The sequence below is a fragment of the Streptomyces sp. NPDC037421 genome (assembly GCF_055602105.1).
Genome location: NZ_JBVJWV010000036.1, coordinates 1 through 41,447, shown reverse-complemented (window position 1 = coordinate 41,447; position 41,447 = coordinate 1). Strand labels below are relative to the sequence as shown.

Genomic DNA, 41,447 nt, shown 5'->3' with positions numbered 1-41,447 from the left:
AGGAAGGGGGGAGGGAAAAGAAAAAAGAGGAAGAAGAAAGAAAACAGAAAAAGAAGGAAAAAAAACACACCCCCCCCCCCCCCCCCCCCCCCCGGCGGGCCCCCCCCCTCCCCCCCCCCCCCCCCCCCCCCCCCCACCACACGGGCTACGCACTATGACTGACCCTACGTCAGCCCTCCAGCGGCCATCCGGCCGGGCTGGGACCGGGCTCGACCGGTCAGACCGCCGAGTTGGCTCCGGTGGCCAGGTCGTCGACCTCGGCCACGCCGACCACCGCGCCGGTGCTCTTCTTCGACTTCCGCAGCCGGCCCTCCATCCAGGAGGCGAAGGAGGTGAGGGCGAAGTTCACACCGATGTACAGCAGGGCGATCACCACGAGCGTGGCGATGGTGTTGCTGTAGTTCGCCGAGATCTGCCGGTTCGCCGCCAGCAGGTCGCTGACGCCGAGGAGCGAGCCGCCGAGGGCGGTGTCCTTGAGGATCACGACGAGCTGGCTGACCAGGGCCGGCAGCATCGCCGTGACGGCCTGCGGGATCAGCACGTGGACCATGGTCTGGCCCTTGCGCATGCCGATCGCCTTGGCGGCGTCGGTCTGGCCGCGCGGCAGGGACAGCACGCCGGCCCGGACGATCTCGGCGATGACCGCGGAGTTGTACAGGACCAGGCCGATCACGACCGCGTACATCGGGCGGAAGTCCGAGGACACGGCGGGGACGAACTGCACGATGAACGCCGAGCCGAAGATCATCAGCATCAGCACCGGGATGGCGCGGAAGAACTCCACGACCGCGCCGACCGGGACGCGTACCCAGGTGTGGTCGGAGAGCCGGCCGATGCCCAGCAGGGCGCCCAGCGGCAGGGCGATCACCATGGCGAGCGCGCCGGCCTTCAGGGTCTCCATCAAGCCGGGGATCAGGAAGGTGGTCCAGATCCGGCCGTCCGTGACGAAGGGGGTCCACTTGTCGGCGTCGAGCTGGTGCTTCTCCGCCATGACGGAGAGGATCCACCAGGCGGCGACCGCGAACAGGACCAGGAAGACGGCCGTGTATATCCAGTTGCGGGCCTTGGCCTTGGGGCCGGGCACGTCGTACAGCACGGAGGTCATCGCTTCACCGCCACTCGCTTGGCCACCCAGCCCAGCAGCAGACCGGTGGGCAGGGTCAGCAGGACGAAGCCGAGGGCGAAGATCCCGAAGACGGCGAAGAGCGCGTCCGCTTCGTTCTCGATCATTTCCTTCATCAGCAGGGCCGCCTCGGCCACGCCGATGGCCGCGGCCACCGTGGTGTTCTTGGTGAGCGCGATCAGTACGTTGGCGAGCGGTGCGATGACCGCCCGGAAGGCCTGGGGGAGCACGATCAGGGTGAGCACCTGGAAGAAGCTCAGACCCAGCGCGCGGGCCGCCTCGGCCTGGCCGACGGGCACGGTGTTGATGCCCGAGCGCAGCGCCTCGCAGACGAAGGTGCCGGTGTAGGCGGTCAGTGCGAGGACGGCGAGCCGGAAACCGGTCTCCTTGGAAGTGTCGCCGCCCAGGTTGATCGTGAGGGTCTGGAAGAGGCCCAGCGAGCAGCCGATGATCAACAGGGTCAGCGGGGTGTTGCGGACCAGGTTGACGTACGCGGTGCCGAAGGCCCGCATCAGCGGGACCGGGCTGACCCGCATCCCGGCCAGGACGGTGCCCCACACCAGGGAGCCCACCGCCGAGTAGAGGGTGAGCTGAACCGTCACCCAGAAGGCTCCGAGCAGGTCGTACTGCCCGGAATCAAGAAAGTCGAACACGTTGCCCTGCGCTCTCCCCAGGATGGCCGGTGGGGTACGCCGCCGCCCGCGGACGGGCGGGCGGCGGCGCGCCCCACCGGGAAATCAGCTGCCTTCGGTGATCTGCGGGGCAGGCTCGTTCTTGTAGCCGGCCGGGCCGAGGTTCTTCTTCACGGCCGCCTCCCAGGAGCCGTCCGCGACCATCTTCTTGAGCGCGGCGTTGATCTTGGTCTGGAGGTCCTTGTCGCCCTTCTTCAGACCGATGCCGTAGTTCTCGTTGCTCATGCTCAGGCCGACGAGCTTGAACTTGCCCTTGTTCTTCTCCTGCGCGGCGTAACCGGCCAGGATCGAGTTGTCCGTGGTCAGCGCGTCCACGGCCTTGTTCTCCAGGCCGGTGAGGCACTCGGAGTAGCCCGGGAACTCCTGCAGGTCGGCGTCCTTGGCGAGGTCCTTCTTGATGTTCTGCGCCGAGGTGGAGCCGCTGACGGAGCAGAGCTTCTTCTTGTTGAGGTCCTCGACCTTGGTGATCGAGGAGTCGTCGGCGCGGACCAGCAGGTCCTGGTGGGCCAGGAAGTACGGGCCGGCGAAGTCGACGCGCGCCTTGCGCTTGTCGTTGATCGAGTACGTGGCGGCGATGAACTTCACGTCGCCGTTGGAGATCAGGTTCTCGCGCTCGGCGCTGACGGCCTGCTTCCACTCGATCTGGTCCGGCTGGTAGCCGAGCTCCTTGGCGACGTAGGTCGCCACATCGACGTCGAAGCCCTCGAACTTGCCGTCCGGGGTCTTCAGGCCCAGACCCGGCTGGTCGAACTTGATGCCGATGACGATCTTGTCCGACTTGGCACCGCCGGACGGGCCGCCGTCGCTCGCCGCGTCCTTGCTGCCGCCGCCACAGGCGGTCGCCGTCAGGGCGAGAACGACGGCCGTGGCAACGGCAGCGCCGGTCTTGAGAACCTTCATGGTGAACTTCCCTCGGGTGAGACGTTGTTGAACGACGAGCAGGACACGTCGTGGGCGACGGCACGAGCCGTCGATCGGATCACTACCAGACGAGAGCGTCAGTGGTGCAGGATCTTCGAGAGGAAGTCCTTGGCGCGGTCGCTCTTCGGGGCGCTGAAGAACTGTTCAGGGGCGGCCTGTTCGACGATCTTCCCGTCCGCCATGAACACGACCCGGTCGGCCGCCGAACGGGCGAAGCCCATCTCGTGCGTGACGACGACCATCGTCATGCCCTCGCGGGCGAGCTGCTGCATGACCTCCAGCACCTCGTTGATCATCTCCGGGTCCAGGGCCGAGGTGGGCTCGTCGAAGAGCATCACCTTCGGGTCCATCGCCAGTGCCCGGGCGATCGCCACGCGCTGCTGCTGGCCACCGGACAGCTGCGCCGGGTACTTGTCGGCCTGAGCGCCGACGCCCACCCGGTCCAGCAGCGCCTTCGCCTTCTCCAGGGCCGTCGCCTGGTCCGTCTTGCGGACCTTGAGCTGACCCAGCATCACGTTCTGCAGCACCGTCTTGTGCGCGAACAGGTTGAACGACTGGAAGACCATGCCCACGTCGGCGCGCAGCCGGGCGAGTTCCCGGCCCTCGGCCGGAAGCGGCTTCCCGTCCAGCGTGATGCTGCCCGAGTCGATGGTCTCCAGCCGGTTGATGGTCCGGCACAGCGTCGACTTGCCCGAGCCCGAGGGCCCGATCACCACGACGACCTCACCGCGGGCAATGCTCAGATCGATGTCCTGAAGCACGTGCAGCGCGCCGAAGTGCTTGTTGACGTTGCTCAGTACGACCAGGTCGTCGGCGGCACCGGCCGCATCCTCCACGTCCTTGGTCACTGATACTCCGCTCATCGGCTTCTTGCTCCGTCCTCCGTCGGTTGGGAGGAATGTAGTGACGAGATGAGCACACCGTCAGCACATCTGAGGGAGAATTGAGCATAACGAAACGGCCTCGCACCGATACGCTCCGTACCCAGTACCCACCAAGGGCGCGATGTACTCGTACCGGGTGCATAACGGAAGGCTCGCCGGACCGGAACCCTCTTGACGTGGGACTCTCCCATGGGTGTGGATGCATGGTGACCATGTGTACGGAAGCTGAAGCGGAAGAAGCGGGAAGGGGGACGCCATGAGGCTGCTGCTCGTCGAGGACGACGACCACGTCGCCGCCGCACTGTCGGCGATCCTCGCCCGGCACGGCTTCCAGGTGACCCATGCCCGCAACGGCGAGGAGGCCCTCCAGGCGCTGCTGCCGGCCGGGGCCAAGCCCTTCGGCGTGGTCCTGCTGGACCTGGGCCTGCCCGACCAGGACGGCTATGAGGTCTGCGGCAAGATCCGCAAGCGCACCGCCACGCCCGTCATCATGGTCACCGCCCGCGGCGACGTCCGCTCGCGGATCCACGGCCTGAACATGGGCGCCGACGACTACGTGGTCAAGCCGTACGACACCGGGGAACTCCTCGCCCGCATCCACGCCGTCGCCCGCCGCACCGGCGCCTCCGACGAGGGCGCGGCCGCCCCCGAGGGCGCCCCCGGCACGGTCCGGCTCGGCTCCGTGGCCGTGGAGCTGCCCACCCGCCGCGTCACCGTGAACGGCACCGACGTACCGCTCACCCGCAAGGAGTTCGACCTGCTGGCCCTGCTCGCGCAGCGGCCCGGCGTGGTCTTCCGCCGCGAGCAGATCATCAGCGAGGTGTGGCGCACCAGCTGGGAGGGCACCGGCCGCACCCTCGAGGTCCACGTCGCCTCGCTGCGCTCCAAGCTGGGCATGCCCGCGCTCATCGAGACCGTCCGCGGGGTGGGCTACCGGCTCGTCACCCCGGCCGCCCCCTAGCGGGTCCCGCCGTGCGCACCCGGCTGCTCCCGCTCCTGGTCATCCTGATGGCGGGCGTCCTGATCGCGCTCGGCCTCCCGCTCGCCGTCAGCCTGGCCGCCGCCCAGCAGCAGCGGGTGGTGGTCGACCGCATCGACGACAGCGCCCGCTTCGCGGCCCTCGCCCAGTTCGTCATCGACGCCGAGGGCTCCGGAGCCACCGGCGCCGACGAGCGCCGCGACACCCTCCAGCTCGAACTCGCCCGCTACCAGGAGCTGTACGGCATCCGCGTCGGCATCTTCTACCGCGACGACAACGCCATGGTCCGGGCCCCCGGCTGGTGGCAGCTCCCCGAGTCCAAGGAAGGCCAGCGCGCCTTCGACGACGCCCTCGCCGGCCGGCGCAGCCACGACCCCGGCCAGGTCTGGCCCTGGCAGACCAGCGGCAAGCTCCTCGTCGTCTCCCCCGTCGTCCTCGACGGCGACGTGGTCGCCGTCGTCGCCACCGAATCTCCCACCGACGGGATGCGCGCCCGGGTCCTGCGCGGCTGGCTGATCATCGCCGCCGGCCTCACCGCCGCCATGCTCGTCGCCTTCGGCGCCGCCCTGCGCCTGACGAGCTGGGTGCTCAAGCCCGTACGGACCCTGGACGCCGCCACCCACGGCATCGCCACCGGACGGATGAACTCCCGCGTCGCCGCCGCGAGCGGCCCGCCGGAACTCAGACGCCTGGCCCGCTCGTTCAACGAGATGGCCGACAACGTCGAAGAGGTACTGGAGCAGCAGCGGGCGTTCGTCGCGGACGCCTCCCACCAGCTGCGCAACCCGCTCGCCGCGCTGCTCCTGCGCATCGAGCTCCTCGCCCTCGAACTCCCCGAGGGCAACGAGGAGATCGCCTCCGTGCGCACCGAGGGCAAACGCCTCGCCCAGGTCCTCGACGACCTGCTGGACCTGGCGCTGGCCGAGCACGCCTCCGCCGAGATCAGCCTCACCGACATCGGGGAGCTCGCCGCCGAACGGGTGGCCGCCTGGCGGCCCTACGCCGAGGAGAAGGGCGTACGGCTCACCGAGGCGGGCCGTACCGCCGTCACCGGCTGGGCCGACCCCATCGCCCTGTCCAGCGCCCTCGACGCCGTCATCGACAACGCCCTGAAGTTCACCCCCGCCGGGGAGGAGGTCGAGGTGTCGGTCTCCGCCGAGGGCCGCAGCGCGCTCGTCGTCATCGCCGACCGGGGACCCGGCCTGACCGAGGAGGAGCTGCTGCGCGTCGGCGACCGCTTCTGGCGCAGCGGCCGCCACCAGAACGTGAAGGGCTCCGGTCTCGGCCTGTCGATCTCCCGCGCCCTGCTCGCCTCGGGCGGCGGATCCATCTCCTACGAGACGAACCCGCCGCACGGGCTGCGCGTGACGGTGGCCGTGCCCCGCACCGACCCCCAGGACACTCCCTAGCTCCAGGGCAGTTCGGTACGTGCCGGCGCGGAGACGGCGTACGGCTCGTCCACGGCCCGCAGCTCGAAGACCGCCGCGCGCTCCCCGTCCGCGCGGACGACGGAGGGCAGGTGGAGGGCGGCCGCGCAGGTGCCGGCCAGGAAGCGGCGGGTGCCGTCGGGCAGGAGGCGGTGGAGCTCGTAGTGCCGGACCGGCCCGGCCGCCCGGACCCACCGCAGGCGGAGCTCGGCACGGCCGTCGCCCTGCCGGGAGACGGCCTCCACCCGCAGGCGGGAGGGCGGGGCCGGGGTCCGCCGCGCGGTGGTGTCGCGTACCGTCAGGGCCCCGAGCCGCCAGGACACCGCCGTCTTCCCGGGCGCGGTGATCCGTACGGCAAGGGCGTACGCGGTCCTCCCGGCCAGGCGCGCGAGGGGCACGCGGGAGGTCCGCCAGCCCTGGCCGGCGCCCGCCGTCCCGGCCGCCAGCCAGGTGTACGGCACGGGCGCGCCCGGGGCGGACGGCTCGCGGACGGCGACGCCGAGCTCCACGGCCACCGGCCCCGCGCCGCTCGCGTGGACCAGCTCGGCGACCGCCGAGCCGGTCAGGGGGACGCGTGTGCAGTGCAGTCCCACGGTCGCCGGCGCGGTGAGCGCGCCCGCCACCAGCAGGCTGGAACCCCCGCGCCAGGCGTCCGCGAAGTCCAGGGTCACCGAGGGGGGCGCCCCGGCGGTGTCCACCACCCAGCGCCGGCCCGGCAGCCGGTCCTGGAGCGCCAGCTGGTTCCACGGCTCCTCCGAGGTGACCGCGCCCTCCTCGAACCAGCGCAGGCCGTGCCCGGTGTTGAAGGAGCAGCCGAAGGGCAGCCCGGTGACGGTGGAGCGGTCGGCGACGAGAGTGGCCGGGGCCCGCCAGGCGGCCTGCGGCGCGGGCCGGGAGGGATCCAGGGACTCGCCCGTCCAGAACCGGTCGTCGGCGCGGTGGAAGGCGCCGGGGGAACGGTCCGCGAGGTGGTTGCGGGTCCACTCCGGCCGGTAGAAGCCGAGGCTGACCACGTGGTCGCGGTCGCGCGGCACGATGGCGTCCCAGCGGACGGCGGAGTCCCAGCCGTTGGCCTCCACGTCCACCGCCGCCCACAGTTCGCGGCGGCTGCGCCCGAGCCGGCCGGCGAGGGCGCCGGAGTCGGCGAGCGTGCGCGCAGTCCAGCGGAAGTCCACGAACACCGTGTCCGCGACCCGGCCCGAACGGTCCTCGAAGAACTCCTGGTTGAGCGCGTTGAGGGCGCCCTGCCAGCCGACCCTGCCGGTGCTGTTCATCGCGTCGTACCAGGTGATGCGCAGCCCGTGCGGCGCGCCCGCCGCCCGCAGCGCCCGCAGGAACTGGCGCATGCGGGTGGCCAGGGCACTGTCCCCGCCGTCCGTCTCGGCGTTGACGAACCAGCCGTCGAACCCGTACGCCACCGCCACCCGGGCCAGCTGCTCCGCGACCGGGAAGCGGCCGTCGGGCTCCCGCCGCACCAGGTCGCGCGTCCACTGGAGGTCGCCGCCGTAGGGGACGGGCGGCAGGAAGACGTTGCCCAGCACCCGGACCCCGTGGCGGTGGGCGGCGTCGACGACCGGCGCGTTCGGAGCCAGTACGAGGCCCTCGCCGGCGGAGCCGCCCCAGAAGACCAGCTCGTCGAGGTACGCCCAGTGCGTCAGGGCGTAGTAGTCGGCGGTCGCCGAGCCCTGGGAGGGGTTGCGGGAGGTCGGCCCGAACGACACCAGCGCCGAGATCCGGGCCTGGCCGGTGCGGGCGCCGCGGTGCGCGGGGACGGGGGTGAAGCGCGGGGCGAGCGGCACGGTCGCGGTGTTGTGGGCGAGGTCCGGGTCCGACTCCGGGGTCCAGTCGCCGAGCGAGCGCCAGACGACGCCGGGCTCGGGGGTTCCGTGGGGGAGGGAGCCGGGGAACCAGTAGGAGGCGTACGGGGCCAGTCCGGCGGGCGGGGCGGGGGCGGCTGCCGCGGGGGTGGGCGGGCCGAGGAGAGCGGCTCCGGCGGCACTGGCGGCGCCGGCGGCCAGGACGGTGCGTCTGGCCGGGGGTAAGGGGGTGGGGCCGGAATCGGGCATCGGGGGCTCCTCACGGTGCGGCTCGGGCGGGGTGGGGCGGGGTGGGGCCGGGGGCGGGCCGTCATCCGACGTCCGCGGTGTGGAGTACCTCCTTGATGCCGCGTGCGGACAAGTGGGCCGGGTCCGCCGCGCGGTCCGCGAGGACCACCGCCGGGCGGGCGCCCCGGGCCGTCAGGGAGGCCCAGGCCTCGAAGAACGTGCCGCCCGGGGCGCACACCGAGCGGCCCTGGGCCTCGTCCAGCGCGAGCGCGGTGGACCGTACGGCCGGACGGTGCTCGCGGTCCCGCCACGCCCCCGCGATCCGGGCCAGGGCGGCCCCGGCGGGCTTGGTCCGGCGGTCGTTGGTGAGCAGGCCGAGGCCGTACTCCAGCTCGGGGAAGTCCGCGAGCTCCCGGGACACGTCGTGCGAGCACCACCACGTCACCCCCCACAGCCCGGGGCAGTCCAGGGCGGCTGCCAGCGTGGCGGCCGTGAACCGCGCGGCGTGCTCCGGCGGGATCAGCGGCGCCGGTGCCCCGACCTCCTGGAGCCACACCGGGCGCGCGGGGTCCGTGGCCCAGGCCTTCGACAGCTCGATCAGGTACGCGGCGTGGTGCTCGGTCGCCGTCCCGGTCCGGCCGTGGCGCTGCGCGGTGCCGTTGAACACCCACGAGTGCACGGCGGTGGCCGCGCCCAGCCGGGCCGCCTGCGCCGGGGTGAAGGGGTGACCGTCCTGGTACCAGGCGGCGTCGTACTCCGCGTGCACGTGCAGCCGCCCCGGGGCACCCCGCTCGCAGGCGGCGAGCATCCGCTCCAGCCAGCGGCCGGCCTGCTCGGGGGTGACGCGGTCGGGGTCGGGGTGCGGGGGGCCGGAGAACTGGTCGATCTCGTTGCCCACCGTCATCCCGAGGAAGTTCGGCCGGTCGGCGAGGGCGGCGGCGAGGGTGCGCAGGTACTCCTCCTGGCCGGCGACGACCTCCGGGTCGGTGAAGAGGTTCCGCCGGTGCCAGGTCCGCGTCCAGGCGGGCAGGAAGTCGAAGCTCGACAGGTGGCCCTGGAGGCCGTCCACGGCGACGTCGAGCCCGCGCGCGGCGGCCGCGTCGGCGAGGGCGACGAGCTGCTCGACGGCGCGCGGCCGGATCAGCGTGCGGTTGGGCTGGAAGAGCGGCCACAGCGGGAACACCCGTACGTGGTCCAGGCCGAGGGCGGCGATCGAGTCGAGGTCGGCCCCGACCTCTGCGGGGTCGAAGTCCAGCCAGTGGTGGAACCAGCCGCGTGCCGGGGTGTAGTTGACGCCGAAGCGCGGGGAGGGGGAGGGGGTGCGGTGCATGGAGGATCCCGGGGTTTTGGGGAATGCGCCGGACGCCCACAAACTGCCGGGCCGCGCGGGTGGAGTCAACAGCGCCTTCGCCGCCGGGCGGCCGGATTTCCATCGTGGGCGGTACTTATGCGCTTCAGCCCGGGCAGGGGAAGGGGGCGGGCGTTCCGGCGGGTGGGTGTCTAATGCGGTTTAGCGTGTGGGCCGTCTGCCCTTGGGCGGTAAATCCCGCTATTCGCAAGGCTGTTGCCCCAAGCCGAGTCGGTCCGCCGTGGGGGCGGACCTCCGGGGCGGGATCGCGTACGGTCCGCCCCAACGCAGTCCACGTCACCGAGGGATGAGGCAGGCATGGCCCGCAGACCCACCATCAAGGACATCGCCCGCGGGGCCGGAGTGTCCGAGAGCGCCGTCTCCTTCGCCCTCAACGGCAGGCCGGGAGTCTCCGAGGACACCCGCGCGCGGGTCCGCCGGGTCGCCGAGGAACTGGGCTGGCAGCCCAACCACGCCGCCCGCGCCCTGTCCGGCGAGCGCTGCGGGGCCGTCGGGCTGGTGCTGGCCCGGCCCGCGCACACCCTCGGCGTCGAGTCGTTCTTCCTCCAGCTCGTCTCCGGCATACAGGAGGTGCTCTCCGCCGGGCGGACGGCGCTGCTCTTCCAGGTGGTGGAGGACATCGACGCCGAATGCGCCGTACACCGCCGCTGGTGGGCCGAACGGCGCGTGGACGGGGTCCTCGTCGTCGACCCCCGTACGGAGGACCCGCGCCCGGAGCTCCTGGCCCGGCTCGGGCTCCCGGCCGTCTTCATCGGGGGGACGGGGGAGCCGGTGGTGCCGGGATCCCCGCCGCTGTCGTACGTCCGGGCCGACGACGCCCGTGCCATGGCCGGGGTGCTGGAGCACCTCCACGGGCTCGGCCATCGCCGGATCACGCACATCGCCGGCCTGCCCGGCCTCGCCCACACGGCGCGCCGCATCGCCTCGCTGCGCGCCGAGGCCCGTCGGCTGGGGCTTCCCGAAGGACACGTCCGGTCGGTGACCACCGACTACTCCGACGCCGAGGGTGCCGCCGCCACCCGCCGGGTGCTCGCCGAGCCGGAGCCGCCCACCGCCCTCGTCTACGACAACGACGTGATGGCGGTGGCCGGCAGCGCGGTCGCCGCCGGGCTGGGCATCCCCGTGCCCGGCCGGCTCTCCATCGTCGCCTGGGACGACTCCGCCCTGTGCCGGGTCACCCACCCCCGGCTGACCGCGCTGGTCCGCGACACCGCCGGATTCGGGCGGCTCGCGGCCGAGGAGCTCCTCGCGCTCCTCGCCGGAGGCCCGCCCCGGGCCCGGGAGAGCGAGCTGCCCCGGCTGGAACCCCGCGAGAGTACGGCCCCGCCGCCGGCCGCATACTGAAATCCGACCCCTTGGGCAGGAGCGCCTCCGTGACCACCCCCACCTCAGCCTTCCCCGTGCCGCGCAGCGCCGCCGCGGCCGCCCTCGCCGGCCCGACCGTGGCGATCGACATCGGCGGCACGAAGATCGCCGGGGCGCTGGTCCACCCCGACGGCGCGATGACCGCGGTCACCCGGCGCCCCACCCCGCGCGGGACGGACGCCGACGGGGTCATGGCGGCGGTCGCGGAGGTCGTCGCGGAACTGGCGCAGGACCCCCTGTGGGCGCAGGCCGTCCGCTGCGGCATCGGCAGCGCCGGCCCGGTGGACACCTCGCGGGGCACCGTGAGCCCGGTCAACATCGGGGCCTGGCGGGAGTTCCCCGTGCTGGAGCGGATCGCCGCCGAGCTGGCCGCGCGGGGGGCCCGGATCCCGGTTGCCCTGGCCGGCGACGGCGTGGCCATGACGGCCGCCGAGCACTGGCTCGGCGCCGCCCGGGGGCACGCCAACGCCCTGTGCATGGTGGTCTCCACCGGGGTCGGGGGCGGCCTGATCCTGAACAACCAGCTCCACCCCGGCCCCACCGGCAACGCCGGTCACATCGGCCACATCAGCGTCGCGTTCGACGGGGACCGGTGCGCCTGCGGGGGCCACGGCTGCGTCGAGTCCCTCGCCTCCGGGACCGCCATCGCCCGCTGGGCCCTCGCCCAGGGCTGGACCGGCCCCGACCCCACGGCGGCGGGGGTCGCGGCCTCGGCCGCCGCCGGCGACCCGGTGGCGCTGGCCGCCTTCGACCGTGCCGGGCGGGCCCTGGCAGCGGCCATCGCGGCCACCGCCACCCTCGTCGAGACCGACATCGCGGTGATCGGGGGTGGGGTCGCCGCCAGCGGGGACACCCTCTTCGCACCGGTCCGGCGGCACCTGGCCTCGTACGCGACCCTGTCCTTCGTCAAGGACCTCCAGGTCGTCCCGGCCGCCCTCGGCACCCACGCCGGACTGATCGGCGCGGCCGCCGCCGCGGTGATGCTGCTGCCTACGGCTTGACCGAGCGGTAGTACCGCCGGGCCCCCTCGTGCAGGTCCAGCGGGTCCGTGTAGATCGCCGTCCGCAGGTCCACCAGCTGCGCCGCGTGCACCTCGTGCCCGATCCGGTCCCGGCTGAGGATCACCGTCCGGGTGAACTGCTCGGTCAGCTCCGGGCCGGTGTCCTCCCGGGTCACCAGCAGGTTCGGCACGGCGACCGTGGCCACCGCCGAGGTGTTGCGGGCCCGCGCGTACGCGTCCTGCGGCATCACCGCGGCGCGGTAGTAACGGGCCGGGCTGCCACTGGCCTGGAGCTGCTCGACCAGGTCGCCCAGCTGCACGAGCCGGATGTCGAAGCGCTCCGACAGCTCGCGCACGGCGTTCGTCGGGAGCCCGCCCGACCAGAAGAAGGCGTCGATCCGCCCCGCCTCCAGCTCGGCGGGCATGGTGTCGATGCCGATCCCGACGGCGGTGATGTCCTTGTGCGGGTTCAGCTTGGCCGCCGTCAGCAGCCGGTCCGATACCAGCCTGACCCCGGAGCCGTCCTGGCCCACGGCGACCCGCTTGCCCCGCAGGTCGCGGGCCGACTGCACCGGCGAGCCCGCCGGCACCACCAGCTGTACGTAGTCGTCGTAGAGCCGTGCGCAGCCCCGCAGCCGGTCGGCGCCCGGCTTCCCGTCGGCCCGGTACTTGGCGACCGCGTCCGCCGTGGCGATCGTGAAGTCGGCCTGCCCGGCGGCGACCCGCTGGAGGTTCTGCTGCGAACCCTCGCTGGGCTCCAGCCGGACCTCCACCCCGGGCATGTCCTGCGCGAGCGCTTCCTCCAGCAGCTGCCCGTAGCGGTGGTAGACGCCGCCGGTACGCACACCCGTGCTGACGGTCAGCTCGCCCTTGAGCTCGGGCTCCCAGAAGGGCCTCGGCCACCACAGCAGCCCCCCGAGCACGACCAGCACGGCGACCAGACTCAGGAGGAGGCGGCGCCGGCTGATGCGGGGAGGTACGAGGGGCATGCCGGGATCCTCCCACCCGGCCCGCCGTCCTGTCACGGCCGGCCCCGCCGCCCGCCGCCCGGGGCCGCCGGCCCGAACGGCGAGCCGGTGCCGGGCCTGCCGTCCGGCATCACGCGCCGGGGCCGGTCCGGCCGTCGGGAGTGCGGCGGCGTGAGTACGGCGGCGGCCGCCCCCGGGCCGGTCAGGGGGCGGCGGATCCCGCGCCCTGCACCGCGCCCCCCGCCGGGCCCGGCAGGGCTGCCCGGAGGCGGGCCAGGAGGTGCCGGGCCGCCGGGCCGGACGGACCGTCCGTGCGCCAGGCCAGCGCGACCCGGCCGCGCAGCTCCGGGCCGGTGATCCGGAGCGCCCGTACCCCCGGGCCGGCCGCCGACTCCGCGCCGTCCGGAATCACCGCCACCCCCAGCCCCCGCGCCGCCAGCCGGGCCAGCACGGCCGGCGCGGCCGCCTCGAAGTCCACCCGGGGTGTGAAACCGGCCTCCGCGCAGGCCCGTTCCAGGACCCCGCGCAGCCCCGTCCCGCGCGGCAGTGCGATCAGGGCCCGGCCGCGCAGCTCCGCGAGGGGGATCCGGCCGCCCACGGCGGACCGTACGAGAGGGTCGTCGGCCCGGACCGCGGCGACCAGGGGTTCGTCGAGCACCACCCGCGCCGTGACCCCCTGCGGCGGCTCCCCGGCCAGACCGACCATCGCCAGGTCCAGCTCCCCGCTCCGCAGCGCCGCCAGCATCCGTTCCGAGGTGTCCTCGGCCAGCGCGATCTCCACCCGGGGGTGCGCGTCGTGGAAGTCCCCGAGCAGCCCGACCACGTCGAACGCGCCCACCGCCACCGACGCCGCCCCCGGGATCAGCCCCAGCGCCACCCGCCCCCGCAGCAGCCCGGAGAACTCGTCGGCCGTCCGCCGGATCCCCTCCACCGCCGCCAGCGCGGCCCGCGCGTACGCGAGTACCGCCTCGCCCGCCTCCGTCGGCGCGACCCGCCGCCCCGAGCGGTCCAGCAGCCTCTGCCCCAGCTCCCGCTCCAGCTGCCTGACCTGGGCGCTCACCCCGGGCTGGGAGACGTGCAGCCGCTCCGCGGCCCGGGTGAAACCGCCCTCGTCGGCCACCGCGACGAGATACCGCAACTGAGCCAGCTCCATAACCATGGATTCTAGATCGCAGAAGTACTCGGTCTTGGACTTATGGCAGGCCGCCCGCCCACCCTGGACCCATGAGCCGAGCCGAAATCGCCGCCGCCACAGCAGCCGAACGACGCGAGCTGGCCGACGTACTCGACGCCCTCACCCCCGCCCAGTGGGAAGCCCCCTCCCTCTGCGCGGGCTGGAGCGTGCGCGAGGTCGCCGCCCACATGTCCCTCGGCTTCCGCACCTCCCCGCCCGGCTTCGCCGCCGAGCTGCTGAGGGCCCGCGGCAGCCTGCACCGGATGACCGACCGCACCGCCCGCCGCGACGCCGCCGCCTTCACCCCGCCCGAACTGGCCGCCCTGCTGCGCGAGCACGCCCACCACCCCTGGAAACCCCCGGCCGGCGGCCCCACCGCCGGACTCGCCCACGACGTCGTCCACGGCCTCGACATCACCACCGCCCTCGGCCACCCGCGCCGCGTCCCCGAGGACCGGCTGCGCCTCCTCCTCGACGCCGTCACCCCCCGCGGCCTGCGCTTCTTCGGCGTCGACCTGACCGGAGTCCGCCTCGTCGCCGACGACCTCGACTGGTCCCGCGGCAGCGGCAGCCCGGTGCACGGACGGGCCCAGGACCTGCTGCTCGTCCTCTTCGGCCGCCGCCTTCCGGCGGGCAGGCTGTACGGGGGACCGGAGGGCCCTCCGGCACCGCCTACCCTTGTTGCATGACCAGCAGCAGCGACCGGAGCACGGCAGTGGTGGACCCCAAGGGAACTTACGAGGTGCGCACCTACGGGTGCCAGATGAACGTGCACGACTCCGAGCGGCTCTCCGGTCTGCTGGAGGACGCGGGCTACGTCCGCGCGCCCGAGGGCTCCGACGGCGACGCCGACGTGGTCGTCTTCAACACCTGCGCCGTCCGCGAGAACGCCGACAACAAGCTGTACGGCAACCTCGGCCGGCTCGCCCCGATGAAGACGAAGCGCCCCGGCATGCAGATCGCCGTCGGCGGCTGCCTCGCCCAGAAGGACCGCGACACCATCGTCAAGAAGGCCCCGTGGGTCGACGTGGTCTTCGGTACCCACAACATCGGCAAGCTGCCGGTCCTCCTGGAGCGCGCCCGCGTCCAGGAGGAGGCCCAGATCGAGATCGCCGAGTCGCTGGAGGCGTTCCCCTCCACGCTCCCGACCCGCCGCGAGTCCGCGTACGCCGCCTGGGTCTCGATCTCCGTCGGCTGCAACAACACCTGCACCTTCTGCATCGTCCCGGCGCTGCGCGGCAAGGAGGAGGACCGCCGTCCCGGCGACATCCTCGCCGAGGTCGAGGCCCTGGTCGCCGAGGGCGTCTCCGAGATCACCCTGCTCGGCCAGAACGTCAACGCCTACGGCTCCGACCTCGGCGACCGCGAGGCCTTCTCCAAGCTGCTGCGCGCCTGCGGCCAGATCGAGGGCCTGGAGCGGGTCCGCTTCACCTCCCCGCACCCGAAGGACTTCACCGACGACGTCATCGCCGCCATGGCCGAGACCCCGAACGTGATGCCGCAGCTGCACATGCCGCTGCAGTCGGGTTCGGACCCGATCCTCAGGGCGATGCGCCGGTCGTACCGGCAGGAGCGTTTCCTCGGCATCATCGAGAAGGTCCGCGCCGCGATCCCGCACGCCGCGATCTCCACCGACATCATCGTGGGCTTCCCCGGCGAGACGGAGGAGGACTTCCAGCAGACGATGCACGTCGTGCGCGAGGCCCGCTTCGCCAGCGCCTTCACCTTCCAGTACTCCAAGCGCCCCGGCACCCCCGCCGCCGACATGGAGGGGCAGATCCCCAAGGAGGTCGTCCAGGACCGCTACATGCGCCTGGTCGCCCTCCAGGAGGAGATCTCCTGGGAGGAGAACAAGAAGCAGGTCGGCCGCACCCTGGAGGTCATGGTCGCCGAGGGCGAGGGCCGCAAGGACGGCGCCACGGCCCGGCTGTCCGGCCGCGCCCCCGACAACCGCCTCGTGCACTTCACCAAGCCCGACCAGGACGTCCGCCCCGGCGACGTGGTCACCGTGGAGATCACCTACGCGGCCCCGCACCACCTCCTCGCCGAGGGCCCGACGCAGGCCGTGCGCCGCACCCGCGCCGGCGACGCCTGGGAGAAGCGCAACGCCGCTCCGGCGCAGCCGGCGGGAGTCATGCTCGGCATCCCGGCCATCGGCGTCCCGGCCCCGCTGCCGGCGGCCACCTCGGGCTGCGCGATCGACTGACCGCGGACGGGGCGGGGCGGCTAGGCTGCGGATCATGCTCGTAGCCGCCGCCGTCTGTCCCGCCCCGCCGCTCCTCGTGCCGGAGGTCGCCGCGGGCGCCGCCGCCGAACTCGACGACGCCCGTACCGCCTGCTCCGACGCGCTGGCCGTGCTCGCCGCCTCCCGGCCCGACCTGCTGGTCGTGGTCGGCGCCGCGGCCGAGGGCGGCGGGTACGACCAGGGCACCCCCGGCGGCTTCGCCGGCTTCGGCGTGGACCTGACCGTCACCCTGGGCCCGGAGCTGGGCGAGCCGCCGAGCGGCCAGGCCACCGGGACCACCCTCCCGCCCTCCCTCGCGGTGGCCGGCTGGCTGCTCGGGCAGGCCCGCTGGGCGATCGCCCCGGTCGCCGGGGTGGCCGTCGCCGAGGACCTCCCGCCCAGCGGCTGCGGCCTCCTCGGCGCGGACCTGGGCCGTTCCGCCGACCGCGTGGCCATGCTGGTCCTCGGGGACGGCAGTGCCTGCCGCACCCTCAAGGCCCCCGGCTACCTGGACGAGCGTGCCGCGGGCTTCGACGCGGCCGCCGCCCGGGCGCTCGGCACGGCCGACGTGGCCGCGCTCGCCGCGCTGGACCCCGTGCTCGCCGCCGAGCTGCTGGCCGCCGGCCGGGCTCCCTGGCAGGTGCTCGCGGGCGCCGCGGAGGGCGCGGGCCTGGACGGCCGGCTGCTGTACGAGGACGCCCCGTACGGGGTCGGATACTTCGTGGCCGCCTGGTCGTAGCGGCTCCGGGCGCCGGGCCCGCCCGTACGCACACGCATGACGGAGGGGCGCGGGATCAGCAGATCCCGCGCCCCTCGCGGTACCGCGTCAGGAGGCCGCCGGCGGCGTCGGCCCGCCCGGGGTGTCCTTGTGCGCGATCTTGCCCAGGGCGTCCTTCGCCTTGTCCGCGCCGGTCGTGATCCGGGCGCTGTACTTGCCATGGGTCTTGGAGTCCACGACCTTGGCGACCTTGTCCAGGCCCTCGCCGATCCTGCCCTCGTGCTGCTGCGCGAGGTCGCCGACCTTGTCCTTCGCCGGAGCGAGCTTGGCCTTCAGATTGTCCATGAACCCCATGGGGCACCTTCCAGTGGCGTGACTACGTACGGGCGCCCTCGCCGGCCTCGCTGTCCGCGGCCGCCTCCACCGACTGCTGCTTCGGGATCTCCACGGCCTCCGCCGCGGGGGTCCCGGCCGCCGCAGACCCGGCTTCCTCGACCTCCACGACCTCCTCGGCCCGTACGGCCGGCTCGGTCTCCGCCTCCAGCGCCTCCGCCGTCCCGGCCTCGGCGGCGGCCGGTTCGGCCACTACCTCTTCCTTGCGACGAAAAATCCGGTCAAAAACGCCCATGTCTACTCCCATAACGTTACTCGTGCGGGTGAAGTTCCGCCCTGGCCGGACCGGCCTCCACCAGATGCGCGCCAGGCGCACGCCGGGCCGGAACCTCTTCAGGGCAACGACCCCGCCCGCACCCCGTCACCTCACCCGATCGGGTACATGCCGCCGGGTTTGCGAGACTGTGTCAGTGAGGAATGCAGCCCCCGCCCCGCGGGTCATCGCCGTCGTCGGTCCCACCGCGGCCGGAAAGTCCGACCTGGGCGTCGCCCTGGCCCGTCACTTCGACGGCGAGGTCGTCAACGCCGACTCCATGCAGCTCTACCGGGGGATGGACATCGGCACCGCCAAGCTGACGCTGGAGGAGCGCGGCGGGGTCCCGCACCACCTCCTCGACATCTGGGACGTCACCGAGACCGCGAGCGTCGCCGAGTACCAGCGCCTGGCCCGCGCCGAGATCGACGAACTGCTCGCCCAGGGCCGCACCCCCGTACTCGTCGGCGGATCCGGCCTCTACGTGCGCGGCGCCCTCGACGCCATGGAGTTCCCCGGCACCGACCCCGAGGTGCGGGCCCGGCTGGAGGAGGAGGCCACCCTGCGCGGCCCCGGCGCCCTGCACGCCCGCCTCGCCGCCGCCGACCCGGCCGCCGCCGCCGCGATCCTGCCCAGCAACGCCCGCCGCATCGTCCGGGCCCTGGAAGTCATCGAGATCACCGGCAAGCCCTTCACCGCCAACCTGCCCGGCCACGAGTCCGTGTACGACACGGTCCAGATCGGCGTCGACGTGGCCCGCCCCGAACTCGACGAGCGGATCGCGCTGCGCGTGGACCGCATGTGGGACGACGGCCTGATCGACGAGGTCCGCGCCCTGGAGGCCCAAGGGCTGCGCGAGGGCATCACCGCCTCCCGCGCACTGGGCTACCAGCAGGTACTGGCCGCCCTCGCGGGGGAGTGCACCGAGGACGAGGCCAAGGCCGAGACCGTAAGGGCCACCAAGCGCTTCGCCCGCCGCCAGGACTCCTGGTTCCGCCGCGACCCCCGCGTGCACTGGCTCAGCGGAGCCGCCGCCGACCGGGGGGAACTCCCCGGACTCGCGCAGTCGTTGGTCGAACGAGCGGTCACAGCCTGATCACGTGATTGCATCGGGAAGCCCCGTGTGCCCGTCGCGGGCCCGGGTCCGTGCCATCATCAAACTTCTGAACAGTGGCGTACGAAGTCCGAGTGGGGAGGGCGCGTGGCTATGGAGGCCGGCCCTCGTGACACGGGGCGGGACGACACCAGGCGGGGAGCGGACCCGATGCTCCGAAGCGGGCCCGGTGAGCCTGGCGCGCCCGCCGGCCCCGGCACGCCGGACGCCCCGGCGGACCCCGGCGGCACCGGCACCCCCGCGGGTCCCGACACGGGCGCCGACGGCCTCGGGCTGCCCGCCGAACCGGCCCGGCTGAGCCCCGACGGCCCCGACGCCCCGGAGCCGGGCACGGAGGCCGCCGGCCCCGAGTTCGAGGTCGAGCTGCGCCCGCAGCGCCGCCTGCGCATCTGGCAGATCGCCCCCATCGTGATGCTGGCCGCCGCCGGCTCCCTGATGTTCGCCTTCCCCCTCGCCTTCGAGTTCGGGGACGGCGGAGCCGTCGTCGCCATGCTCGGCTTCCTCATCAGCTCCTGCGCGGGAGGCTGGGGCATGATGGCCGCGCGCCGCGTCGGCTACACCTGGCCCGGGCTGCCGCCGCGCGGCAGCGGCCGCCGCCCCGACTGGCGGATGGCCGCGCTGTGCGCGCTGATCGCGCTGGCCGTCGTAGCACTCGCCGTGTACCGGGTGGCCCGGCTGCGCTGACCTGCGCCGACCCGTGCCGGCGCCGTTCTGACGGCGCGCTGACCGCATGCTGAGCCGCCCGGCCGCCGCAGTGGACCGCTCGGTACCATGGGCGGGTGACGCACACCACCCTCTCCTTCCTCAAGGGCCACGGGACCGAGAACGACTTCGTGATCGTCCCGGACCCGGACAACGCCATCGAGCTGCCCGCGACCGCCGTCGCCGCCCTGTGCGACCGCCGGGCCGGCATCGGGGCCGACGGTGTGCTGCACGTGGTCCGCTCCGCCGCCCACCCCGAGGCCGCGCACATGGCCGACGAGGCCGAGTGGTTCATGGACTACCGCAACAGCGACGGCTCCATCGCCGAGATGTGCGGCAACGGCGTCCGCGTCTTCGCCCGCTACCTCCAGCACGCCGGCCACGTCGAGCCCGGCGACCTCGCCATCGCCACCCGCGGCGGCGTCAAGCAGGTCCACCTCGACAAGACCGGCGACGTCACCGTCTCCATGGGCCGCGCCCTGCTCCCCGAGGGCGACGTCACCGTCTCCGTCGGCGAGCGCTCCTGGCCCGCGCGCAACGTGAACATGGGGAACCCGCACGCGGTCGCGTTCGTTGAAAGCCTCGACCACGCCGGCAACCTGTACAGCCCCCCGCCGTTCAGCCCCGCCTCCGCCTACCCCACCGGGGTCAACGTCGAGTTCGTCGTCGACCGGGGCCCGCGGCACGTCGCCATGCGCGTCCACGAACGCGGCTCCGGCGAGACCCGCTCCTGCGGCACCGGCGCCTGCGCCGTCGCCGTCGCCGCCATCCGCCGGGACGGAGCCGACCCCGCCGCCACCGGCCAGCCGGTCTCGTACACCGTCGACCTGCCCGGCGGAACCCTCGTCATCACCGAACACCCCGACGGCCGCGTCGACATGACCGGACCGGCCGTCATCGTCGCCTCCGGCGAATTCGAAGCCGCCTGGCTCACCGAAACGGCTTTCGCCTGAAGATTCCCTCTCATGGGTGATCCGTTTCACGCTGAGCGAGAGGTGGACTGCGCCACGTGGTGGGGTCGGTAACATCAGGCACCGGCCCTGAGGGCTCACCCCATGCCCGCCACCGCCGGTCGAAGCCGCCGGAGGTGCCCATGAGTGCAGAGGCCACGAACCCCGAAGCACATGCCGAGATGCGCCCTGAGCTGCGCAGACGAGGCCGTAGCCGACTCGATCTGCGCCGCCTGGGGCGCGCGGCCCTGCTCGGGCCCACGTCCCGCGACCGCCTTCCCGACGCCATCGGGCACGTAGCAGAAGCCCACCGCGCCCACCATCCGGACGCCGACCTGTCCATTCTGCGGAAGGCCTATCTGCTCGCGGAGCACTCCCACCGCGGCCAGATGCGCAAGAGCGGTGAGCCGTACATCACACACCCGCTCGCCGTCACCCTCATCCTCGCGGAACTCGGCGCCGAGACCACCACCCTGACGGCCTCTCTCCTCCACGACACCGTCGAGGACACCGATGTGACCCTCGAACAGGTCCGGGAGGAGTTCGGCGACGAGGTCTGCTTCATCGTCGACGGCGTCACCAAGGTCGAGAAGATCGACTACGGGGCCGCCGCCGAACCCGAGACCTTCCGCAAGATGCTCGTCGCCACCGGCAACGACGTCCGCGTCATGTCCATCAAACTCGCCGACCGGCTGCACAACATGCGCACCCTCGGCGTGATGCGCCCCGAGAAACAGGCACGCATCGCCAAGGTCACCCGCGACGTCCTGATCCCGCTCGCCGAACGCCTCGGCGTCCAGGCCCTCAAGACCGAGCTGGAAGACCTCGTCTTCGCGATCCTGCACCCCGAGGAGTACGAGCACACCCGCGCCCTCATCGCCGCCCGCGCCGGCGAGGACGACCCGCTCGCCGCCATCGCCGAATCCGTGCGCGCCGTCCTGCGCGACGCCGGCATCGCGGCCGAGGTCCAGGTACGGCCCCGGCACTTCGTCTCCCTCCACCGCATCTCCCGGCAGCGCGGCGAACTGCGCGGCTCCGACTTCGGCCGCATCCTCGTCCTCGTCGCCGAGAACGCCGACTGCTACGGGGTGCTCGGCGAACTCCACACCTGCTTCACCCCGGTCGTCTCCGAGTTCAAGGACTTCATCGCCGTACCGAAGTTCAACCTCTACCAGTCGCTGCACACCGCCGTCGCCGTCCCCGAGGGGTACGTCGCCGAGGTCATCGTCCGCACCCGCCAGATGCACCGCGTCGCCGAAGCCGGCGTCGTCGCCCTAGGCAACCCGTACGCCACCGGCGAGGCCGCCCCGGCCGACTGCGACGAGGAGCGCGTCGACCCCACCCGCCCCGGCTGGCTCTCCCGGCTCCTCGACTGGCAGCAGTCCGCACCCGACCCCGACACCTTCTGGAGCGTGCTGCGCGCCGAGCTCGCCCAGGACCGGGAGATCACCGTCTTCCGCGCCGACGGGGGCACCCTGGGCCTGCCGGCCGGGGCGAGCTGTATCGACGCCGCCTACGCGCAGCACGGCGAGGCGGCCCACGGCTGTATCGGCGCCCGCGTCAACGGGCGTCTCACCTCCCTCTCCTCCCCGCTCTCCGACGGGGACACCGTCCAGCTGCTCCTCGCGCAGGACGCCTCCTCCGGGCCCGCCCCCGACTGGCTGGACCACGCCAGGACCCCGGCCGCCCGGATCGCCATCGGCAGCTGGCTCCAGACCCACCCCGACGGCCCCGGCCCCGCCACCGCCGCGCCCCGGGCGCCGCTGTCCGTGCCGGGGCTGCGCGGCGGCGGGGGCAACGCCGTCGCCGACCTGCCCGACGCGCACGTCCGCCTCGCCGGATGCTGCACCCCCGTACCGCCGGACGCGGTCGCCGGGTTCGTCGTACGCGGCGGGGCCGTCACCGTCCACCGGGTGCACTGTCCGGCCGTGGCCCAGATGCGCTCCGTGGGCCGCACCTCGGTCGCCGTGCACTGGCGGGCCACCGCGGACTGCCGGGTCACGCTCAACGCCGAATCGTTCGGGCGGCCGCACCTGCTCGCCGACCTGACCGAGGCCATCGCCCGGCTGGGGGTCGAGGTGGTCTCCGCCACCGTGGAGCCGCCCGTCGAGCAGCGGGTCCACCACAGCTACACGCTGCAACTGCCCGACGCGGCGGTACTGCCCGCGCTGATGCGGGCGATGCGGGACGTACCCGGCGTGTACGACGTCAGCCGGGTGTAGGGAGCCCCGGAGGGGTTCAGGGGGTTCAGGGGGATCAGGGGGATCAAAGGGCTGGGGAAGACGTTGGGGGAACCCGGGGAGCGTTCCGGGGCTTGACGGGGAGAGCGCGCGGGGGCGCGTACGCGGGGGCGTACGGAGTCCTCTGCCAGGCCCCCGGCGCCCCGTTCGGGTGGAGTCGTCGCGCGCCGCTCGCGGGCCCGGGACACGCGCTGGTAAGCGGTGGTGGATGCAGCTCACCTCCCCGCGCCTGCGCGCCTCCCTGCTCGCCGCGGCCTCCCTCACCCTCGTCGCCGCCGTGCTGCCCCCGCCGAAACCGCTGGGCATCGGCGACCGGCTCTTCCCCGAGCTGGGCAACCCCGGCTACGACGTCCTCTCGTACGACCTGTCCCTCACGTACAAGGACAACCGCAGCCCCCTCGACGCGGTCACCGCCATCGAGGCCCGCAGCCTGGAACCGCTGGAGCGGATCAACCTCGACTTCACGCACGGGACCGTCGCCTCCGCCGAGGTCAACGGGCAGCCCGCACGGTTCGAAGCAGCCGGGGAGGACCTCGTACTGACCCCCGCGCACCCGGTCCCGGCGAGCGCTCCGCTGCACATCACCGTCCGGCACACCAGCGACCCGCGCGGCCGGGCCTCCGACGGCGGGTGGGTCGTCACCGAGGACGGCCTCGCCATGGCCAACCAGGCCGACGCCGCCCACCGGGTGTTCCCCTGCAACGACCACCCCGCCGACAAGGCCTACTTCACCTTCCGGATCACCGCCCCCGAGGGGTACACGGCCGTCGCCAACGGGCTGCCCGGCGCCCTGCCCGCCGCGCGGGCGGCCGGCGCGACCGAGTGGACGTACCGGACCCTGCACCCGATGGCCACCGAGCTGGCACAGGTCTCCGTCGGCCGCTCCGCCGTCCTGCACCGCACCGGACCGCACGGCCTGCCGCTGCGCGACGTCGTGCCCGCCGCCGACCGGGAGCGGCTGGAGCCCTGGCTGGCCAAGACCGCCGGACACGTCGCGTGGATGGAGGAGCGCGTCGGGCGCTACCCCTTCGAGAACTACGGGGTGCTGATCGCCCGGGCGAAGACCGGCTTCGAGCTGGAGACCCAGACCCTCTCGCTCTTCGAGCACGGCCTGTTCGCCGGGGAGGCGGCCGGCTACCCCGAGTGGTACGTGGAGTCCGTCATGGTCCACGAGCTCGCCCACCAGTGGTTCGGCGACAGCGTGACCCCGCGCACGTGGTCCGACCTGTGGCTCAACGAGGGGCACGCCACCTGGTACGAGGCCCTGTACGGGGACGGGCTCGGCAAGTACCCGCTGGAGCGGCGGATGCGCGAGGCCTACCAGCGCTCCGACCAGTGGCGGGCCCAGGGCGGCCCCCCGGCCGCCCCGAAGGCGGCCGCCCCCGGCGAGAAGATCGGCCTGTTCCGGCCCGTCGTCTACGACGGGGCCGCGCTGATCCTCTACGCGCTGCGCCAGGAGATCGGCACGGCGGCCTTCGACCGGGTCGAGCGGCGCTGGGTGGCGGAGCACAAGGACGGGATCGCGGGCACGGACGACTTCGTACGCCTGGCCTCGCAGGAGGCCGGACGCGACCTGACGGCCTTCCTGCGGCCCTGGCTGTACGGGGAGACCACCCCGGCGATGCCCGGGCACCCGGAGTGGGGCGGCCCGGCTGCGGCTTCGGCCGCGACTCCGGCCCCGGCCCCGGCTCCGGTTTCGGGGAAGACCCAGGGGAAGCCGTAGCAGCGGAAAACGGTATGACGGCCGGGGAACGGGCATGACACCATCGACGAGGCCGACGTGGACACCCCGGGGGACCCCGCCCAGGGGAACCCGGCTCCGGGGAATCACCGGACGGGACCACACGTTGGACATGACAGTGCTATGTCACGCACAGCGGTACCTTTGGCCCTGGCTGAACCGGCCGGGCGCCGGAACCGGCCGGCGCGACACCATCGAATCGACGTAAGGATCCAATGACCTCCTCTTCTTCCCCTTCCCAGGACCCGCGGGACGCGCAGAACGTGCGGGACTCGCAGAGCTTCACCGAGAGCCTTCGGGCCGATGCCCTGATGGAAGAGGACGTCGCCTGGAGCCACGAGATCGACGGAGAGCGGGACGGCGACCAGTTCGACCGCTCCGACCGCGCGGCCCTGCGCCGCGTGGCCGGTCTCTCGACCGAGCTCGAGGACGTCACCGAGGTCGAGTACCGCCAGCTCCGCCTGGAGCGCGTGGTCCTCGTCGGTGTCTGGACCTCCGGCACGGTCGGCGACGCCGAGAACTCCCTCGCGGAGCTCGCGGCCCTCGCCGAGACGGCGGGCGCCCTCGTGCTCGACGGTGTCATGCAGCGCCGCGACAAGCCCGACCCGGCCACCTTCATCGGTTCCGGCAAGGCGCGCGAGCTCCGCGACATCGTGCTCGAAAGCGGGGCCGACACCGTCGTCTGCGACGGCGAGCTCAGCCCCGGCCAGCTCATCGCGCTGGAGGACGTGGTCAAGGTCAAGGTCGTCGACCGGACCGCCCTCATCCTCGACATCTTCGCCCAGCACGCCAAGTCCCGAGAGGGCAAGGCGCAGGTCGCACTCGCGCAGATGCAGTACATGCTGCCGCGACTGCGCGGCTGGGGCCAGTCGCTCTCCCGGCAGATGGGTGGCGGCGGCGGTGGCGGCATGGCCACCCGAGGCCCCGGTGAGACCAAGATCGAGACCGACCGGCGCCGCATCCGCGAGAAGATGGCGAAGATGCGCCGGGAGATCGCCGAGATGAAGACCGGCCGGGACATCAAGCGGCAGGAACGCCGCCGCAACAAGGTCCCCTCGGTCGCCATCGCCGGCTACACCAACGCCGGCAAGTCCTCCCTCCTCAACCGCCTCACGGGCGCGGGCGTACTGGTGGAGAACGCGCTGTTCGCCACCCTCGACCCGACCGTGCGCCGGGCCGAAACCCCCTCCGGCCGCGTCTACACCCTGGCCGACACCGTGGGCTTCGTCCGGCACCTGCCCCACCACCTCGTCGAGGCGTTCCGCTCCACGATGGAGGAGGTCGGCGACTCCGACCTCATCCTGCACATCGTGGACGGCTCGCACCCGGCACCGGAGGAGCAGCTGGCGGCGGTGCGCGAGGTCATCCGCGAGGTCGGTGCGGTCAACGTGCCCGAGATCGTGGTGATCAACAAGGCGGACGCCGCGGACCCGCTCGTCCTCCAGCGGCTGCTGCGCATCGAGCGGCACTCCATCGCCGTCTCGGCCCGCACCGGCCAGGGCATCGAGGAACTCCTCGCGCTCATCGACGCCGAGCTGCCCAGGCCCGCGGTAGAGGTGGAGGCCCTCGTGCCGTACACCCGCGGCGCGCTGATCGCCCGGGCCCACGCCGACGGCGAGGTGATCTCCGAGGAGCACACCCCGGAGGGCACCCTGCTCAAGGCACGGGTCCACGAGGAACTGGCGGCGGAGCTGGCACCGTACGTGCCCGCCAAGCACTGACGGCAGCACGGGGCGGCCTGCGCGGCCGCCGCTGACGGAACGGCCGAGGGCCCCCGCAACGCGCGGGGGCCCTCGGCCGTTCACACGGGACCCGGACGCTCCGTCCGGGTCCCGGCCTGCTACTTGAACTTGGCGCTCACCGCGTCGTAGATGCCCTTGGCCTCAGGACCCAGCTTCGGCCCGGCCAGCCAGCCGGCCTTCGCCGGACCGATCGAGGTGTTCGACACCAGCGCCGGCTTGCCGTCGGCACCCGCCGCGACCCAGCCGCCACCGGACGAACCGCCCGTCATCGTGCAGCCGATGCGGTACATCACCGGGTCGGCCTGCTTGAGCGCCAGCCGGCCCGGCTTGTCCGCGCACTGGAACGCCTTCTGCCCGTCGAACGGAGCCGCCGCCGGGTAGCCCGTCGCCGTGATGCTCGCGACCTTGCCCACCGCCGGAGCGTTGAACTCCACCGGCAGCGCCGTACCGACCGTCTCCTCCAGCGACTTGCCGCCGCCCTTCTCCGGCGTCACGTGCAGCACCGCGAAGTCGTACGGGGCACCCGCGCCGCCCGTCGGACCGCCGGTCGCGATCCACTGGTCGGAGGTCTGCGCCCAGTCGCTCCACCACACGCCGTACGGGGCGACCTGCTCGCGCGGCGCACCCTTGAGCGCCGCCGCCGGCTTGCCCGCGTTGTTGTAGGACGGGACGAAGGCGATGTTGCGGTACCAGCCGCCGGCCTTGCCCGCGTGCACGCAATGGCCCGCCGTCCAGACCATGTTGGACTTGCCCGGGTGGGCCGGGTCCTTCACCACGGTGGCCGAGCAGACCATCGAGCCCTCAGGGCCGTCGAAGAAGACCTTGCCGGACGCCGGGACGCTCGTGTGGTACGGCGAAGCCGCCGGCTGGGCGGTCACCGGAGCCGGGGTCGGGTCGGTGACGCCCTGGTCCTTGCCGGCGTCCGGGTCGACGGCCGGGCGCTGCGGCTGCTCCGCGTCACGCATCCGGTCCGGGTCCCAGAGGCCGTCGATGATCGGGTTGACGTAGTCGCCCGCCTCGCGGAGCCAGTCCTCCTTCTTCCAGTTCTTCCACGCGCCCCCCTTCCACTTCTCCAGGTCGAAGCCGTGCTGCTTGAGCCTCTCCTTGAGCTCGTCCGGAATCTTGATCCCGTCCGCCGCGCCGGACGGCAGGGGCGCAGCCACGGTCGGCTTGGCGTCTGAGCCGGCCTCCCCGTCGCCGGGTCCGCAGGCCGAGGCGGTCAGCGCGAGCGCGGCCGCACTGAGGAGCGCGGTGACCGGTCGGTTCGGTCGCATGTCGTAAATCCCCCTGGAGTTTCGAGGTGTTGGGACGGAGTCGATCGGGGTGGATCGCAGCACCCCACTATGCCGCCGAGGTCTAGGACGGCCGGCCCCGGGTCGATGGTTCCTGCCGCGGCCTCCCGGCCGAACCGCAAGGATCTTCGGCCCACCCGTGATCCGGAGCCGTCACCGTCGTTGGTACGTACGGGGGATGGTGCAGCAGCGTTCGTGTTCGAGGCGCAATCCGGAAGAGCAACCTGCGGGAGGACCGACAGTCGTGGCCGTGACCGAACCGACCGCAGCCGAGGCCTCGCCCGGGGGCGCGGGCGAGGCCGCACCACGGACCCCGGCGCACGCGGGGAGACAGGTCCCGGTGCAGGGCCGGCGGGGACCCGCCTCGGCGGAGGGGATCCTGCGCAGGCAGGCGCTCCGGGAGTCGGCCGCCCGGACCTACGCGCGCTCGCTGCCCATCGTCCCCGTGCGGGCCCGCGGGTTGACCATCGAGGGCGCCGACGGGCGGCGCTACCTCGACTGCCTCTCCGGCGCGGGCACCCTCGCCCTCGGGCACAACCACCCCGTCGTCCTCGAAGCCATCCGCGGGGTCCTCGACTCCGGGGCTCCGCTGCACGTCCTCGACCTGGCCACCCCGGTCAAGGACGACTTCACCACCGAGCTGTTCGAGAACCTGCCGGCCGCCCTGGCCGCCGACGCCCGGGTGCAGTTCTGCGGCCCCGCCGGGACCGACGCCGTCGAGGCCGCCCTGAAACTGGTCCGGGCCGCCACCGGACGAACCGGGCTGCTCACCTTCACCGGCGCCTACCACGGCATGACCGCCGGGGCCCTGGCGGCCTCGGGCGGCGCCGGCGACGTACGGGTGACCCGGCTGCCCTACCCGCAGGACCACCGCTGCCCGTTCGGTGTCGGCGGCGCCGAGGGCGCGCGGCTCGGGGCCCGCTGGACCGAGAGCCTGCTCGACGACCCCAAGGGCGGGGTGCCGCTGCCCGCCGCCATGATCGTAGAGCCCGTGCAGGGCGAGGGCGGGGTGCACCCGGCCCCCGACGCCTGGCTGCGCCGGATGCGGGAGATCACCGCGGCCCGGGGCATCCCGCTGATCGCGGACGAGGTGCAGACCGGGGTGGGCCGCACCGGCGCCTTCTGGGGCGTCGACCACGCCGGGGTGGTCCCCGACGTGATGGTCCTGTCCAAGGCCATCGGCGGCAGCCTCCCGCTGGCCGTGATCGTCTACCGGGCCGAACTGGACGTCTGGGCCCCCGGCGCCCACGCCGGAACGTTCCGCGGGAACCAGCTCGCCATGGCCGCGGGCACCGCCACCCTCGCCTACGTCCGGCGCAACGGACTCGCCGAGCGCGCGGCGGCCCTGGGCGGGCGGATGCTGACGGCCCTGCGCGGCCTGGAGGCGGAACAGCCGTGCGTCGGTGACGTGCGGGGCCGCGGCCTGATGATCGGCGTCGAGCTCGTCGACCCCGACACCGGTGCCGCCGCACCCGCCCTCGCCGCCGCCGTGCGCCAGGAGTGCCTGGACCGCGGCCTGATCGTCGAGCTCGGAGGCCGCCACTCCAGCGTCGTCCGCCTGCTGCCCCCGCTGACCCTGACCGACGAACAGGCCGCAGCCGTCCTGGACCGGCTGGCCGACTCCATCCCCGCGGCCGCCCGCAGGCCCCACTGACAGCACGCCGAAGGACCCCTCGATGCCCGACCCCTCCACCACCCCCCGCCCCGACGCCCCGGACACACCGCCCCCCACCCACCCCGCCCCGACCCCCCTCGCCGGGCCCCCGCCCCCGCCCCCGCCGGCCCCGGCCCACCCGGGCACCGCCCCCCTCGCACCGGCCCCGGCCCACCCGGCGCAAGCCCCGACCGCCGCTGCGGTCCCCCCGGCCCCCGCCCCCCTCGCCGGGCCCGCGCCCGCCCCCCTCGCGCCGGCCCCGGCCCACCCGGCCCCCGCCACCCCGGCCGTCACCCCCGGCGGGCTGCCGCACGCCACTGCCCCCGCTCAGGCGGCATCCGCCGCCCCTGCCTCCGCAGCCGCGCCTGCTCCGGCTCACCCGGCAGCCGGCCCCGGCAACCCCCCGGCCCAGGCCCCGGCCCAGGCCCAGGCCCCGGGCCCGGCCGCCACTGCCCCCGCCCCGGTGCGGCCCGCAGCCGCCCCCGACCACCACCCGGCCCCGGAGCGCCCGGCCGCCGCCCCCGCCCCGGTGTGGCCCGACGGCTCTGTCCGGCCGCCCGCAGCCGGGCACCCGGCCGGCTCCCCGCAGCCCGAGGCGCCCGCTGCCGCGCAGCTGCCGCCGGGGCCCCGCCCGGACTCCGCGCAGCCCGAGCGGCCCGCGGCATCCCCGGCGGTGGACCGGGATCAGGCGGCCCCCGGGCGGGCCCAGGCCGGAGCGGAGCCCGCGCCCGTGCCCGGAGTCCCGGCGGCGCAGGCCGCCCCGGCCCACGCCCCGGCGGGCACCGTGCCCCGGCAGAAGGACGGCACCCTCCGCCCCCGGGTGGGCGGCACCGGACCCGCCGGCCCCGACCCGGCGGCGCTGCCCGACCTGCTGGACCACCCCGACCCGGCGACCGCGGCCGAGTGCGCGACGGTGGAGAACCTGCTGCGGTGCTGGGTCCGCGAGAGCGGTATCGGCCGCCCCGACGGGCCCGTCGGGACCCTGCTCCGCATCCCCCTCCCCGCGTCCGGGGCCGCGCTGCTCGTCCCCGTCCGCTACTGGTCCCCGGCGGGCTGGCACCGCTTTGGCCCCGCCCGCCTCGAAGGCACCCCCGCCCACGCCCCCGCCGTGGACGCCGTCACCCTCGGGGCCCTGCTCGCCCGCGAGGGAGACGGCCGCAGCGGCACCGACCTCGTCGGCCGGGTAGCCGACTCGGTGCGCCGCACCACCGAGTTCATCGCCGACCGCCGCCAACGCCCCACCGGCCCGGCCCCCGTCGCCGGCGACCGCTTCCTCACCGCCGAACAGTCACTCCTCCTCGGCCACCCCCTCCAACCGGACCCCAAGAGCCGCGAAGGACTCTCCGAAACCGAAGTACGCCACTACTCGCCCGAACTCCACGGCTCCTTCCCCCTGCACTGGATCGCGGTCGCGCCCGAGGCCCTCGCCACCGACTCCGCCTGGACCGAACGGGGCCGCCCGGTCTCCGCCGCGCAGCTCCTCGCCCGGCTCGCCCCCGGCCTCCCGCTGCCCGCCGGCACCACCGCCCTACCCCTGCACCCCTGGCAGGCCCGAGACCTCCTCCAGCGCCCCGCCGTCACCGCCCTCCGCGACGCGGGACTCGTCACCGACCTGGGCCCGTACGGAACCCCCTGGTACCCCACCTCCTCCGTGCGCACCGTCCACCGCCCCGGCGCCCCCGCGATGCTCAAGCTCTCCCTCGGCCTGCGCATCACCAACTCCCGCCGCGAGAACCTCCGCAAGGAACTCCACCGCGGTGTCGAGGTCCACCGGCTGCTCCGCACCGGCCTCGCCGAGCAGTGGCAGACCGCCCACCCCGGCTTCGACATCGTGCGGGACCCCGCCTGGGTCGCCGTCGACGCCCTGGACGGCACCCCCGTCCGGGGATTCGACGCCGTACTGCGCCACAACCCCTTCCACTCCGACGACGACGCCGTCTGCGTCGCCGCGCTGACCTCCCTCCGTCCGTGGCCCGGCCGGACCACGATGCGCTCCCGGCTCGCCGACACCCTCTCCCGGCTCGCCGTGACCACCGGCCGGCCCGTCTCCGCCGTCGCCGCCGAGTGGTTCCTGCGCTACCTCGACCACGTCGTCCTGCCGGTCCTCGCCTTCGACGCTCTCGCCGGCATCGCCCTCGAAGCGCACCAGCAGAACACCCTGGTGCTCCTCGACCGGGCGGGCTGGCCCGTCGGCGGCCGCTTCCGCGACAACCAGGGCTACTACTTCCGCGACTCCCGCCGCGCCGAACTGGAACGACGCCTCCCCGGTATCGGCGGCGCCAGCGACACCTTCGTCCCGGACGCCGTCACCGACGAACGCTTCGCCTACTACCTCGGCATCAACAACGTGATCGGCCTGATCGGCGCCTTCGGATCGCAGCGGCTCGCCGACGAGCGCGTGCTCCTCGCCGCCTTCCGCCGCTTCCTCGGCAAGGCCTCGGGCCTCGGCCCGGTCCCCGCGCGGCTCCTCGACTCACCCACCCTGCGCTGCAAGGCGAACCTGCTCACCCGCCTGGGCGGGCTCGACGAGCTCGTGGGCCCCGTCGACACACAGTCCGTCTACGTCACCATCACCAACCCCCTCCACGACTGACGCGCTCCCGCCGACACCGAGAAGAGCCCCGATGCCTCCCACGGACACCACCACGAGCACCGCCGGCGGCCCCGCCTCCCAAGAGGCCACCGCGCACCGCTTCACCGTCGGACTGCTCCCGCTGCTCGCCGAGGCGGACCTCCTCGACTCACCAGCGGGCTGGGGCGCGGCCCCGACACCGGCAGGGGTCTTCCGCCTCGAACCCGTACGGCCGGGCCGGGACCTGGAACTGCTCACAGGCTGGATGAACGACCCCGAGGTGGCCGCCTACTGGGAGCTCAACGGTTCCGCCGCCGTGACCGGGGACCACCTGCGGGCCCAGCTCGACGGCGACGGCCACAGCATCCCCTGCCTCGGCCTCCTCGACGGCAGCCCCATGAGCTACTGGGAGATCTACCGGGCCGATCTCGACCCGGTCTCCCGCCACTACCCGGCGCGCTCCCACGACACGGGTATCCACCTGCTCATCGGAGACGGCACGAACCGGGGCCGGGGCCTGGGCACCACGCTGCTGCGCGCCGTCGCCGAGCTCGTCTTCGACAACCGCCCCCGATGCACACGCGTCATCGCGGAACCGGACATTCGCAACACCCCCTCCGTATCAGCCTTCATGAACGCCGGATTCCGCTATTCCACGGAAATCGACCTCCCCGAAAAGCGGGCCGCCCTGATGATCCGTGAGCGGGCGCTGCGCAATCTGCTCTGACCGCCGCCGGTCATCCCGCTCATCGCGCCATCCCGATCGTCCTGACCGGTTCGCCTCTTCGACCCTGGGCATTCGCTTCTCGGTATTCGGTTCTCGACATTCGGTTTTCAAAGCTCTCATCTCCAGAACTCCGCGTCGCTCAGCAAGGTTCCCGATATCCGAGGAGTCCAGTGCCGAATTTCCCCGCAGCCCCCGACTCCGCCGAGCACGCCGTTCCCCCGTCGCCCCAGCACCCGTGCACGCCACCCGAACTCAACCAGCCCACCTGGGACTTCGCGGCGCGCCGGCTGCTGGCCAAGATGCTCGGCGAGTTCGCGTACGAGGACATCGTCAGCCCCGCCCCGGCGTCCTCGGCCGCCGGCGACGCCTGGACCCTGGCCCTCGACGACGGCAGCAGCCTGGGCTTCCGCGCCCGCCGGCACGCCTACGGCAGCTGGCAGGTCACACCGGACACGATCACGCTGACCCCGCCGGCCCCCTCCACGGAGCCCCCGATCGCGTTCGGCGACCCGTACGGCTTCCTCGTCCGGGCCCGCACCCTGCTGCGTCTCGACGGGCCGACCCTCGGCCACCTGATCCACGAGCTCAGCTCCACCCTCGCCGCCGACGCCCGACTCGACCACCACGCGCTCACCGCCGACGTCCTCGCCGACCTCGACTACGCGGCGCTCGAAGGACACCAGACCGGTCATCCCTGGCTCGTCCTCAACAAGGGCCGCGTCGGATGGTCCGCCGCGGACGCCGCCGCCTGGGCCCCCGAGGCGCGCACCCGGCAGCGGCTGCCGTGGCTCGCCGCCCACACCTCCCTGGCCGAGTACCGGGGCACCGCCGGCCTCGAAGACCCGGCACGGCTCTACGCGGCCGAGCTCGACCCCGCCACCCGTGCGGCGTTCGACCGGATCCTGCGCGACCGGGGCCTCGACCCGCTCCGCTACCTCTACCTCCCCGTCCACCCCTGGCAGTGGGACGAGATCGTCCTTCCCCTCTTCGCCCCCGCCCTCGCTTCCGGCGCCCTCGTGCCACTCCCCGCCGATCCGGACGACAGGATCCCGCAGCAGTCGATCCGCACCTTCCTCAACCTCACCCGTCCCGACCGGCACAGCGTCAAACTCCCGCTGTCCGTCTTCAACACCACCGTCTGGCGCGGCCTGCCCAGCGACCTCAGCGTGGCCGCGCCCGCCGTCACCGCCTGGATCCACTCGCTCCGCGACGCCGACCCCTTCCTGCGCGACGAATGCCGGGTCGTGCTGCTCGGAGAGGTCGCCTCGGTCACCGTCCGCCACCCCGTGTACGACGGGCTCCCCGAGGTCCCCTACCAGTACAGGGAACTCCTCGGAGCGATCTGGCGGGAGCCGCTGGCCGGGCGGCTCGCCCCCGGCGAGCGCGCCCGTACGCTCGCCTCCCTCCTCCACGTCGATCCGCGCGGCCGCTCCTTCACCGCCGAGCTGGTCGCCCGCTCCGGCCTCACCCCCGAGGCCTGGCTTCGCAGCCTCTTCGCCGCCCTGCTGCCCCCGCTGCTGCACTTCCTCTACCGCTACGGCACGGTGTTCTCCCCGCACGGAGAGAACACCGTGGTGATCTTCGACGAGCAGGACGTCCCCGTCCGCCTCGCGGTCAAGGACTTCGTGGACGACGTCAACATCAGCAGTACCCCCCTGCCCGAGCACGCGTCCATGCCCGACGAGGTCCGGGCCGCGCTGCTCGCGGAGCCGCCCGGCTTCCTCACCCAGTTCATCCACTCGGGACTGTTCATCGGCGTCTTCCGCTACCTGTCCGCCCTGTGCGACGACCGGCTCGGCGTGCCCGAGGGCGAGTTCTGGTCCCTCGTACGGGCGGAGATCCTCCGCCACCAGGCCCGCTTCCCCGAGGACAAGGAGCGGCACCGCCTCTTCGACCTGCTGACGGAGCGGATCGACCGGATCTGCCTCAACCGGAGCCGGCTCCACGCGGACGGCTACCGCGACCGCCCGGACCGCCCGGGCGCCGTCGTCCACGGCACCGTGCGCAACCCCCTCCACGGCCCCTGAAGAGTGATCGATGCGTCCGCTGTCGGTGGCGCCCCGTAGGGTTGGCAGTGCTATGACGAAGCCCTCCCTCCCCGACCTGCTGCACGCCGCCGTCTCCGCCGTCGGCGGCACGGAGCGCCCCGGCCAGGTGGCCATGGCCGAAGCCGTCGCCGAAGCGATCGACGACAACTCCCACCGGCTGATCCAGGCCGGCACCGGCACCGGCAAGTCCCTCGGCTACCTGGTGCCGGCCCTCGCGCACGGCGAGCGCGTGGTCGTCGCCACGGCGACGCTCGCGCTCCAGCGCCAGCTCGTGGAGCGCGACCTGCCGCGCACGGTCGAGGCGCTGCATCCGCAGCTGCGCCGGCGGCCGCAGTTCGCCATGCTCAAGGGCCGGTCCAACTACCTGTGCCTGCACCGCCTCCACGAGGGGGTCCCGCAGGACGAGGAGGAGGGCCTCTTCGACCAGTTCGAGGCGGCCACCCCGACCAGCAAGCTCGGCAAGGACCTGCTGCGCCTGCGCGACTGGGCGGACGAGACCGAGACGGGCGACCGCGACGACCTCACCCCCGGTGTCTCCGACAAGGCCTGGAGCCAGATCTCGGTCTCCTCCAGGGAGTGCCTGGGCGCCACGAAGTGCGCGTACGGGGCCGAGTGCTTCGCGGAGGCGGCCCGCGAGCGGGCCAAGCTCGCGGACGTGGTCGTCACCAACCACGCGCTGCTGGCCATCGACGCCATCGAAGGCGCCCCGGTGCTCCCGCAGCACGAGGTGCTGATCGTGGACGAGGCCCATGAGCTGGTCTCCCGCGTCACCGGCGTCGCCACCGGCGAGCTCACCCCGGGCCAGGTCAACCGGGCGGTGAAGCGTGCCGCCAAGCTGGTCGACGAGAAGACCGCGGACTCCCTCCAGACCGCTTCGGAGACCTTCGAGCGGGTGATGGAGCTGGCGCTCCCCGGCCGCCTGGAGGAGATCCCCGAGGACCTCGGCTACGCGCTGATGTCCCTGCGCGACTCCGCGCGCAACGTGATCTCCGCGATCGGTGCCACGCGGGACAAGTCCGTCCACGACGAGGACGCCGTCCGCAAGCAGGCCCTCGCCGCCGTGGAGAACGTCCACGCGGTGGCGGAGCGGATCACGAACGGCTCCGAGTACGACGTCGTCTGGTACGAGCGCCACGACCGCTTCGGCGCCACCCTGCGGGTCGCCCCGCTCTCGGTGTCCGGGCTGCTGCGCGAGAAGCTCTTCGAGGACCGCTCGGTGGTCCTCACCTCCGCCACCCTCAAGCTGGGCGGCGACTTCAACGGGGTCGCGGCCTCTCTGGGCCTCTCCCCGGAAGGGGTGGAGGGCGACGGCGTGCCGGCGTGGCGGGGCCTGGACGTCGGGTCGCCGTTCGACTACCCGAAGCAGGGCATCCTCTATGTCGCGAAGCACCTGGCGACGCCGGGGCGGGAGGGCACCCGCGGCGACATGATGGATGAGCTGGCGGAGCTGATCGAGGCCTCCGGCGGCCGCACCCTGGGCCTCTTCTCCTCCATGCGCGGTGCCAAGGCCGCCGCCGAGGAGCTGCGCGGGCGGCTCGACAACCCGATCCTCCTCCAGGGCGAGGAGACGCTGGGTGAGCTGATCAAGACCTTCGCGGCGGACCCGAAGACCTGCCTGTTCGGCACGCTGTCCCTGTGGCAGGGCGTCGACGTGCCCGGTCCCAGCTGCCAGCTCGTGATCATGGACAGGATCCCGTTCCCGCGCCCCGACGACCCGCTGATGAGCGCGCGGCAGAAGTCGGTCGAGGAGAACGGCGGCAACGGCTTCATGGCGGTCGCGGCCACCCATGCCGCCCTGCTGATGGCCCAGGGCGCGGGCCGGCTCGTACGGGCCTCCGGTGACCGGGGCGTGGTCGCGGTCCTGGACCCCCGCCTGGCCACGGCCCGGTACGGGAGCTTCCTGCGGGCCTCGTTGCCCGACTTCTGGTACACGACGGACCGCAACCAGGTCCGCCGCTCGCTGGCCGCCATCGACGCGAGCGCGAAGGCCGACGGCAAGTAGGGGCCAACCAGGGGCCGGGCCGGGATGCGGCAGCCCGCGGGGAGGTGGCGCGCCCGCGGGCATGCAACAGCTCCGGGACCGGCGCAGTGGGTCCCGGAGCTGGCTGAGGGGCGACGGGCCGGGATCAGACCCGTCGCAGCACGGCGACGACCTTGCCGAGGATGGTCGCCTCGTCGCCGGGGATCGGCTGGTAGGCGGCGTTGTGCGGGAGCAGCCACACGTGGCCGTCCTCCCGCTTGAAGCGCTTGACGGTGGCTTCGCCGTCCAGCATCGCGGCGACGATGTCGCCGTTCTCCGCGACGGGCTGACGGCGGACGGTGACCCAGTCGCCGTCACAGATCGCGGCCTCGATCATCGAGTCTCCGACGACCTTGAGGACGAACAGTTCGCCGTCGCCGACGAGCTGGCGGGGGAGCGGGAACACGTCCTCGACGGACTCCTCGGCCAGGATCGGCCCGCCGGCCGCGATCCGGCCGACCAGGGGGACGTAGGAGGCGGCGGGCTTGCCGGTGGTGTCGGTGGGCTGCGAGCTGGGCTGGTCCGAGCCGCGGACCTCGTAGGCGCGGGGCCGGTGCGGGTCGCGCCGCAGGAAGCCCTTGCGCTCCAGGGCCATCAGCTGGTGTGCCACGGAGGAGGTGCTGGAGAGGCCGACCGCCTGGCCGATCTCGCGCATCGACGGCGGGTAGCCGCGACGCTGTACGGAGTCCCGGATGACCTCGATCACCCTCCGCTGCCGGTCCGTGAGTCCGGAGCTGTCGGCGCGGATGCCTGGAGGTCGCCCTGGCAGGGAGCGTGCGGGGCGCACGGCCTCCGCCTCCTGGTTCTGACTTGCGTCATTCATGGCATGCACCGGCTCGAGTCGGCTCTGGGAGCGGTTCTGGGCAGTGATGGTGGCACTGTCTGCGGTGGTGGTCACGTCGGCCCCTCTCGAAATGTTCTCCCTGGCTGGACAACGGTAGTAGCTTTCGAAAGGTTGCGCCAAACACACGTTCGAGTGAAAAATCGCGGATCCCCCACCTGGGTTAGATCGGCGGGTGTATGGGCGGCCGGTGCGGGTGGCCGGCCCGATGTGGCCGCGGTGGCCGGCGCGGCGGTCAACCGGAATGCGGTTCGGCGCCGGTCCGGACGAACGCGGGTTCGGCTCCGCGTCCGCTCCTTACGGTACCCTTCCCGGTTGGATCGGCCATGCCCGGGCGGGGCCCGGCACTGCGCCCAGTGTGGCATCGGAAGCCCCCGTATCCGGCCATCGGACACCGCGACACGCGGAGCGGCGTAAATCCGGCGCAACCCAAGATCTAGTGGTTGGATGGGCGCGGCCACCCAGAAGTTGTGGTCCTCGGTCTGTCGAGGCCCCCGGGATCGCATATGCTTGTGGCTGCTTCACGAGCCCCCGGCGAAGACTCGCTCTCCGTCGTTGAGGGGTTCCGTGGGGTGATTCAGTCGTGCCAAGAGGAGGGTGAGGGAACCATGCACTGCCCCTTCTGCAGGCACCCCGACAGCCGCGTCGTCGACAGCCGCACCACCGACGACGGAACGTCGATCCGCCGGCGCCGTCAGTGCCCCGACTGCTCCCGTCGCTTCACGACGGTGGAGACGGCCTCGCTGATGGTGATCAAGCGAAGCGGGGTCACCGAGCCCTTCAGCCGTACCAAGGTCATCTCCGGCGTGCGCAAGGCGTGCCAGGGGCGGCCGGTCACCGAGGACGCCCTCGCCAAGCTCGGCCAGCGGGTCGAGGAGGCGGTGCGCGCCACCGGGAGCGCCGAGCTGACCACCCACGACGTGGGCCTGGCCATACTCGGCCCGTTGCAGGAACTCGACCTCGTCGCCTACCTGCGGTTCGCATCCGTTTACAAAGCGTTCGACACCCTTGAAGACTTCGAGACCGCCATCGCGGAACTGCGCGAGCCGCGGCCTCATCCCCATGAGTGCGAGCCCGGAGGGACCCCCCCGGTCGTCCCCGTGCCCGCCTCCGCCGCCGACTGACCGCTCGGGGCCGCAGTGCAGCGCGGCCCGGCCGGTCGTGGGCGAGATTCGTAGATACAAGACACACAGCACTGTGCCGCGGAATAGCGCTGGCACTTTAGGGCGTTTTTGCCCGCATATGGGAGGCAGGCGGCATGACAGAGACGGCGAGCAGCTCGGCACGTGGTTCCCGCGCCAAGGGGACCAAGGCCGCCAAGGGCGGCCTGCGGATCGAGCGCATCCACACCACCCCCGGCGTGCACCCCTACGACGAGGTGAACTGGGAGCTCCGTGACGTCGTCATGACCAACTGGCGCGACGGCTCGGTCAACTTCGAGCAGCGCGGCGTCGAGTTCCCCGACTTCTGGTCGGTGAACGCGGTCAACATCGTCACCAGCAAGTACTTCCGCGGCGCCGTCGGCACCCCGCAGCGCGAGACCGGTCTGAAGCAGCTCATCGACCGCATCGTGAAGACCTACACGAAGGCCGGCGAGGACTACGACTACTTCGCGTCCCCCGCCGACGCGGAGATCTTCGAGCACGAGCTGACCTACGCCCTCCTGCACCAGATCTTCAGCTTCAACTCCCCGGTGTGGTTCAACGTCGGCACGCCCCAGCCGCAGCAGGTCTCCGCCTGCTTCATCCTGGCCGTCGACGACTCCATGGAGTCGATCCTCGACTGGTACAAGGAAGAGGGCATGATCTTCAAGGGCGGCTCCGGCGCCGGCCTGAACCTCTCCCGCATCCGCTCCTCCAAGGAGCTCCTCTCCTCCGGCGGCAACGCCTCCGGCCCGGTCTCCTTCATGCGAGGCGCCGACGCTTCCGCGGGAACGATCAAGTCGGGCGGCGCCACCCGCCGCGCGGCCAAGATGGTCGTCCTGGACGTGGACCACCCGGACGTCGAGGACTTCATCGCCACCAAGGTGAAGGAGGAGGAGAAGATCCGCGCCCTGCGCGACGCGGGCTTCGACATGGACCTGGGCGGCGACGACATCACGTCCGTCCAGTACCAGAACGCCAACAACTCCGTCCGCGTGAACGACGAGTTCATGACGGCCGTCGAGAACGGCACCGAGTTCGGCCTGCGCGCCCGCATGACCGGCGAGGTCATCGAGAAGGTCGACGCCAAGGCGCTCTTCCGCAAGCTCGCCGAGGCCGCGTGGGCCTGTGCCGACCCGGGCATCCAGTACGACGGTGTGATCAACAACTGGCACACCTGCCCCGAGTCCGGCCGCATCACCGCGTCCAACCCCTGCAGCGAGTACATGCACCTGGACAACACGTCCTGCAACCTCGCCTCGCTGAACCTGATGAAGTTCCTGAACGACGACGGCAAGGGCAACCAGTCCTTCGACGCCGAGCGCTTCGCCAAGGTCGTCGAGCTGGTCATCACCGCGATGGACATCTCCATCTGCTTCGCGGACTTCCCGACCCAGAAGATCGGCGAGAACACCCGCGCCTTCCGTCAGCTCGGCATCGGATACGCCAACCTCGGCGCCCTGCTGATGGCGACCGGCCACGCCTACGACTCGGACGGCGGCCGCACCCTCGCCGCGTCGATCACCTCGCTGATGACCGGCACCGCGTACAAGCGCTCCGCCGAACTGGCTGCCATCGTCGGCCCGTACGACGGCTACGCCCGCAACGCCGACTCGCACAAGCGCGTCATGAAGCAGCACGCCGACGCCAACGCCGTCGCGCCGCGCACCGAGGACCTGGACAACGCGATCTGGGCCGCGGCCACCGAGGCCTGGCAGGACGTCCTGCGCCTCGGCGAGAAGAACGGCTTCCGCAACGCCCAGGCCTCCGTCCTCGCGCCGACCGGCACCATCGGTCTCGCGATGTCCTGCGACACCACCGGTGTCGAGCCGGACCTGGCCCTGGTCAAGTTCAAGAAGCTCGTCGGCGGCGGCTCGATGCAGATCGTCAACGGCACCGTCCCGCAGGCCCTGCGCCGCATGGGCTACCTGGAAGAGCAGATCGAGGCGATCGTCGCCCACATCGCCGAGCACGGGAACGTCGTCGACGCCCCGGGCCTGAAGACCGAGCACTACGAGGTCTTCGACTGCGCGATGGGCGAGCGCTCCATCTCCCCGATGGGCCACGTCCGCATGATGGCCGCGATCCAGCCGTGGATCTCCGGCGCGATCTCGAAGACGGTCAACATGCCGGAGTCGGCGACCGTCGAGGAGATCGAGGAGATCTACTTCGAGGCGTGGAAGCTGGGCGTCAAGGCGCTCGCGATCTACCGCGACAACTGCAAGGTCGGCCAGCCCCTCTCCGCCAAGAAGAAGGAGGAGGAGAAGGCCGAGATCACCGAGAAGGCCGAGGAGACCATCCGCACGGCGGTCGAGAAGGTCATCGAGTACCGTCCGGTCCGCAAGCGCCTCCCCAAGGGCCGCCCGGGGATCACCACCTCCTTCACGGTCGGTGGCGCCGAGGGCTACATGACCGCGAACTCCTACCCGGACGACGGCCTGGGCGAGGTCTTCCTGAAGATGTCCAAGCAGGGTTCGACCCTCGCGGGCATGATGGACGCCTTCTCGATCGCCGTCTCCGTCGGCCTGCAGTACGGCGTCCCGCTGGAGACGTACGTCGCGAAGTTCACCAACATGCGCTTCGAGCCGGCCGGTATGACGGACGACCCCGACGTGCGCATGGCGCAGTCGATCGTCGACTACATCTTCCGTCGCGTGGCGCTGGACTTCCTGCCCTTCGAGACCCGCTCGGCGCTCGGCATCCACTCCGCCGAGGAGCGTCAGCGCCACCTCGACACCGGCTCCTACGAGCCGCTCGACGAGGAGGAGCTCGACACCGAGTCCCTCGCCCAGTCGGCGCCCGTCGCATCCGTGGTCAAGCCCGTGGCGATCGCCCCGGTCCCGGCCCCGAAGACTGCGCACAGCAACGCCGAGCTGGTCGAGATGCAGATGGGCGTCTCCGCCGACGCCCCGCTCTGCTTCTCCTGCGGTACGAAGATGCAGCGCGCCGGTTCCTGCTACATCTGCGAGGGCTGCGGCTCCACGAGCGGCTGCAGCTGACCCTGAGCCCGCTCAGGGCATGAATTAGCGGTTCGGGGGGGGGGGGGGGGGGGGGGGGGGGGGGGGGGGGGGGGGGGGGGGGGGGGGGGGGGGGGGGGGGGGGGGGGGGGGGGGGGGGGGGGGGGGGG

The 41,447-nt window shown here is 73.0% G+C and carries 32 protein-coding genes; 20 read left to right on the top strand and 12 right to left on the bottom strand.

Going from position 1 to position 41,447, the window contains the following annotated elements; genetic code table 11:
• Window positions 1-217 precede the first annotated feature (217 nt).
• The 4 genes from ACZ7IF_RS33315 to ACZ7IF_RS33300 form a co-directional block, all read right to left on the bottom strand.
• Window positions 218-1,105, bottom strand: coding sequence for an amino acid ABC transporter permease (locus ACZ7IF_RS33315; protein ID WP_470979309.1), 888 nt, complete (start codon window positions 1,103-1,105; stop codon window positions 218-220).
• Window positions 1,102-1,776, bottom strand: coding sequence for an amino acid ABC transporter permease (locus tag ACZ7IF_RS33310; protein WP_470979306.1), 675 nt, complete (start codon window positions 1,774-1,776; stop codon window positions 1,102-1,104). Before ACZ7IF_RS33310 ends, ACZ7IF_RS33315 begins: the two co-directional genes overlap by 4 nt.
• An 84-nt stretch (window positions 1,777-1,860) precedes the next feature.
• Window positions 1,861-2,715 carry a glutamate ABC transporter substrate-binding protein gene (locus ACZ7IF_RS33305; RefSeq protein ID WP_470979303.1) on the bottom strand — a complete coding sequence of 285 codons (855 nt, stop codon included), beginning with the start codon at window positions 2,713-2,715 and terminating at the stop codon, window positions 1,861-1,863.
• 98 nt (window positions 2,716-2,813) lie between these two features.
• Window positions 2,814-3,599, bottom strand: coding sequence for an amino acid ABC transporter ATP-binding protein (locus ACZ7IF_RS33300; protein WP_042801963.1), 786 nt, complete (start codon window positions 3,597-3,599; stop codon window positions 2,814-2,816).
• A 277-nt stretch (window positions 3,600-3,876) separates the two neighbouring features.
• Between ACZ7IF_RS33300 and ACZ7IF_RS33295 the strand changes: the two genes are divergently transcribed.
• Window positions 3,877-4,581: a response regulator transcription factor gene (locus tag ACZ7IF_RS33295; RefSeq protein ID WP_470979300.1), complete on the top strand. Its 705-nt coding sequence runs from the start codon at window positions 3,877-3,879 to the stop codon at window positions 4,579-4,581.
• A gap of 11 nt (window positions 4,582-4,592) precedes the next feature.
• A complete protein-coding gene (locus ACZ7IF_RS33290; protein ID WP_470979297.1) occupies window positions 4,593-6,008 on the top strand; it encodes a sensor histidine kinase in 1,416 nt (471 codons plus the stop codon).
• Here the strand turns inward: ACZ7IF_RS33290 and ACZ7IF_RS33285 are convergent.
• Together ACZ7IF_RS33285 and ACZ7IF_RS33280 are read right to left on the bottom strand one after the other, a co-directional pair.
• Window positions 6,005-8,092: an endo-beta-N-acetylglucosaminidase gene (locus ACZ7IF_RS33285; RefSeq protein WP_470979295.1), complete on the bottom strand. Its 2,088-nt coding sequence runs from the start codon at window positions 8,090-8,092 to the stop codon at window positions 6,005-6,007. The two genes, ACZ7IF_RS33290 and ACZ7IF_RS33285, sit on opposite strands and share 4 nt — an antisense overlap.
• A gap of 61 nt (window positions 8,093-8,153) precedes the next feature.
• Window positions 8,154-9,401, bottom strand: coding sequence for a glycoside hydrolase 5 family protein (locus ACZ7IF_RS33280; RefSeq protein ID WP_470979292.1), 1,248 nt, complete (start codon window positions 9,399-9,401; stop codon window positions 8,154-8,156).
• A gap of 336 nt (window positions 9,402-9,737) precedes the next feature.
• Between ACZ7IF_RS33280 and ACZ7IF_RS33275 the strand changes: the two genes are divergently transcribed.
• Both ACZ7IF_RS33275 and ACZ7IF_RS33270 read left to right on the top strand, forming a co-directional pair.
• Window positions 9,738-10,784, top strand: coding sequence for a LacI family DNA-binding transcriptional regulator (locus ACZ7IF_RS33275; protein ID WP_470979290.1), 1,047 nt, complete (start codon window positions 9,738-9,740; stop codon window positions 10,782-10,784).
• 56 nt (window positions 10,785-10,840) lie between these two features.
• Window positions 10,841-11,806: an ROK family protein gene (locus ACZ7IF_RS33270; protein ID WP_470979393.1), complete on the top strand. Its 966-nt coding sequence runs from the start codon at window positions 10,841-10,843 to the stop codon at window positions 11,804-11,806.
• Here the strand turns inward: ACZ7IF_RS33270 and ACZ7IF_RS33265 are convergent.
• Together ACZ7IF_RS33265 and ACZ7IF_RS33260 are read right to left on the bottom strand one after the other, a co-directional pair.
• Window positions 11,796-12,794, bottom strand: a complete 999-nt coding sequence (locus tag ACZ7IF_RS33265) for a TAXI family TRAP transporter solute-binding subunit (RefSeq protein ID WP_470979287.1) — start codon at window positions 12,792-12,794, stop codon at window positions 11,796-11,798. The genes ACZ7IF_RS33270 and ACZ7IF_RS33265 overlap by 11 nt on opposite strands.
• Window positions 12,795-12,975: 181 nt before the next feature.
• On the bottom strand, window positions 12,976-13,926 hold the full coding sequence (locus tag ACZ7IF_RS33260) for a LysR family transcriptional regulator (protein ID WP_470979284.1): 951 nt from the start codon (window positions 13,924-13,926) through the stop codon (window positions 12,976-12,978).
• 71 nt (window positions 13,927-13,997) lie between these two features.
• Here ACZ7IF_RS33260 and ACZ7IF_RS33255 point away from each other — a divergent pair, with 71 nt between their 5' ends.
• The 3 genes from ACZ7IF_RS33255 to ACZ7IF_RS33245 are packed head-to-tail and all read left to right on the top strand — an operon-like array spanning window position 13,998 to window position 16,910.
• A complete protein-coding gene (locus tag ACZ7IF_RS33255) occupies window positions 13,998-14,636 on the top strand; it encodes a maleylpyruvate isomerase family mycothiol-dependent enzyme (RefSeq protein ID WP_470979281.1) in 639 nt (212 codons plus the stop codon).
• Window positions 14,633-16,153 (top strand): tRNA (N6-isopentenyl adenosine(37)-C2)-methylthiotransferase MiaB, encoded by a 1,521-nt coding sequence (gene miaB, locus ACZ7IF_RS33250; RefSeq protein WP_470979278.1) that lies wholly within the window; start codon window positions 14,633-14,635, stop codon window positions 16,151-16,153. Before ACZ7IF_RS33255 ends, miaB begins: the two co-directional genes overlap by 4 nt.
• 34 nt (window positions 16,154-16,187) lie before the next feature.
• On the top strand, window positions 16,188-16,910 hold the full coding sequence (locus ACZ7IF_RS33245) for a class III extradiol dioxygenase subunit B-like domain-containing protein (RefSeq protein WP_470979276.1): 723 nt from the start codon (window positions 16,188-16,190) through the stop codon (window positions 16,908-16,910).
• 87 nt (window positions 16,911-16,997) lie between these two features.
• On the opposite strand, the gene ACZ7IF_RS33240 is transcribed toward ACZ7IF_RS33245, so the two are convergent.
• Both ACZ7IF_RS33240 and ACZ7IF_RS33235 read right to left on the bottom strand, forming a co-directional pair.
• Window positions 16,998-17,243 (bottom strand): antitoxin, encoded by a 246-nt coding sequence (locus ACZ7IF_RS33240; protein ID WP_007266972.1) that lies wholly within the window; start codon window positions 17,241-17,243, stop codon window positions 16,998-17,000.
• A gap of 22 nt (window positions 17,244-17,265) precedes the next feature.
• Window positions 17,266-17,517 carry a hypothetical protein gene (locus ACZ7IF_RS33235; RefSeq protein ID WP_470979272.1) on the bottom strand — a complete coding sequence of 84 codons (252 nt, stop codon included), beginning with the start codon at window positions 17,515-17,517 and terminating at the stop codon, window positions 17,266-17,268.
• Between the two features lie 175 nt (window positions 17,518-17,692).
• Between ACZ7IF_RS33235 and miaA the strand changes: the two genes are divergently transcribed.
• The 6 genes from miaA to hflX all read left to right on the top strand — a co-directional run bounded on the left by miaA (window position 17,693) and on the right by hflX (window position 26,003).
• The gene (gene miaA / locus ACZ7IF_RS33230) at window positions 17,693-18,631 is read left to right on the top strand and encodes a tRNA (adenosine(37)-N6)-dimethylallyltransferase MiaA (protein ID WP_470979270.1); all 939 of its coding nucleotides are present in this window, start codon (window positions 17,693-17,695) and stop codon (window positions 18,629-18,631) included.
• A gap of 111 nt (window positions 18,632-18,742) precedes the next feature.
• Window positions 18,743-19,333, top strand: a complete 591-nt coding sequence (locus ACZ7IF_RS33225; protein WP_470979390.1) for a hypothetical protein — start codon at window positions 18,743-18,745, stop codon at window positions 19,331-19,333.
• Window positions 19,334-19,428: 95 nt separating this feature from the next.
• A complete protein-coding gene (gene dapF, locus ACZ7IF_RS33220; RefSeq protein WP_470979267.1) occupies window positions 19,429-20,304 on the top strand; it encodes a diaminopimelate epimerase in 876 nt (291 codons plus the stop codon).
• 140 nt (window positions 20,305-20,444) lie between these two features.
• The gene (locus ACZ7IF_RS33215) at window positions 20,445-22,523 is read left to right on the top strand and encodes a RelA/SpoT family protein (protein ID WP_470979264.1); all 2,079 of its coding nucleotides are present in this window, start codon (window positions 20,445-20,447) and stop codon (window positions 22,521-22,523) included.
• Between the two features lie 226 nt (window positions 22,524-22,749).
• Window positions 22,750-24,264: a M1 family metallopeptidase gene (locus ACZ7IF_RS33210; protein ID WP_470979261.1), complete on the top strand. Its 1,515-nt coding sequence runs from the start codon at window positions 22,750-22,752 to the stop codon at window positions 24,262-24,264.
• A gap of 233 nt (window positions 24,265-24,497) precedes the next feature.
• The gene (gene hflX / locus ACZ7IF_RS33205; RefSeq protein ID WP_470979258.1) at window positions 24,498-26,003 is read left to right on the top strand and encodes a GTPase HflX; all 1,506 of its coding nucleotides are present in this window, start codon (window positions 24,498-24,500) and stop codon (window positions 26,001-26,003) included.
• 119 nt (window positions 26,004-26,122) lie between these two features.
• On the opposite strand, the gene ACZ7IF_RS33200 is transcribed toward hflX, so the two are convergent.
• Entirely contained in the window at window positions 26,123-27,298 is a 1,176-nt protein-coding gene (locus tag ACZ7IF_RS33200) for a trypsin-like serine peptidase (RefSeq protein WP_470979255.1), read from the bottom strand.
• A gap of 262 nt (window positions 27,299-27,560) precedes the next feature.
• On the opposite strand from ACZ7IF_RS33200, the gene ACZ7IF_RS33195 reads away from it, so the two are divergent.
• The 5 genes from ACZ7IF_RS33195 (at window position 27,561) to ACZ7IF_RS33175 (ending at window position 36,319) form a co-directional block, all read left to right on the top strand.
• Window positions 27,561-28,970, top strand: coding sequence for a diaminobutyrate--2-oxoglutarate transaminase family protein (locus tag ACZ7IF_RS33195; protein WP_470979252.1), 1,410 nt, complete (start codon window positions 27,561-27,563; stop codon window positions 28,968-28,970).
• A 673-nt stretch (window positions 28,971-29,643) separates the two neighbouring features.
• Complete coding sequence (locus ACZ7IF_RS33190; RefSeq protein WP_470979387.1) at window positions 29,644-31,563, top strand: IucA/IucC family protein; 1,920 nt, start codon at window positions 29,644-29,646, stop codon at window positions 31,561-31,563.
• A gap of 31 nt (window positions 31,564-31,594) precedes the next feature.
• A complete protein-coding gene (locus tag ACZ7IF_RS33185) occupies window positions 31,595-32,269 on the top strand; it encodes a GNAT family N-acetyltransferase (RefSeq protein WP_470979249.1) in 675 nt (224 codons plus the stop codon).
• A 170-nt stretch (window positions 32,270-32,439) separates the two neighbouring features.
• Window positions 32,440-34,296: an IucA/IucC family protein gene (locus ACZ7IF_RS33180; RefSeq protein ID WP_470979247.1), complete on the top strand. Its 1,857-nt coding sequence runs from the start codon at window positions 32,440-32,442 to the stop codon at window positions 34,294-34,296.
• Window positions 34,297-34,348: 52 nt separating this feature from the next.
• Window positions 34,349-36,319, top strand: a complete 1,971-nt coding sequence (locus ACZ7IF_RS33175; protein ID WP_470979244.1) for an ATP-dependent DNA helicase — start codon at window positions 34,349-34,351, stop codon at window positions 36,317-36,319.
• 124 nt (window positions 36,320-36,443) lie between these two features.
• Here the strand turns inward: ACZ7IF_RS33175 and lexA are convergent, their stop codons facing one another.
• Window positions 36,444-37,235, bottom strand: a complete 792-nt coding sequence (lexA, locus tag ACZ7IF_RS33170) for a transcriptional repressor LexA (RefSeq protein ID WP_125602045.1) — start codon at window positions 37,233-37,235, stop codon at window positions 36,444-36,446.
• Between the two features lie 551 nt (window positions 37,236-37,786).
• On the opposite strand from lexA, the gene nrdR reads away from it, so the two are divergent.
• Both nrdR and ACZ7IF_RS33160 read left to right on the top strand, forming a co-directional pair.
• Complete coding sequence (gene nrdR / locus ACZ7IF_RS33165; protein ID WP_079431988.1) at window positions 37,787-38,302, top strand: transcriptional regulator NrdR; 516 nt, start codon at window positions 37,787-37,789, stop codon at window positions 38,300-38,302.
• Between the two features lie 134 nt (window positions 38,303-38,436).
• On the top strand, window positions 38,437-41,319 hold the full coding sequence (locus ACZ7IF_RS33160; protein ID WP_470979240.1) for a vitamin B12-dependent ribonucleotide reductase: 2,883 nt from the start codon (window positions 38,437-38,439) through the stop codon (window positions 41,317-41,319).
• Window positions 41,320-41,447: the final 128 nt, after the last annotated feature.

What these genes read in the sequence shown, in the direction of transcription:
- ACZ7IF_RS33280 (WP_470979292.1), bottom strand. Translation starts at nt 9,401, where the DNA reads ATGCACCGCACCCCCTCCCCCTCCCCGCGCTTCGGCGTCAACTACACC.
- ACZ7IF_RS33295 (WP_470979300.1), top strand. Translation starts at nt 3,877, where the DNA reads ATGAGGCTGCTGCTCGTCGAGGACGACGACCACGTCGCCGCCGCACTG.
- hflX (WP_470979258.1), top strand. Translation starts at nt 24,498, where the DNA reads ATGACCTCCTCTTCTTCCCCTTCCCAGGACCCGCGGGACGCGCAGAAC.
- ACZ7IF_RS33210 (WP_470979261.1), top strand. Translation starts at nt 22,750, where the DNA reads ATGCAGCTCACCTCCCCGCGCCTGCGCGCCTCCCTGCTCGCCGCGGCC.
- miaB (WP_470979278.1), top strand. Translation starts at nt 14,633, where the DNA reads ATGACCAGCAGCAGCGACCGGAGCACGGCAGTGGTGGACCCCAAGGGA.
- ACZ7IF_RS33315 (WP_470979309.1), bottom strand. Translation starts at nt 1,105, where the DNA reads ATGACCTCCGTGCTGTACGACGTGCCCGGCCCCAAGGCCAAGGCCCGC.
- ACZ7IF_RS33185 (WP_470979249.1), top strand. Translation starts at nt 31,595, where the DNA reads ATGCCTCCCACGGACACCACCACGAGCACCGCCGGCGGCCCCGCCTCC.
- nrdR (WP_079431988.1), top strand. Translation starts at nt 37,787, where the DNA reads ATGCACTGCCCCTTCTGCAGGCACCCCGACAGCCGCGTCGTCGACAGC.
- ACZ7IF_RS33200 (WP_470979255.1), bottom strand. Translation starts at nt 27,298, where the DNA reads ATGCGACCGAACCGACCGGTCACCGCGCTCCTCAGTGCGGCCGCGCTC.
- ACZ7IF_RS33285 (WP_470979295.1), bottom strand. Translation starts at nt 8,092, where the DNA reads ATGCCCGATTCCGGCCCCACCCCCTTACCCCCGGCCAGACGCACCGTC.
- ACZ7IF_RS33255 (WP_470979281.1), top strand. Translation starts at nt 13,998, where the DNA reads ATGAGCCGAGCCGAAATCGCCGCCGCCACAGCAGCCGAACGACGCGAG.
- ACZ7IF_RS33225 (WP_470979390.1), top strand. Translation starts at nt 18,743, where the DNA reads ATGGAGGCCGGCCCTCGTGACACGGGGCGGGACGACACCAGGCGGGGA.
- ACZ7IF_RS33275 (WP_470979290.1), top strand. Translation starts at nt 9,738, where the DNA reads ATGGCCCGCAGACCCACCATCAAGGACATCGCCCGCGGGGCCGGAGTG.
- ACZ7IF_RS33305 (WP_470979303.1), bottom strand. Translation starts at nt 2,715, where the DNA reads ATGAAGGTTCTCAAGACCGGCGCTGCCGTTGCCACGGCCGTCGTTCTC.
- ACZ7IF_RS33215 (WP_470979264.1), top strand. Translation starts at nt 20,445, where the DNA reads ATGAGTGCAGAGGCCACGAACCCCGAAGCACATGCCGAGATGCGCCCT.
- ACZ7IF_RS33260 (WP_470979284.1), bottom strand. Translation starts at nt 13,926, where the DNA reads ATGGAGCTGGCTCAGTTGCGGTATCTCGTCGCGGTGGCCGACGAGGGC.
- ACZ7IF_RS33235 (WP_470979272.1), bottom strand. Translation starts at nt 17,517, where the DNA reads ATGGGCGTTTTTGACCGGATTTTTCGTCGCAAGGAAGAGGTAGTGGCC.
- ACZ7IF_RS33240 (WP_007266972.1), bottom strand. Translation starts at nt 17,243, where the DNA reads ATGGGGTTCATGGACAATCTGAAGGCCAAGCTCGCTCCGGCGAAGGAC.
- ACZ7IF_RS33160 (WP_470979240.1), top strand. Translation starts at nt 38,437, where the DNA reads ATGACAGAGACGGCGAGCAGCTCGGCACGTGGTTCCCGCGCCAAGGGG.
- ACZ7IF_RS33300 (WP_042801963.1), bottom strand. Translation starts at nt 3,599, where the DNA reads ATGAGCGGAGTATCAGTGACCAAGGACGTGGAGGATGCGGCCGGTGCC.
- ACZ7IF_RS33245 (WP_470979276.1), top strand. Translation starts at nt 16,188, where the DNA reads ATGCTCGTAGCCGCCGCCGTCTGTCCCGCCCCGCCGCTCCTCGTGCCG.
- ACZ7IF_RS33265 (WP_470979287.1), bottom strand. Translation starts at nt 12,794, where the DNA reads ATGCCCCTCGTACCTCCCCGCATCAGCCGGCGCCGCCTCCTCCTGAGT.
- ACZ7IF_RS33175 (WP_470979244.1), top strand. Translation starts at nt 34,349, where the DNA reads ATGACGAAGCCCTCCCTCCCCGACCTGCTGCACGCCGCCGTCTCCGCC.